General features: G+C 69.6%; 45 protein-coding genes. 23 read left to right on the top strand and 22 right to left on the bottom strand.

What is annotated here, in order from left to right; all coding sequences use genetic code 11:
• Window positions 1-2 precede the first annotated feature (2 nt).
• Both AC1DNF_RS23310 and AC1DNF_RS23305 read left to right on the top strand, forming a co-directional pair.
• Window positions 3-3,011 carry a hybrid sensor histidine kinase/response regulator gene (locus tag AC1DNF_RS23310; RefSeq protein ID WP_478151011.1) on the top strand — a complete coding sequence of 1,003 codons (3,009 nt, stop codon included), beginning with the start codon at window positions 3-5 and terminating at the stop codon, window positions 3,009-3,011.
• A 67-nt stretch (window positions 3,012-3,078) separates the two neighbouring features.
• Complete coding sequence (locus AC1DNF_RS23305) at window positions 3,079-3,804, top strand: response regulator (RefSeq protein ID WP_478151010.1); 726 nt, start codon at window positions 3,079-3,081, stop codon at window positions 3,802-3,804.
• Window positions 3,805-3,891: 87 nt separating this feature from the next.
• On the opposite strand, the gene AC1DNF_RS23300 is transcribed toward AC1DNF_RS23305, so the two are convergent.
• Window positions 3,892-5,610 (bottom strand): alkaline phosphatase D family protein, encoded by a 1,719-nt coding sequence (locus AC1DNF_RS23300; RefSeq protein WP_478151009.1) that lies wholly within the window; start codon window positions 5,608-5,610, stop codon window positions 3,892-3,894.
• 396 nt (window positions 5,611-6,006) lie between these two features.
• On the opposite strand from AC1DNF_RS23300, the gene mnmH reads away from it, so the two are divergent.
• From mnmH to AC1DNF_RS23270, 6 genes are all read left to right on the top strand, one after another.
• On the top strand, window positions 6,007-7,074 hold the full coding sequence (mnmH, locus tag AC1DNF_RS23295; RefSeq protein ID WP_478151008.1) for a tRNA 2-selenouridine(34) synthase MnmH: 1,068 nt from the start codon (window positions 6,007-6,009) through the stop codon (window positions 7,072-7,074).
• Window positions 7,061-8,425, top strand: a complete 1,365-nt coding sequence (locus AC1DNF_RS23290; RefSeq protein ID WP_478151007.1) for a chloride channel protein — start codon at window positions 7,061-7,063, stop codon at window positions 8,423-8,425. Before mnmH ends, AC1DNF_RS23290 begins: the two co-directional genes overlap by 14 nt.
• A gap of 182 nt (window positions 8,426-8,607) precedes the next feature.
• On the top strand, window positions 8,608-9,798 hold the full coding sequence (locus AC1DNF_RS23285) for a pyridoxal-phosphate-dependent aminotransferase family protein (protein ID WP_478151006.1): 1,191 nt from the start codon (window positions 8,608-8,610) through the stop codon (window positions 9,796-9,798).
• Window positions 9,799-9,856: 58 nt separating this feature from the next.
• On the top strand, window positions 9,857-10,060 hold the full coding sequence (locus AC1DNF_RS23280) for a hypothetical protein (protein WP_478151005.1): 204 nt from the start codon (window positions 9,857-9,859) through the stop codon (window positions 10,058-10,060).
• A gap of 66 nt (window positions 10,061-10,126) precedes the next feature.
• The gene (locus AC1DNF_RS23275; RefSeq protein ID WP_478151004.1) at window positions 10,127-10,747 is read left to right on the top strand and encodes a flavin reductase family protein; all 621 of its coding nucleotides are present in this window, start codon (window positions 10,127-10,129) and stop codon (window positions 10,745-10,747) included.
• A 59-nt stretch (window positions 10,748-10,806) separates the two neighbouring features.
• Window positions 10,807-12,459 carry a tetratricopeptide repeat protein gene (locus AC1DNF_RS23270; RefSeq protein ID WP_478151003.1) on the top strand — a complete coding sequence of 551 codons (1,653 nt, stop codon included), beginning with the start codon at window positions 10,807-10,809 and terminating at the stop codon, window positions 12,457-12,459.
• Between the two features lie 46 nt (window positions 12,460-12,505).
• Here the strand turns inward: AC1DNF_RS23270 and AC1DNF_RS23265 are convergent, their stop codons facing one another.
• Both AC1DNF_RS23265 and AC1DNF_RS23260 read right to left on the bottom strand, forming a co-directional pair.
• Complete coding sequence (locus AC1DNF_RS23265; protein WP_478151002.1) at window positions 12,506-13,654, bottom strand: CapA family protein; 1,149 nt, start codon at window positions 13,652-13,654, stop codon at window positions 12,506-12,508.
• Window positions 13,651-14,301: a phosphoribosyltransferase gene (locus AC1DNF_RS23260; RefSeq protein ID WP_478151001.1), complete on the bottom strand. Its 651-nt coding sequence runs from the start codon at window positions 14,299-14,301 to the stop codon at window positions 13,651-13,653. Before AC1DNF_RS23260 ends, AC1DNF_RS23265 begins: the two co-directional genes overlap by 4 nt.
• 118 nt (window positions 14,302-14,419) lie before the next feature.
• On the opposite strand from AC1DNF_RS23260, the gene AC1DNF_RS23255 reads away from it, so the two are divergent.
• Window positions 14,420-14,665 carry a hypothetical protein gene (locus AC1DNF_RS23255; protein ID WP_478151000.1) on the top strand — a complete coding sequence of 82 codons (246 nt, stop codon included), beginning with the start codon at window positions 14,420-14,422 and terminating at the stop codon, window positions 14,663-14,665.
• On the opposite strand, the gene AC1DNF_RS23250 is transcribed toward AC1DNF_RS23255, so the two are convergent.
• Together AC1DNF_RS23250 and AC1DNF_RS23245 are read right to left on the bottom strand one after the other, a co-directional pair.
• The gene (locus AC1DNF_RS23250; protein ID WP_478150999.1) at window positions 14,655-16,085 is read right to left on the bottom strand and encodes an RtcB family protein; all 1,431 of its coding nucleotides are present in this window, start codon (window positions 16,083-16,085) and stop codon (window positions 14,655-14,657) included. The genes AC1DNF_RS23255 and AC1DNF_RS23250 overlap by 11 nt on opposite strands.
• A 2-nt stretch (window positions 16,086-16,087) precedes the next feature.
• Entirely contained in the window at window positions 16,088-16,582 is a 495-nt protein-coding gene (locus tag AC1DNF_RS23245; RefSeq protein ID WP_478150998.1) for an archease, read from the bottom strand.
• Between the two features lie 131 nt (window positions 16,583-16,713).
• On the opposite strand from AC1DNF_RS23245, the gene AC1DNF_RS23240 reads away from it, so the two are divergent.
• The 4 genes from AC1DNF_RS23240 (at window position 16,714) to AC1DNF_RS23225 (ending at window position 20,094) form a co-directional block, all read left to right on the top strand.
• A complete protein-coding gene (locus AC1DNF_RS23240; protein WP_478150997.1) occupies window positions 16,714-17,022 on the top strand; it encodes an ATP-binding protein in 309 nt (102 codons plus the stop codon).
• Between the two features lie 21 nt (window positions 17,023-17,043).
• Window positions 17,044-17,787 (top strand): ATP-binding protein, encoded by a 744-nt coding sequence (locus AC1DNF_RS23235; protein WP_478150996.1) that lies wholly within the window; start codon window positions 17,044-17,046, stop codon window positions 17,785-17,787.
• Between the two features lie 263 nt (window positions 17,788-18,050).
• Window positions 18,051-18,884 (top strand): alpha/beta hydrolase, encoded by an 834-nt coding sequence (locus AC1DNF_RS23230; RefSeq protein ID WP_478150995.1) that lies wholly within the window; start codon window positions 18,051-18,053, stop codon window positions 18,882-18,884.
• A 292-nt stretch (window positions 18,885-19,176) separates the two neighbouring features.
• Window positions 19,177-20,094: a LysR family transcriptional regulator gene (locus AC1DNF_RS23225; RefSeq protein WP_478150994.1), complete on the top strand. Its 918-nt coding sequence runs from the start codon at window positions 19,177-19,179 to the stop codon at window positions 20,092-20,094.
• Window positions 20,095-20,125: 31 nt separating this feature from the next.
• Here AC1DNF_RS23225 and fusA read toward each other — a convergent pair whose 3' ends face one another.
• Window positions 20,126-22,186 carry an elongation factor G gene (gene fusA, locus AC1DNF_RS23220; protein WP_478150993.1) on the bottom strand — a complete coding sequence of 687 codons (2,061 nt, stop codon included), beginning with the start codon at window positions 22,184-22,186 and terminating at the stop codon, window positions 20,126-20,128.
• A 309-nt stretch (window positions 22,187-22,495) separates the two neighbouring features.
• Between fusA and AC1DNF_RS23215 the strand changes: the two genes are divergently transcribed.
• A complete protein-coding gene (locus tag AC1DNF_RS23215) occupies window positions 22,496-23,836 on the top strand; it encodes a hypothetical protein (protein ID WP_478150992.1) in 1,341 nt (446 codons plus the stop codon).
• 15 nt (window positions 23,837-23,851) lie between these two features.
• Here the strand turns inward: AC1DNF_RS23215 and AC1DNF_RS23210 are convergent, their stop codons facing one another.
• The 3 genes from AC1DNF_RS23210 to AC1DNF_RS23200 all read right to left on the bottom strand — a co-directional run bounded on the left by AC1DNF_RS23210 (window position 23,852) and on the right by AC1DNF_RS23200 (window position 30,839).
• On the bottom strand, window positions 23,852-29,209 hold the full coding sequence (locus tag AC1DNF_RS23210; protein ID WP_478150991.1) for an AAA family ATPase: 5,358 nt from the start codon (window positions 29,207-29,209) through the stop codon (window positions 23,852-23,854).
• A gap of 13 nt (window positions 29,210-29,222) precedes the next feature.
• Window positions 29,223-29,942, bottom strand: a complete 720-nt coding sequence (locus AC1DNF_RS23205) for a hypothetical protein (protein ID WP_478150990.1) — start codon at window positions 29,940-29,942, stop codon at window positions 29,223-29,225.
• 108 nt (window positions 29,943-30,050) lie between these two features.
• Window positions 30,051-30,839: a gamma-glutamylcyclotransferase family protein gene (locus AC1DNF_RS23200; RefSeq protein WP_478150989.1), complete on the bottom strand. Its 789-nt coding sequence runs from the start codon at window positions 30,837-30,839 to the stop codon at window positions 30,051-30,053.
• Window positions 30,840-30,942: 103 nt separating this feature from the next.
• Between AC1DNF_RS23200 and AC1DNF_RS23195 the strand changes: the two genes are divergently transcribed.
• Window positions 30,943-33,375, top strand: a complete 2,433-nt coding sequence (locus tag AC1DNF_RS23195; protein ID WP_478150988.1) for an alkaline phosphatase family protein — start codon at window positions 30,943-30,945, stop codon at window positions 33,373-33,375.
• A 6-nt stretch (window positions 33,376-33,381) separates the two neighbouring features.
• Here AC1DNF_RS23195 and AC1DNF_RS23190 read toward each other — a convergent pair whose 3' ends face one another.
• Window positions 33,382-34,677 carry an aminotransferase class V-fold PLP-dependent enzyme gene (locus AC1DNF_RS23190; protein WP_478150987.1) on the bottom strand — a complete coding sequence of 432 codons (1,296 nt, stop codon included), beginning with the start codon at window positions 34,675-34,677 and terminating at the stop codon, window positions 33,382-33,384.
• 123 nt (window positions 34,678-34,800) lie between these two features.
• Here AC1DNF_RS23190 and AC1DNF_RS23185 point away from each other — a divergent pair, with 123 nt between their 5' ends.
• Window positions 34,801-35,745, top strand: coding sequence for a LysR family transcriptional regulator (locus AC1DNF_RS23185; RefSeq protein ID WP_478151030.1), 945 nt, complete (start codon window positions 34,801-34,803; stop codon window positions 35,743-35,745).
• Between the two features lie 22 nt (window positions 35,746-35,767).
• Here the strand turns inward: AC1DNF_RS23185 and AC1DNF_RS23180 are convergent, their stop codons facing one another.
• From AC1DNF_RS23180 to AC1DNF_RS23150, 7 genes are all read right to left on the bottom strand, one after another.
• Window positions 35,768-36,661, bottom strand: a complete 894-nt coding sequence (locus AC1DNF_RS23180; protein WP_478150986.1) for an amino acid ABC transporter substrate-binding protein — start codon at window positions 36,659-36,661, stop codon at window positions 35,768-35,770.
• A gap of 192 nt (window positions 36,662-36,853) precedes the next feature.
• Complete coding sequence (locus tag AC1DNF_RS23175; RefSeq protein ID WP_478150985.1) at window positions 36,854-37,795, bottom strand: LysR family transcriptional regulator; 942 nt, start codon at window positions 37,793-37,795, stop codon at window positions 36,854-36,856.
• Between the two features lie 22 nt (window positions 37,796-37,817).
• On the bottom strand, window positions 37,818-38,957 hold the full coding sequence (locus AC1DNF_RS23170; protein WP_478150984.1) for a DSD1 family PLP-dependent enzyme: 1,140 nt from the start codon (window positions 38,955-38,957) through the stop codon (window positions 37,818-37,820).
• Between the two features lies 1 nt (window position 38,958).
• Complete coding sequence (locus AC1DNF_RS23165) at window positions 38,959-40,425, bottom strand: N-acyl-D-amino-acid deacylase family protein (protein ID WP_478150983.1); 1,467 nt, start codon at window positions 40,423-40,425, stop codon at window positions 38,959-38,961.
• 40 nt (window positions 40,426-40,465) lie between these two features.
• Window positions 40,466-41,581 (bottom strand): DSD1 family PLP-dependent enzyme, encoded by a 1,116-nt coding sequence (locus tag AC1DNF_RS23160; protein ID WP_478150982.1) that lies wholly within the window; start codon window positions 41,579-41,581, stop codon window positions 40,466-40,468.
• 22 nt (window positions 41,582-41,603) lie between these two features.
• On the bottom strand, window positions 41,604-42,572 hold the full coding sequence (locus tag AC1DNF_RS23155) for a Bug family tripartite tricarboxylate transporter substrate binding protein (protein ID WP_478150981.1): 969 nt from the start codon (window positions 42,570-42,572) through the stop codon (window positions 41,604-41,606).
• A 126-nt stretch (window positions 42,573-42,698) separates the two neighbouring features.
• Entirely contained in the window at window positions 42,699-43,163 is a 465-nt protein-coding gene (locus AC1DNF_RS23150; RefSeq protein WP_478150980.1) for an EVE domain-containing protein, read from the bottom strand.
• A gap of 287 nt (window positions 43,164-43,450) precedes the next feature.
• Between AC1DNF_RS23150 and AC1DNF_RS23145 the strand changes: the two genes are divergently transcribed.
• From AC1DNF_RS23145 to AC1DNF_RS23130, 4 genes are read left to right on the top strand one after another with little or no spacing between them, the layout of a single operon-like run.
• Window positions 43,451-44,293, top strand: a complete 843-nt coding sequence (locus tag AC1DNF_RS23145) for an alpha/beta hydrolase (RefSeq protein ID WP_478150979.1) — start codon at window positions 43,451-43,453, stop codon at window positions 44,291-44,293.
• Window positions 44,294-44,311: 18 nt separating this feature from the next.
• Complete coding sequence (locus tag AC1DNF_RS23140; protein ID WP_478150978.1) at window positions 44,312-44,596, top strand: phosphopantetheine-binding protein; 285 nt, start codon at window positions 44,312-44,314, stop codon at window positions 44,594-44,596.
• Window positions 44,593-45,834: a beta-ketoacyl-[acyl-carrier-protein] synthase family protein gene (locus AC1DNF_RS23135; RefSeq protein WP_478150977.1), complete on the top strand. Its 1,242-nt coding sequence runs from the start codon at window positions 44,593-44,595 to the stop codon at window positions 45,832-45,834. The genes AC1DNF_RS23140 and AC1DNF_RS23135 overlap by 4 nt, the downstream gene beginning before the upstream one ends.
• A gap of 10 nt (window positions 45,835-45,844) precedes the next feature.
• Window positions 45,845-46,981 (top strand): sterol desaturase family protein, encoded by a 1,137-nt coding sequence (locus tag AC1DNF_RS23130; protein ID WP_478150976.1) that lies wholly within the window; start codon window positions 45,845-45,847, stop codon window positions 46,979-46,981.
• Window positions 46,982-46,984: 3 nt separating this feature from the next.
• On the opposite strand, the gene AC1DNF_RS23125 is transcribed toward AC1DNF_RS23130, so the two are convergent.
• Genes AC1DNF_RS23125 through AC1DNF_RS23115 form a run of 3 tightly spaced genes read right to left on the bottom strand, consistent with a single transcriptional unit; the run spans window position 46,985 to window position 52,768 of the window.
• Window positions 46,985-50,053: an efflux RND transporter permease subunit gene (locus AC1DNF_RS23125; protein WP_478150975.1), complete on the bottom strand. Its 3,069-nt coding sequence runs from the start codon at window positions 50,051-50,053 to the stop codon at window positions 46,985-46,987.
• Window positions 50,054-50,062: 9 nt separating this feature from the next.
• Window positions 50,063-51,238 carry an efflux RND transporter periplasmic adaptor subunit gene (locus AC1DNF_RS23120; RefSeq protein WP_478150974.1) on the bottom strand — a complete coding sequence of 392 codons (1,176 nt, stop codon included), beginning with the start codon at window positions 51,236-51,238 and terminating at the stop codon, window positions 50,063-50,065.
• Between the two features lie 30 nt (window positions 51,239-51,268).
• Window positions 51,269-52,768, bottom strand: a complete 1,500-nt coding sequence (locus AC1DNF_RS23115) for an efflux transporter outer membrane subunit (protein WP_478150973.1) — start codon at window positions 52,766-52,768, stop codon at window positions 51,269-51,271.
• 240 nt (window positions 52,769-53,008) lie between these two features.
• Between AC1DNF_RS23115 and AC1DNF_RS23110 the strand changes: the two genes are divergently transcribed.
• Both AC1DNF_RS23110 and AC1DNF_RS23105 read left to right on the top strand, forming a co-directional pair.
• Window positions 53,009-53,422, top strand: coding sequence for an FHA domain-containing protein (locus AC1DNF_RS23110; RefSeq protein ID WP_478150972.1), 414 nt, complete (start codon window positions 53,009-53,011; stop codon window positions 53,420-53,422).
• Between the two features lie 25 nt (window positions 53,423-53,447).
• Window positions 53,448-54,305 carry an EamA family transporter gene (locus AC1DNF_RS23105; protein WP_478150971.1) on the top strand — a complete coding sequence of 286 codons (858 nt, stop codon included), beginning with the start codon at window positions 53,448-53,450 and terminating at the stop codon, window positions 54,303-54,305.
• Between the two features lie 6 nt (window positions 54,306-54,311).
• On the opposite strand, the gene AC1DNF_RS23100 is transcribed toward AC1DNF_RS23105, so the two are convergent.
• Window positions 54,312-55,079 carry an FHA domain-containing protein gene (locus AC1DNF_RS23100; protein WP_478150970.1) on the bottom strand — a complete coding sequence of 256 codons (768 nt, stop codon included), beginning with the start codon at window positions 55,077-55,079 and terminating at the stop codon, window positions 54,312-54,314.
• A 124-nt stretch (window positions 55,080-55,203) separates the two neighbouring features.
• Entirely contained in the window at window positions 55,204-56,235 is a 1,032-nt protein-coding gene (locus AC1DNF_RS23095; RefSeq protein WP_478150969.1) for a methionine synthase, read from the bottom strand.
• A 370-nt stretch (window positions 56,236-56,605) separates the two neighbouring features.
• Here AC1DNF_RS23095 and AC1DNF_RS23090 point away from each other — a divergent pair, with 370 nt between their 5' ends.
• Window positions 56,606-56,869: a hypothetical protein gene (locus AC1DNF_RS23090; protein WP_478150968.1), complete on the top strand. Its 264-nt coding sequence runs from the start codon at window positions 56,606-56,608 to the stop codon at window positions 56,867-56,869.
• The last annotated feature ends 230 nt before the right edge of the window (window positions 56,870-57,099 follow it).

Genomic DNA, 57,099 nt, shown 5'->3' with positions numbered 1-57,099 from the left:
CCATGCGCGACGCTGCATCGACATCGACGATGACGACGACGGACACGGCGGCGGCGGCCCGCCTGTCGGCGCAGCTCCAGTCGCTGCGCCGGGTGGCGCTGGCGGTCGCGCACCCGGGCGGCCCCGGCCTGTTCGACACGCTGGTGCACGAACTCGCCGAGGCGCTCGATGCCGCCGTGGTCTGCATTGCGGTGTTCGACGACGACAACCCCGGCTCGCTCCAGACGCTGGCCGCGAGGGTCGACGGCAGGGTCATTTCCAGGTACGAGCACCCCATCGAAGGCAGCGCCTGCGCGCTGATCGTCGCCCACGAGTTCCGCTACCTGGCCGGCGGCCTGGCGGCGGAGTTCGCATCGGACTCGCCCTTCGCCGCCGCCGGCATGGACTCGTATGCCGCCTTCCCGCTCAGCGACAGCGCGGGCGCCGCGCTGGGCCTGCTGGTCGCGATGGGCCGCGAGCCCATCGCCGCGGGGGATGCCGCGCATGCGGAGGCGATGCTCAAGATCGTTGCCGGCCGCGCGGCCGCCGAGATCGAGCGCACGCGCACCGACGAGGTGCTGCGCTCGACGGCGCTCGCCGTGTCGAGCGCGCGCAGCGGCACGGTGTTCGGCGAGCTGGTGAAGCTGCTCGCCACCCTCCTGCATGTCGAGATCGCCTTCGTCGCTCGCTACGAGGAGGGGGAGCCGGAGCAGCTGCACATGCTCGCCATGTACCAGGATGGCCAGCTGCAGTGCAACCTGAGCTATCCGATCGCCGGCACGCCCTGCGAGACCGTCCTCGGCCAGCAGTACCGCGCCTATCCGGACGACGTGCAGGCCCGCTTTCCCGACGACGACGACATCAAGACGCTGTGCGCCGCCGCCTATGCGGGCTACCCCCTGCTCGCGCTCGACGGCAAGCCGCTGGGCATCATCAGCGTCATCTCGCGCAAGCCGCTGGCGCAGGCGGACCGCGTGGAATCCATGCTCAAGATCTTCGCCGTGCGCGCCGCCGCCGAAGTCGAGCGCCTGGCCGCGAGCGAGGCGCTGCAGCATTCGGAGGCGAGCTACCGGGCGATCTTCGACACCGCGGAGGACGCGATCTTCATCCACGACTGGAACACCGGCGAGATCATCGACGTCAACCCCAAGGCCTGCGAGACCTACGGCTACAGCCATGCGGAGCTGATCCGCCTGTCCCTGGCCGAGATCAGCTCCGGCGTGCCGCCCTACACCGGCGAGCAGGGCATGCGCATGATCGAGCAGGCCAAGCTCGGCCCCTGCGCGCCCTTCGAATGGCACAGCCGCCACAAGGACGGCAGCATGCACTGGGACGAGGTGCGCCTCAAGCCCGCGACGCTCGGTGGCCAGCGCCGCATCCTCGCCTTCACCCGCGACATCACCGAGCGGCTGGAGCGCGAGCGCGCGCTGCAGCGCAGCGAGGCCCGGTTGCGCGCCACCGTGGAGGCGGCCTTCGACTGCGTGATCGACATGGACGGCCAGGGCCGCATCGTCGAGTTCAATGCCGCCGCCGAGCGTGTGCTGGGCTTTCGCCGCGAGGATGTGCTCGGCCGGCCGCTGGCCCAGGTGCTCATTCCCGAGCGTCGCCGCGAAGCCCACCGGCGCTGGCTGCGGGAGTATCCCGAGACCGGCACCGGCCCGATGCTGGGGCGGCTGGTGGAGACCACGGCGCTCACCGCCAGCGGCGCGGAGATCCCGGTCGAGCTGGCGGTCAGCGTGGCGGAGGCGCCCGAGGGCAGCATCTTCGTGAGCCACCTGCGCGACATCAGCGCGCGCCGCACGGCCGAGACCGCGCGCACCGCCCTCGAGGCGCAACTGCGCCAGGCGCAGAAGATGGAGGCGATCGGCCAGCTCACCGGCGGCATCGCGCACGATTTCAACAACATCCTCACCAGCATCATCGGCTACCTCGTGCTCGGCGAGGAACGCGCCGAGGCCATCGCCGACGCGGCGCTGGTCCGGCAGCTGGGCCAGGCCCATCTCGCGGCGCAGCGCGCCCGCGACCTTATCGCGCAGATGCTGGCCTTCGCGCGGCGCCAGCGCGGAGACCGCCGCGTGATCGACATGGCGCCGCTGGTGCAGCAGACGCTGCGGCTGTTGCGCGCGACGCTGCCGTCCTCGGTGGTGCTGGAGGGCAGCGGCGACGCGCTCGACGCCGTCGTGGAGGACGACGCGCTGTCGCCCTGCGTCACCGCCGATCCGGTGCAGCTGGAGCAGGTGCTCTTCAACCTCTGCATCAACGCCCGCGACGCGCTCGATGGCGCCGGCCGCATCCAGGTCAAGCTGCGCACGCACGACCGCGCGGGCTGGCAGTGCGCGTCCTGCCGCGCGCTGGTCGGCGGCGGGCCTTGGGTCGAGCTCAGCGTCGCCGACAGCGGCTGCGGCATCGCGCCCGAGCTGCTGGAGCGCATCTTCGACCCCTTCTTCTCGACCAAGGCCCCGGGCCGCGGCTCCGGCATGGGCCTGGCGATGGTGCACGGGATCGTCCATGACCACGGCGGGCACGTGCGGGTGCGCACCCAGCCGGGCGTCGGCTCGGTGTTCTCCGTCACGCTGCCGCGCGCCGCCTCGGCGGCCCACCCGTCCGCCGCACCGGTGGCCCGCAGGGCGGCCGCGGCGCCCGCCCTGCGCGGCCGTGTGCTGGTGGTGGAGGACGATCCGATGGTCGGAGACTTCCTGGTCGAGCGGCTCGCGAGCTGGGGCCTGGAGGCTCGGCTCCAGCGCGAGCCGCTGGAAGCGCTGTCATGGCTGGAAGACCCGGCGCACGACGCGGCGCTGCTGATCACCGACCAGACCATGCCGCAGATGACGGGCCTGCAGCTGGCCTCGCGGGTGCGCGCCCTGCGCCCCGAGCTGCCGGTGCTGTTGGTCAGCGGCAACGCCTCGATCTTCGACGCCGAGGAACTCGCGCGCGGCGGCGTGCGCGCGGCCCTGGCCAAGCCGATCGATGCCGAACGCCTGCGCGCCGTGCTGTGCGACGCGCTCGGGGCCGGGGCCGGCGCCGCCGCCTGAGGCCGTCGAAGACCCCGCGCGGCGAGCGGGTTGTGCGGCAGGCCGCCGCGGCGGCAGAATCCGTCGCATGACCCAGCACACGCGCGTGTTGATCGTCGACGACGACCCGTCCGTCCGATCGATGCTGCGCGAGTATCTCCAAGGCCACGGCTACGCCATCGGCGAGGCCGACAGCGGGACGCAGATGCGCGCGCGCATCGAGCACGAGCTGCCCGACGTCGTGCTGCTCGACATCCGCCTGCCGGGCGAGGACGGCCTGGTGCTCGCCAAGTACCTGCGCGAGCGCTATGACCTCGCCATCATCATGGTGACGGCCTCCGGCGACGTGATCGACCGTGTGGTGGGCCTGGAGGTCGGGGCCGACGACTATCTGGCCAAGCCCTTCGACCCACGCGAGCTGCTGGCCCGCCTGAAGAGCGTGCTGCGCCGCGTCCAGGCCCGGCCGGCGGCCGGGGCGCCGGCCCAGGCAGGCGCCGGGCCCGGCCGCCAGCGCTTCGGCCGCTGCGAGCTCGATGTCGGCGCGCGTCGCCTGTTCGATGCTGGAGGCGAAGAGGTCGCCATGACCGCGATGGAGTTCGACCTGTTGCGTGTCTTTCTTGCCAACCCGAACCGGGTGCTGTCGCGCGACCAGCTGCTCGTGCACACCCGCAACCGCGAATGGGAGCCCTTCGACCGCTCCATCGACATCCGCATCGGCCGGCTGCGGCGCAAGGTCGAGCCCGACCCCGGGGGCGAGCCGCGCTGCATCCGGACCGTGCGCAACGCGGGCTACATGTACGTGCCGCAGTCCTGAGCCGGCGAGCCGGCGAGCCGGCGTGCGTCGTGCGTCGTGCGGGGGGCCGCGCCGCATTGGCGCTTCATGGAATGGCGGCAGCCTCGTCTACACGGGGAGCACGTCGAGATTGGCCACGCCCGGCAAGGCGTGCATGCTGCGGGCGACGCGCGCGGAATAGGCGTGGCTGAAGACGGTGCTGATCTCCGTCCAGTCGGCGCGCGCCTCGGCCGGCGTGAGCGTGAGCGTGAGGTAGCCTCGATGGGTGGTCTCCGCGTAGCGCAGGTCCTTCACCATCCTGGGGAAGGCATCCGTCAGGACCGGACCGGAGATGAAGGGCAGCAGGACTTCGAAGCCCGGCGAGCTGACCGATGCGGTCGCGAACTCCACGCCGACGCGCTGCCCGCTCGCATCGGTCAGGTTGCTGGCCCACGCGTTGTGGGTGTCGCCGGCGACCGAGACGAGGTTCTTGCCCATGGAGCGGGCCGCCGCCAGCACGGTCTCGCGCGCCGCGGGGTAGCCGTCCCAGGCGTCGAGGTTGTAGGGAACGGTGCGCTGGTTCAGCAGGGCCCGCTGGCTGTCGCTGCGCAAGGCTTCGGGCGTCGACTGCGCCAGCAGGAATTCGCTGAGCGTCTCCAGCGTGAAGGCGCTCGCGACGCTCAGCGGGATCTCCATGCGTGCCATCAGCACCTGTTGACCGAGCACCTGCCAGGTCGCGCCGGAGGCGGCCATGCGCGCCGTGAGCCAATCCGACTGTTCGGCGCCCATCAGCTGCCGCGTGGGGCTGGCGGCCGCGCCGTTGAGATACTGATCCAGCGTGACCTGCTGGTCGCGCGCGATCAGCCGGGTGTCGAGCATGTGCAGCGAGACGAGATTGCCGAAGTCGAAGGAGCGGTAGATCTTCAGCGTGTTGGCGGGATCGGGCAAGCGGATGGGCAGCCACTCCTCGTAGGCCTGCACGGCGGCGGCCCGGCGCGCCGTGAAGCTTCCTTCGGTGGCCGGGTCGTGGTTTCCCGCGCCGCCCGACCACGCATTGTTGGCGAGGTCATGGTCGTCCCACACGGCGATCACCGGCAGGCTGGCGTGGAACGCGGCCAGGTCCTTGTCGGTGCGGTATTGCGCGTGGCGCTGGCGGTAGTCGTCGAGCGTCAGAAGCTCGTGCGTCGGCTGCGACTCGCGGTCGAAGGCGATGGCCAGCTGCGACGCGTAGCCGAGCAGGCCGTACTCGTAGATGTAGTCGCCCACGTGCAGGGCGAGGTCGATGTCGGTGTGCTTCGCCACCTCGGCGTACACGTTGAAGTAGCCCGCCGGAAAATTCGCGCATGAGAGCACCGCCATCCGCACTTGCGACACGTTGCCCACGGGCAGCGTCTTCGTGCGCCCCGTGGGCGACGGTTCCGCGCCCAGGTAGAAGCGATAGAAGTAGACGCTGGAAGGCTGCAGGCCGGTGGCGTCGACCTTGACGGTGTGATCGCGCTCCGGTCCCGTGCTGGCCGTGCCGCGCGCCACGATGACGCCGAAGTTCGAATCGCTGGAGACTTCCCAGGCGAGATTGACGGTGCCGGGGCTCGCCACCGTGACGCGCGTCCACAGGATCACGCGGTCGGCCATGGGGTCGCCGCTCGCGACGCCGTGCATGAAGGAGGTGGCCGCGCCGCCCGGTGGCGTGCCGCCGCCGCCCGAGCCGCCGCCGCCGCAGGCCGATACACCGATGCCGGTGCCGGCGAACATCGCGTAGAGGACTGCGCCGCGGATGAAGGATCGGCGCGACGGCTCGGGCGCCGCTGCGAGGATGTCGGACAGTTCGGTGCCAGTGCGTTCGCCCATGAAGGATTCCCTCGCCCGACAGCGGGTGGCGCAAGCTCGCGTGCCTTTGACCGTGTCGGTTTCTGGGCCCGATTGGAGGGGGCGGCGCGCCCCGGCACCGTAGGCCGATGCTGCGCCCCGGGGTCAGCCAGGGGCCGACGTGGCGAGATCGCGAATGCCGCCCGCGGCGGTGGTGCCACGCGCCCGCGCGGCCGCCGGCAAGGCCGGCGCAACGACGCCTCGCGGCGCGCGTGCCAGAATCTCGCCCAGCAAGCCGGGGGCGTTCTTGCATCCGCAGCCGCCCCCGTGTGAACAACGTGCAAGGGCGATCGGTTCCATGATGGTGAGACAAAAGGCGTGGCGTCGTGCCGGCGGGCATGGCGCCGGCCGGGCGCATTCCGGTGCGGGGGCGCGCCCATGACGCAACGCGGACCGGCGCGCGTGGCCGATTTCCACGCCTTCGATGTGCTGATCGATGCGCGCTCGCCGGCCGAGTTCGCGCTCGACCATATCCCCGGCGCCATCAACTGCCCGGTGCTCGACGACGAGGAGCGCCGCATCGTCGGCACGCTCTACAAGCAGCAGGGCGCCTTCGAGGCCCGACGCGTGGGCGGCGCCATGGTGGCGGCGAACCTGGCGCGCCATCTGCGCGAGCGCTTCGCGGACAAGCCCGCCGGCTGGAAGCCGCTGGTCTACTGCTGGCGCGGCGGCATGCGCAGCGGCTCGATGGTGACCTGGCTGCGCCTGGTGGGCTGGGACGCGCAACAACTCGCCGGCGGCTACAAGAGCTTCCGCCACCATGTGCTGGCGCAGCTGGAGGCGCTCTGCCCCAGGCTGGAGCTGCGCGTGATCTGCGGCGCCACCGGCAGCGCGAAGACGCGCATCCTGCAGGCGCTGGCCGAGCGCGGCGCGCAGGTGCTGGACCTGGAAGACGCCGCCCGCCACAAGGGCTCGCTGCTGGGCGCGCTGCCCGGCGTCGCGCAGCCCTCGCAGAAGGCCTTCGAGACGCGCATCGCCACCGTGCTCGAATCCTTCGACCCATCGCGCGTCGTGTATGTGGAAGGCGAGAGCGCCCGCATCGGACGGATCTCGCTGCCGATGACGCTGGTGGCGCGCATGAGGGCCGCAGCCTGCATCGAGATCGACGCCACGCCGCAGGCGCGGCTCGACTATCTGCTGCGCGACTATGCCTACCTGGGCGACGACCGCGAAGCGCTCGCGACGCAACTGGGCCTGCTCAAGGAACTCCAGGGCAAGGAGACGGTGCAGCGCTGGCAGGCCTGGGCGCGCGGCGGCGAGCTGCCGAGCCTGTTCGCCGAGCTGATGGCGATGCACTACGACCCGCACTACACCCGTTCGCAGGAGCGGCATTTCATGCAATGGGCGCAGCGTCGCTCGCTCGCGGCCACCGACCTGTCGGACGCGGGAACGGCGGCCCTGGCGGACGCCGTGCTGGCGCTCGAGCGGCAACGTGCGGCCTGCTAAGGACCCCGGGGCGAATGCCGCGGGCCGCCTGCGCCCGGCCGCGCGCACCCTGCATTTCTGGTTCTGGGCCGCGGTGGCCGGCGCCTTGTCCGCGGCGGCCGTGGTGGGGTTCCGCTGGCTCACGCAGCAGGTCGAATGGCTCGCCACCGGCCATGCCGGCGGCCTGGTGGAAGCGGCGCGCAGCCTCTCGCCCTGGCACCGCGCCCTGGTCTGCACCCTGGGCGGGCTGCTGGCCGGCGGCGTGCTGCAGGCCGGCACGGCGTGGGCGCGGCGCGGCCCGCGCGGGGATGTGAATCTCGACTACCTCGATGCCGCGCGCGCCGGCGAGGCGCGCCTGAACGACCGCACCACCTTCGCTCGCAGCGTGTCGGCGCTGGTCTCGGTCGGCACCGGGGCCTCGATCGGGCGCGAGGGGCCGATGGTGCAGATCGCCGCATGGCTCGCATCGTGCCTGGCGCGCCTGCTGCCATTGACGGCCGAGCAGCGCAATGCGCTCATGGTCTGCGGCATCGCCGCGGGCATCGGCTCGGCTTACCACGCGCCGGTCGCGGGGGTGGTCTTCGTGCTGGAACTCGCGCTCGGCTTCTTCGCGCGCAGCACGGTGGCGCCGGTGCTCATTGCCTCCGCCACCGCGAGCTCGCTCATCTACTGGCTGGTCGAGCCGGCGCCGCTCTACGCCATGCCGGCCACGGTGGTCGCGCCGACCAGCCTCGGCCTGGCGCTGGCCACCGGTGTGCTGTTCGGCGGCCTGGGCTGGCTGCTGCTGGGCCTGCTCGAGCGCACGCGCGCGCTCTTCGCGCGGGTGCACTCGCTCACGCTGCGCCTGGGGCTGGGCGGCTTGCTGGTGGGCCTGCTCTCGGCGGCGGTGCCGGAGGTCTGGGGCAACGGCTACAGCGTGGTGTCGCGCGTGCTGCAGGGCGACCTGCTGTGGCAGGCGCTCGCCTTCGTGCTCATCGCCAAGGTCGCGGCCACCGCGCTCAGCGCGGGCAGCGGCGCCATCGGCGGCGTGTTCACGCCCTCGCTCTTCGTCGGCGCGGCGGCGGGCAGCACGCTGGCGCAGATCGCGGCGCTGTGGCTGCCCGCCTCGATGGTCGGCGACCCGCGCGTGCTGGCCGTGATCGGCATGGCCGCGGTGCTCGCGGCGGTCACCCATGCCCCGCTGATGGCGATCGTGATGGTGCTGGAGATGACCAACCAGTTCCAGCTGGCCGTGCCGGTCATGCTGGCGAGCGGTGTGGCCTACGCGATCAGCACGCGATTCGGCGTGCGGCCGCTCTACGGCAACCCCATCGAGGCGCCGGACCAGCCGCCCGGGCGGCCGAAGGAAGGCAGCAGTCCCCGCGATCCGTGAAGGGGTCGCGCGGCGCCCGGTCTTCATCCTGCGACGCGACAGGCAAAAAAAAGCCCGCCGAAGCGGGTGAAGGGCAGCCCCTTGTGGAGGGAGGGAGGAGGAGAAGAGCGGGCTGCCGGGAAGCAGTGTCCGTGGCGGGTCTTAGGTGAAACTTAAGCCGGCCCCAGCGCTTAGGATGGCGCATGAACGACGCCGCACGCCTTCCCGGTCACCGCTTTCTGCATTCCCCCGGCCCGAGCCGCGTGCCCGACGAAGTCCTGCACGCCATGAGCCGGCAGCCCATGGATCTGGGCGATCCGCGCGTGGACCGGTGCATCGCGGCCTGCGAAGGCGGGTTGAAGCGGCTGCTCCATGCCGAGGCGTCCGATGTCTTCCTCTACGCCGCCAACGGCCATGGGGCCTGGGAGGCGGTGCTCGCCAACCTGGCGGCGCCGGGCCGGTCGGTGCTGGTCGCGGGCACGGGCCATTTCTCGGAGTCGTGGGCGGTGCAGGCCGAGGCGATGGGCGTCGCCGTGCGCCGCACGCCGTGGGTCGAGGGCCTGCCCATCGACCCGGCGCAGGTCGAGGCCGTGCTGCGCGAGGACGTGGCGCGCGAGATCGTCGCGGTGTTCGTCGTCCACACCGACACGGCCAGCGGCATCACCAGCGACCTGGCCGGTTTGCGCGCGGCCATCGACCGCAGCGGCCATCCGGCCCTCTTCGTGGTCGACGTCGTCGCCTCGCTCGCGGCCGCACCCTTCGCGATGGATGCCTTGCGCGTCGACGTGGCCGTGGGCGCCAGCCAGAAGGGGCTGATGGTGCCGCCGGGGCTGGCCTTCGTCGCGGTCGACGCGGCGGCGATGGAGGTCTCGCGCGCCAACCCCGCGCCGCGCTACTACTGGGACTGGCGCGCGCGGCAGAGCCCGCTGTCGTACCGCAAGTTCTGCGGCACGCCGCCCCAGAGCCTGCTGGCCGGACTGGAGGCATCGCTCGCCTTGATCTTTCGCGAAGGCCTGCCGCAGGTGTTCGCGCGCCACCGGGCCCTTGCCGACGCCGTGCATGCGGCGGTCGCGTGCTGGAGCGAGGGCGGGGCGTTGGGCTTCTTCGCCCAGGTGCCCGCGACGCGCTCGGTGTCGGTGACGACCATCGCGGTCGGGCCCGGCATCGACCCCGAGGCGATCCGTGGCGTGGCGCGGGAGCGCTTCCAGGTGGCCATCGCCGGCGGTCTCGGGCCGCTCGCGGGCCGGGCCTTTCGCATCGGCCATCTGGGAGACATGAACCCGGCCATGATTCTCGGCTGCCTCGCCGGCGTCGAAGCGGCGATGACGGTGCAGGGCGTGCCCTTCGGCCGCGGCGGCGTCGATCGCGCGATCGCGCGGCTGGCCTCGGGCTGAGGCGGCGGGTGGGAACGAAGCCGGTGGGGTCGCCCGCGAATTGCGACAGAATGCGTCGATGAAATTTCTCGCTTGCCTTGCCCTGGTCCTGGCGGTTGCCGGCTGCAACTCGCTTCCCAACGAAGTCGTCCCACTGCGCGACGGCCAGCTGCGCGCCTCGACGTGGTTCCAGGCCGACGCGTACTGCCGGAAGAAGGGGGCGACCCTTCACACACTGGGCAACGCGCCGGCCCAGGAGGGTGTCCTGTTTCGATGTGACTGACGCCCCGGCCTTCGGCATCGGCCGCTTCGCGGCGAGGCCCTTGCCAAATACCGGAGACTGATGCCGATGACGGACGACTTCCACTTCTACGAGCCCCGCCTCGGGACCGGGTTGCCGCACGACCCCTTCAACGCGATCGTCGGGCCGCGGCCGATCGGCTGGATCGCGTCGCGCGCCGCCGACGGGGCCTTGAACCTCGCGCCTTACAGTTTCTTCAACGGCTTCAACTACAAGCCGCCGATCGTGGGTTTTTCGAGCATCGGCTACAAGGACACGGTGCGCAACATCCAGGAGACGGGCGAGTTCGTCTGGAACCTGGCCACACGCCCGCTGGCGGAGGCGATGAACCAGACCAGCGCCTCGGTGCCGCCGGAGGTCGACGAGTTCGCCCTGTCGGGCCTGACCCCGGTGCCCTCGCGCGTGGTGAGCGTGCCTCGCGTGGGCGAGAGCCCGGTGTCGCTCGAGTGCCGGATGACGCAGTGCATCCGGCTCCAGGCCGCCGACGGCACGGCGGTCGATTCGTGGTTGACCCTCGGCGAGGTCGTTGCCGTGCACATCTCGAAGGCGCTGCTGCGGGACGGCATCTACGACACCGCCGCCGCGCGGCCCATTCTTCGTGCCGGCGGGCCGGCCGACTACTTCGAGATCGGAGCCGACACGCTGTTCAGGATGCGGCGACCGAAGTAGGCCGGCCGCTCATTCGAGGCCGTGGCAGATAATCCGCCACCACCCTTCCTCCCAGAACAATGAAGCCAGATATCGACGCCTTGAAGAAGACTTTCAGGGAGGGCCGGCACGCTGAAGCCATCGCCGAATGCGAAGCCTGGTGCCTCCAGGCGCCCGCGCATGTCGAGCTCAAGCGCCTGTGCGCCATGATGCATGCGCTGGTGCGCAACTACGCCCGATCGCTCGAATTGCTACAGCAGGTTCGCCAGCAGGGCCCGGAGAACGCCGACCTGCTGTTCAACATCGGGACGTGCCAGAGGGAGCTGAAGGATTTCAAGAGCGCGGCGGAGTCCTTCAGGATCTATACCGAGAAGTTTTCGGCGCATCCGGATGGCTGGGCCAGCCTGGCCGACAGCCGGTACCGGTTGAACGCGTTCGATGCGGGCATCGCGGCGGCCGACCGGGCCATCCAGCTCGACCCTCGCTCGGTTCCCGCATGGACCGCCCGTGGAAACTGCCAGTCGTCGCTCGGGCGCCTCGACGATGCATTGGCCAGCTTCAACCAGGCCATCCTGCTTGCGCCGGAGGTCGCCGAATTGAGGGTTCATCGGGGTGACACGCACGACAGCCTCGGCGACCCGCAGCGGGCCGCCGCGGATTACACGGCGGCGCTGGCCCTGGCGCCGAACGACGGCCCGACCCTGGAGAAGGCCACCCTGTGCCTGCTGCAGCTGGGCCGGGCCGAAGAGGGCATCCAGCTCTGCCGCGAGATCTTGAAAGTCCATCCGGACAGCCTCACGGCCAGGCTGGGCGCGGAGTGGTTGTTGAGCAAGCTCGTTCCGCTCTGGCATGTGTCGATGATGAACGAGCACGAGCGCAACCTCGCCTACCACGAAGGCCTGAAATCGGTCGTCACGCCGGACAAGCTCGTGTTCGAGATCGGGACGGGCTCGGGCCTTCTCGCGATGATGGCCGCGAAGCTCGGGGCGCGGAAGGTGGTCACCTGCGAGGCGGTCCGCCTGGTTGCCGACACCGCATCGAAGATCATCGAGCGCAACGGGCTCCAGGACCGGATCGAGGTCCTGGCAAAGCCCTCGTACGCGGTCCAGCTGGAGAAGGACCTGCCGGCGAAGGCGGACATCCTGGTCCACGAGATCTTCTCCAGCGAGCTGCTGGGGGAGCATGTCCTTCCGGCGATCGAGGATGCCAAGGCCCGCCTGCTCAAGCCGGGTGGGGAGATCCTGCCGTCCGCGGCCAGCATCATGATCGCGCTGGTCGGTGGCGATGAGCTCGGAAGAGAGCTTCATGTCGAGGAGGCCTTCGGGTTCGACCTGCGCCTGTTCAACGCCATTCATCCGAAGAAGCACCCGATTCATCGGGAGGACCTGCCTCGCATCCTGCTGTCCGGCGACATCGAAGCCTTCCGCTTCGACTTCCGCAAGGCATCGAGCTTTCCCGCCGAAAACAAGCGCCTCGCGCTGACCGCGGTTCAGGGCGGCCTTTGCTACGGGGTGATTCAATGGATCCGCTTCGAGCTCGGCGCCGGCCTCGTGTTCGAGAACCACCCCACGCGGCGTCGGCCGGTGGCGAACTGGCAGCAGACGATCTATCGCTTCGACGAGCCGCTTCGCCTGGAGGAGGGCGCGGTCGTCGCGGTCGATGCCATGCACGATCGGTCCAGGCCCTGGTTCGACCTTGCGAAGGATGGGCACGCGGCAAGGCCCAGGCCTTAGCAGCCGACGGCCACCGGTCCGCGCCGCGAGCGCGCGGGGATCTTCTTCACCAGTCCAGGAGGAGTGCGTCCGCCTGCCGGGTCACTTGCGTGCCCAGCACCCGTCCTTCCCGGCCGAGAGTCTCCTGCAGCCATGCGGCGCCTTCCTCGGGCGCGCGCTCCAGTCGGAAACGCCGCATGCGCATCGGCACCAGGCTCAGCCGGTGCAGGCGGCCCGTTGTACGCTCGACCTCGGGAAAATACATCAGCGACAGTTCGGAGCGGAACGCTTCATAGCCGCCGATGCCCTCGTAGTCGTTGATCAGGTCGCCGGAGCCATACAGGATGAGCTTGCCGCCGTGGACCTCGATGCCCTTGACGTGGTGCGAGGAGTGGCCATGGACGATGTCTGCCGCGCCCGCGTCGATCAAGCCGTGCGCGAAGGCACGTTCCTCGGGCGGAATGCCGAAGCCCCAGTTGCCGCCCCAGTGCACCGACACGACCACGATGTCCCCTGGCTGCCTGTGTCGCGCGATCTCGGCGGCCACCCGCTGCGCCGCGCGCGCGGACGGCGCGTCCAGGTAGTTGACGCCGCTGCGTCGCCCGGTGGCGGCCCAGTCCGCGCTGACGCCGCTGTCCGGGGTGGCGAAGGCGAACAGCAGCAGCCTGGCCTGCCCCTCCAGTTCGAAGACGGCCGGCGCCGCGGCCTCCCGCGCGTTGCGCCCGGCGCCGGCCGTCCGGATGCCGGCCGAATGCAGGGACGAGAGCGTCTGCTCGAGCCCCGCGGGGCCCCAGTCCAGGACGTGGTTGTTGGCGAGGACACAGCAGTCGATGCCGGCTCGCGTGAGGCAGGGCAGGTTGTCCGGATTCATGCGGTAGTGGATGCCCTTGCCCCTTTGCCAGTCCTCGCGGGTGGTCACGGCCGTCTCCAGGTTCACGATGCGCACGTCGGGGCGCCGCGCCCGCAGGACCTCCAACGCATCGCCCCAGGGGTAGCCGAAGTCCAGCCCCCGTCCGATCGGGCCCGATGCCTCCTCGGCAAGCTCGACATAGCGGGTCGCCGTGTGCACCCACGACTCGAACAGGTGCGGATTGCAGGGGTGCGGCAGCACCTGGTCGATGCCGCGACCGGTCATGACATCGCCACTCAGGAACAGGCGCAGCCGCGTCCCCTTGCCCCCGCCTTCGACGCTCTGCGCGCGCGGGTCGCCGGTCACGGCGAGGGCTTGCCCCGGGCAGCGGCGTCGGCGAGCAGGCGGATCGCCTCTTCGTCCTCGACCTGGTCGAAGCTGCGGTAGAACTGCCCGACGGCGTAGAAGTCCTCGGGCGCACCGAGGCATACGACCTCGTCGGCCAGCGGGCGCACCAGGGCGAGGCTGTCGCGGGATGCCACCGGCACCGCGCACACGAGCGTCGCCGGCTTGCGGGCGCGCACCGCGTGCAGGGCGGCGATCATGGTCGCGCCGGTGGCGAGGCCATCGTCCACCACGATGGCGACGCGGCCCGCAGGGTCGATCGGCGGGCGGCCGGGCGTGTACCGGCGGCGCCGCTCGCCCAGCACGTCGAGCTGGTGGCGCTTCTCTTCCTCGATGTAGGCCTTGTCCGCGCCGGCGGCATGCGCATGCGGCGCGAGATAGGCCCATCCGCTTTCGTCGACGGACCCGACGGCGAACTCCGGCGAGCCGGGCGCCCTCAGCTTCCTGACCAGCACGACGTCGAGATCGCCATCCAGCCGCTGGGCCAGCCGGTCGCCCATCGGCACGGCGCCACGAGGGATGGCCAGGATCAGTGGATGGCGGCCACGGTAGGCCTGCAGTGCTTTGGCAAGCCGCTCGGCGGCATCAAGGCGGTCGGCGAAGATCATGGCTTCATCCTCCAGGACGCGTCGGCACGCGTCGGCAGCGCCATGATCGCGCAGCGCGCATGAAGCTCGTTTGCGCCCGATCAAGGGAGCACGGGATCGGCGCGACTATGGTGCCCCCATGGCCCACACACACATCCCCGGCGACCACCTCCAGGTGGGTGCCCCCGACCCTGAGCGGGAAACCTCGCCCATCCTCGACGACGACGAGAAGGAAGACATCGAGCCTGAAGGCCCGGGCGGCTATTGCCAGTTCAACGGCGTCGTCTTCCAGATCGGAGCGTACGTGCTCAGCGGCAGCGAACTGCTGCGCTGCGAGGCACCGGGCTTGTGGGTGCGCGAGGGCGAACTGCGGACTAACCCTTGATGCAGATGCGCGGGCGCAGGCGCGCCACCTTGCGCGCCAGCCCGGCCTCGTCGGCCGCATCCACCACGGCGGCGACATCCTTGTAGGCACCGGGCGCTTCTTCGGCGACGCCGCGCGGGGAGGGGCTGCGCACGAGGATGCCCTGCGCCTCCAGGTCGGCCACCACCCGAGGGCCCTCCCAGTGCTTCAGGGCCTCGTGCCGGCTCATGGCGCGTCCCGCCCCGTGGCAGGCCGAGGAGAAGGCGAGCGACTCCGACTGCGGCGTGCCGGCCAGCACGTACGAGCTGGTGCCCATGGAGCCCCCGATCAGCACGGGCTGGCCCGCCGCGCGCAGGGATTCCGGCAGATCGGGGTGGCCCGGGCCGTAGGCGCGCGTGGCGCCCTTGCGATGCACGAAGAGCTCGCGCGGCTGCCCGTCGACGCGGTGCTCTTCCATCTTGCAGGTGTTGTGCGACACGTCGTAGAGCAAGGGCAGCTGCGCCGCGGGACAGATCCGGGCAAAGATCTGCCGCACCAGGTGCGTGAGGATCTGGCGGTTGGCCAGGGCGCAATTGATCGCCGCCCGCATCGCACCCAGGTAGCGCTGGCCCAGGTCGGAGTCCAGCGGCGCGCAGGCCAGTTCGCGCTCGGGCGGAAGGATGCCGTAGCCTGGCGCCGCCTCGGCCATCAGGCGCAGGTAGTCGGTGCCGATCTGGTGTCCCAGGCCGCGAGAGCCGCAGTGGATCATCACGACGATGTCGCCCTGCTTCAGTCCGAAGGCCTGCGCGGTGGACGGCTCGAAGATCTCGGTCACTTCCTGGACCTCCAGGTAGTGGTTGCCGCTGCCCAGGGTGCCCATCTCCTCGCGCTGGCGCTTCCTGGCCAGGTCCGACACGAAGCCGGGCTTGGCATGCAGCATCTGGCCGCGTTCCTCGATCCGCTCCAGGTCTTCGGGCATTCCCCATCCTTGCCCGACCGCCCAGCGGGCGCCGCCGGCCAGCATGTCGTGCATCTGCGCCTGGTTGAGGCTGATCGCACCGCGGCTGCCCATGCCCGCGGGCACGCCGGCAAAGAGGGCGTCGGCCAGTCGATGCTGGACCGGCAGGATCTCGCCGAGCGTCAGCCCGGTGCGCAGGCAGCGCACGCCGCATGAGATGTCGAAGCCCACGCCGCCGGCGCAGACCACGCCATCCTGCCGCGCGTCGAACGCGGCCACGCCGCCGATGGGGAAGCCGTAGCCCCAATGGGCATCCGGCATGACATACGAGGCCCGGACGATCCCCGGCAGGCAGGCCACATTGACGGCCTGCTCTTGCGCCTTGGCGTCCATGTCGCGAACTAGGGACTGCGAGCCGTAGACGATCACCGGCACCTTCATCTTGCCCCGCGCCGGAATCTCCCATTCGCAGGGGCCGAGCCTTGTCAGCGATGCGGTGTCCATGGTCAGACATCCACGACGGTCTGGGCCAGCCAGCCGCCGTCGGCGGTGCGGGCCACGCGCAGCGCGGTGTAGGTGGCCCCCTTGACCTCGACCGCCGGCTGGTGCCGCCGGACCGACAGGGGCTCGCCGCTTGCCGTCGCCGAGAGCCGGCCGCCCTGGAGATCGACATGGAAGCGGCCGAACAGCATGCGTCGGGCGGACATCTCGCTCACGATGGCATTGAGCCACGCGACCAGGAGCAGCTCTTCATTGTCCGACTCGCAGACGATGGGCACGGTCTCGCGCGCCATGACCGTATCGGGGCCGGTGATGACCGCGGTGAGCGCCAGCGCCGCCTGCTCGAAGGCCGCGGCCGGGGTCGGCCCATAGCCGCGCACGCCGATGTCGGCGCCATGGTCGAAATGCTCCCAGCGTTCGCGCGCCGGCAGGCATGCCGGGTCTGCCTCGGGGCCGGCCTCGGACGGTCTGGCGGCTGGAACAGCACCTGTGAAATTCATGGAAAGCCTCCCGGCGACAGCCTGGGTTCGACCCGCAGGCGATCGACTGTATGCGCAACGCCGGTCGGCGCCATGATCCCGATCAAGTCCGGGCCGGATCGAGGCGCCTGCGGGCTGTCATGATTCGACCCATGACCCGCAAGCACGCCGAGGACCCGGACGGGCCGCTTCATCCGCCTGCCCGGCCGCACCGGGCCGGCTGGCTGCCCGTGGTCGACATCGCGCGCTGCACGGGCTGCGGCTGGTGCGTCGCCGCTTGCGATCTCCACCTGCTCAGCCTCGAAGCCGTGCAATGGAACAAGTATTCGACGCTGCACGATGCGGACCGGTGCACGGGCTGCAGCGATTGCGCCGTGACGTGCCCTTTCCATGCGATCACGATGCGAAAGGCTGCGGCGTCGAGGCCTGCGGCACCGGCCCGAGGTCCAGGCAACCCGTAGACGGCTTCTTGATGCGTGTCAATGAACCCGGTCGGCTCACGACCATACTCGCGCGACGCTCAGCGCCAGATGAGCGAGGAGCGGCTCATGGAAGTTTCGCCAGTTGCAGCGTCGGGCCTCGCCGGCGTCATTGAAGGGCCGGCAGCGGCGGCTGTCGCCCGGCATTTCGCGCTCATTCGAAAGATGTTGGCCGGGGTGCTCGACTTCGCGCCTGTGTTTCCGCGCGCCGAGCAACCCGTTGGCTTCGCTGCTCCAACGCGCCGCGCTGAGCGCCTTGACGCCGACGGTGTCGCCGGCGCGGTTGATCTGGACTTGTGCGACTTCCTCGGCGCGTTGGCCAAGCGCATGCGTTCGACGCTGGGGCGACGGATAGACATTGCCATGCACGTCGAGGCGGCATGCCCGGCCTGCCGCGCCGAGCCGCATGCATTGGAGGCCGCCGTCCTCAGCCTGATCAAGAACGCCGGCGATGCAATGCCACGCGGAGGGCAGCTGACTTTCGACATTCGCAGTGGCGCCCTGGCAAATGGTGGACCTGCGGTTTCCATCTCGGTCTGCGACGATGGCGTGGGCATGCGGCCGGAAGTCGCGCAGCACGCCGTGGACCGCTTCTTCACCACCAAGCGCGGCGAACCGCGGGCTGGACTCGGGCTCTGTGCCGTTGAAGATTTCGTGTGCCGGTCAGGCGGCGACATGCGGATGCGCACCCTGGCCGGATTCGGCACCACGGTCACCCTCAATCTTCCGTGCGGAAGCAGCGGCTGATGCGCCTTCTTCGTCGCATGAAGGGGTGAGCGCCAATCAGCGGCGCAGCAGGCCGAACGCGATCTCACGACCCAGGCCGAGGGCCCGGCCGACATTGCCGGCACCGAGGATGGTGATGTTCATGGCGTGCTCCCGACAGCGAGGTGGGGAGGGTGATGGAAGCAATCATCGGACGCTCCTCGTTCGACTGCAAAATGGTCGACTTTCGCGCATGGGCGCCATGGTCTGCGCCCGCACCCTGGCCTTTCCTCCCGGAGCAAACCTTGTCATCCAGAGTCTCTCGCGTCGCACTATCGGCTTCGGCAGCCGCCCTTGGCGCCATCGCGACCTATTGGACCCTCCTCGCGACACGCCAGGGACACATCCTGTTCAACGTCGGCAAGCATCCCGTCGTTCATCTGTCCGACGAGTTTTCCACGTACTCGCACACCGTGCCGGGCGGCATGGTCCGCGGCTATGTCTATCACCCCCAGGGCGAGGAGGCGCTGCAGGACCTGTTCATCTATTTCGCGGGCCGAGGCGAGGACGTGCGTGCCACCGCCCAGGCGCTGCACTGGCTGCCGGAGAACTTCGGCTTCGCCGCGCTCAACTACCGGGGCGTGGCCGACTCGCAGGGGCACCCCTCGGAGATCGCCTCCGTCCAGGACGCGACCCAGTTTGCCAACCACCTGCGCCGAGCCTTCCCGCACGCACGCCTGCACGTCGTCGGCCGGAGCCTGGGGACAGGCGTTGCGATCCAGCTCGTGGCGCGGCACGAATTCTCGAGCCTGCAACTGGTCACGCCCTACGACTCGATGCTGGAGGTGGCGAAGAGGCGCTTCCCGCTCGCTCCGCTTTCCCTGATGCTGCGGCACCAGTTCAACTCCCTGGCGCATTCCAGGGAAGTTGCGGCGATCACCCAGGTCCTGCTGGCCGAGCGCGACGATGTCGTGCGGCCGGAGCGCTCGGAGAAGCTCATCGCCGCCTGGCCGACGCCCATCCGCGTGGAGACCATTCCCGGCTCCGACCACTACAGCATCATGGGCCTCGAAGAGACCTGGCTTCATCTCGTCGACTTCGCATTGACGGCCATCCTTTCCGCGCCGAAGGCCGCCTGAGCCGCTGCCGACCCCACGAAATCCCTCGCTGGAGCCCGAAGTCGTGCGCATCCTCCTTGTCTCCGATCTTCACTACGCATTGCCTCAGCTCGATTGGGTGGTCCGGGCGGCGCCGGGACGGCGGTGAGGAAGGGCTCCTGCTCGGCGCCGAGCGCGCGCCCGCGCGATCGCGAGCAGATGTCCTGGCCCGCGACGCGCGCGCCGTGCTCAGACTCCAGGGGTTCCCGACGAGACAGGAAAGGCGCGAGCGGCCCCGTGAGCCGTTCCCATCCGGAAGCCTAGAATTCGAGCGATGCGCGATCTCGACCTCACGACACTCCGGCTGTTCGTCACGGTATGCGACACGCGCAACATCGCGCGCGCGGGCGAGCTTCACCACATCGTCGCCTCCGCCATCAGCAAGCGCCTGTTGCTTCTGGAAGAGACGGTGGGCCACAAGCTCATCGAGCGGCACCGGCGCGGCATCGTGCCCACGAGCGCCGGCGAGATCATGCTCGAACACGCCAGGGCCATGCTGATGGAAGCCGACCGGGTGGCTCGGGACATGGCAGCGTACGGCAAGGGCATCAAGGGGCAGGTCAGGGTGCTGGCGACGGTGTCGTCCATCGCCGAATTCCTGCCGGACGACATCGCGGATTTCCTGCAGGTGCCGGAGCACCGCGACATCCGCATCGACATGGAGGAGGCGCTCAGCCGCGACCTGGTGCGAGGCGTGAGGGAGGGCATCGCGCCGTTGGGCGTATGCTGGGACGCGGCCGACCTGGAGGGATTGCAGACGCGCTCCTACCGGCATGACCGCCTGGCCATCATTGCCCATCCGTCGCACCCGCTGGCCGGCCTGAAGCGCTGCGCCTTCGAGCAGACCCTGGCGTTCGACCACGTCGGACTGCCGGCATCGACCGCGGTGCACACGATGCTGGCGCGCGCCGCCGCCATCATCGGCAACCCCATCAACTATCGCGCCGTGGTCAGCACCTTCGATGCGTCGATGCGCTGCGTTCGCGCCAACCTCGGAATCGCCGTGGTTCCCCGCGAAGTGGCCGAGCCGGTGGCGGGCAGCCTCGGCATCTCGGTCGTGCCGCTGTCGGACCCGTGGGCCAAGCGGGCCTTCGCCCTTTGCTTCCAGGACGAGAAGAAGCTCTCGCCGGCGGCCAGGCTGCTGGTGGCCCACCTGCAGACCCTCGCGAAGGCCAGGGTGAAGACAGGCTGAGCCAGGTGCGTCGGGCCCGCGCGCGACGGGCTCACTCCTCGTCGCGCTGGTGGTGCTGCCCCTCCAGGGTCTTCTGCACCGTCGGCGGCACGGCCTCGTAGTGCGACAGCTCCATGGTGTAGCGGCCCTGGCCGCTGGTCAGGGCATTGAGGCGCGACTGGTAGCCCGAGAGCTCGGACAGCGGCACCTGGCCGCGGATCAGCACCGTCCCCGCCGTGCCGTTGGAGGTGCCCGTGACCAGGCCGCGCCGGCTCGACAGGTCGCCGGTGACGTCGCCGATCACCTGGTCGGGCGCCGCGATGTCGATGTTGACCACCGGCTCCAGCACGATGGGGCGCGCGGCCTGGATGGCCGCGATGAAGGCCTTGCGGCCCGCCGTGGCGAAGGCGATGTCCTTGCTGTCCACGCTGTGGTGCTTGCCGTCGTACACCACCACGCGCACGTCGACCACCGGGTAGCCGGCGATGGCGCCGCGCTCCAGCACCTCGCGCACGCCTTTTTCCACCGCGGGGATGAACTGGCTCGGGATGGTGCCGCCGCGCACCTCGTCGGCGAACTCGAAGCCGGCGCCGCGCGGCAGCGGCTCGATGCGCAGGAAGACCTCGCCGAACTGGCCGGCGCCGCCGGTCTGCTTCTTGTGGCGGTGATGGCCCTCGGCCGGCATCGTCACCGTCTCGCGGTAGGCGATGCGCGGCGGCCGGGTGTTGACCTCGAAGCGGTAGACCTCGCGCAGGCGCTCCAGCAGCACGCGCAGGTGCAGCTCGCCCAGGCCGTAGACGACCGTCTCGTTGGTGACGACCACGTGCTCCAGCCGCAGGCAGGGGTCTTCGTCGACCAGCTTGCCCAGGATCTCCCACATGCGCTGCTCGTCCCCATGCCGCTTGGGCTCGATCGCCAGCCCGTGCACCGGAATCGGAAAATCCAGCGGCGCGAGATGGACCCGGTCGTCCTCGGCCGCGTCGTGCAGCACGGCGTCGAAATGGATCTCGTCGACCTTGGCCACGGCCGCGATGTCGCCCGGCAGCACGCGCGACACCTCCACATGGTCCTTGCCCTGCAGCAGGAAGAGATGGCCCACCTTGAAGGGCTTGCGGCCGTCGCCGATGTAGAGCTGGCTGTCGCGGGTGAGCGTGCCCTGGTGCATGCGGAAGATGCCCATCTTGCCGACGTAGGGGTCGACCGTGACCTTGAAGACGTGCGCCAGCACATGCAGGGACGGGTCGGGCGAGACCGCCATCGGCCGCGCGCTGTCGCCTTCGCCGACGATGAAGTCCGGCGGGTTGGCCTCGGTGGGGTCGGGCAGCAGCTTGACGATCACGTCCAGCAGCTCGGCCACGCCGGCGCCGCTGCGCGCGGAGACGAAGCACACGGGGATCAGGTGGCCTTCGCGCAGCGCCTGTTCGAGCGGCGCGTGCAGCTCCTTGGGGTCCACGTCGCCTTCCTCCAGATAGCGGTCGACGAAGGCCGCGTCGACCTCGACCACCTGCTCGACCAGCGCGCGGTGCGCGGCTTCGACCGGGCCGAAGTCGGACTGCCCGAAGCGGTTGAAGAAGCAGTCCACCACTTGCTTGCGGACCCCGTCGGGCAGGTTCAGCGGCAGGCATTCGCGGCCGAAGGTGGCCTGGATCTGCGCCAGCAGGCCGGCCAGGGAGATGCCCTGCGCGTCGATCTTGTTGACGACGATCATGCGGGCGAGGCGGCGCGAAGCCGCGTACTCCATCATGCGCACCGCCATCGGCTCGATGCCGGTGGCGGCATTGATGACCACCGCCACGGTTTCGACGGCTTCCAGCGCCGGCAGGCTCTGGCCGAGGAAATCGGCGCCGCCCGGCGTGTCGATCAGGTGGACCCGCGTGTCGGCATGCGTGAGGTGCATCACCGATGCGTTGAGCGAATGCTGCATGCGCCGCTCGATGGGGTCATGGTCGCTCACGGTGCTGCCGCGCTCCACGCTGCCCGGCGCGCCGATGGCGCCCGCCTTGTACAGCATGAGTTCGGCGAGGGTGGTCTTTCCGGTGGCGGACGCTCCGACGAGCGCCAGCGTGCGCACTCTCTTCAGTTCGGCCGCGAGGCCGTTCGATCGGCTTGGCATGGGTTGTCTCCTCCCGCCCGGGAGGCGGCCGGGCGGCCTGTGGAATCGCGTCTTCCGCCTCGCTTGCTCGGGCCGAATGTCGGCGTGGAGGGAGACGGCCGCAGTGGCGGGCTTCACCCTGGCGGCCCATTGTCCAACCGGAGGTGCTCGCATGCAACAAGCGTCCGACGCCGCCGGGCCGGCCGGCAAGCTTGCACTTTCGTTTCCGGAAATCACCTGTTGCGCCCGCGCGCCCGTATAGTCGCGCTCGGCGCCAGATGGCCACGGCGGCCCGCGCCAAGCCCCTCATCCACACCCGGAGGTGATGCCGTGATCCTGTACCCCTTGCCCGGTTCGAGGACCTACCAGGAACGGCTCTACCCCGATCCCGCGCGGCTGGACCCCGCCACGCGCAAGGCCCTGAAGCTCGACAGCCACGCGGACGTCATCGCGCACTTCACCCGCAGCTCGCTGGCCGAGGACGGCATCCAGATCGAACCCGGCTCCCTCGCCGTGAGCGCGGGCGACGGCGGGACGGGCTACATGGTGAGCTTCCGCGCCCTGCCTGCGTTCGCGCGCCAGGCCGAGCAGTTCGCGGCCATGCACGTGGCGATGCTCGACCCCCGCTGCGCGGGCCTCGCGCTCGAAGGCGCCGACGCCTGCCGGCAGACGCCGGCGTGGAACCCCATGGCGGGCTATCCGGTCAACCGCAGCGACGGGCTCTCGGAGTGGCTGCCCTGCCTGCCGCTGGGCATGCCGATCGCCAACCACCAGGCCGTGACCCTGCTGCACTACCCGCCCATCGTCGCCTACCGCACCGTCGACTACCTCAACAACATGACCCTGCGCCGCTGGGCGCAGATCCTCGTCTGCGCGGGCATCGAGGAGCCGAGGCGCTACCACGCGATCGTCGACGTCAACCCCATCGCGGCGCCCGGCTCCGGCGAGAGCGAGTACCCCAACGACTATTTCCCGATCAACCTGACCTCGATGTTCTTCGACAACGACGCGGCGGGACACACCTACGTGCGCTCGATGCTCGAGCTGATGCTGGACCCGCCCGCCAACGCGGACAACCCGCTCACGCTGCCGCTGCTGGTGTGCGGCTCGCCGCTGTACGACCCGCAGGCGCCCGGCTGGTTTCGCACCCGTTTCAAGGACCAGTTGCCCAAGGATGCCAACGGCTCGCCGACGGCCGAGGTGCTGCAGGCGGGATTCGTGCAGGTCCGCTCGGGCAGCCCCAAGAAGACGCCGTACATGATCGCCAACCACATGATCGCCGCCGGCGTCACCGGGCGCTGCACGAGCGATCCTTCGCGCATCCCGGACATCCGCAAGTACGAGGCCCAGGACCTCGTGGCCGCCACGTTCCTGCGCCTGTGCGCGGAGGCGGCCGGGCGCGGCGAGGCCGTCGACCCGGCCGCGGCGAAGGCGCAGGCCTGCCAGCGCTGGTTCGGCCCGCCGGCCGCGGGCGGCGGCAATGCGGACGGCGGCGGCGCGCCGAATCCGGCGGACGCCGACGACCGCCTGACGATCTGCGCCCTGGCGCAGATGGACCTGTGCTTCAACCCGAAGACGATCTCGCCGACCTACACCTACGAGCAGGCGCTCGCGCGGTGCCGCGCCAAGGGCGGCGCCGACTTCTCGCCCTGTTTCGGCTGCGACCCCTGAGCCCCGGGGCCCGGCCTATTTCTGCAACAGGCGCTCGAAGCCCTGCCAGTCGCCGCGCGCGGGCTCGCGCAGGTGGCGCGCGCAGCGCTCGATGAACAAGGGCGGCACGGCATCGCGCGGGTCCGCCGCCGCCACCTGCTCGAAGCCTGCGCGCGCGGCCTCGAAGTCGCCGCCGAAGTACCGCTCCATGGCCGATGCCAGCGGGGCGCGCGTGGCGAGCTTGGCCGCGCGCCGGGCCGGCGGCTCCGCGTCGATGACCTCGTGGAGGTCCACCGCGACGTTCTTGCCCTTGACCGCGACCCGGTCGACGCGGCGCAGGGCGAAAGCCTCGGGCTCGCGCAGGGCGCGCCAGGTGTGCTCGCCGATCAGGAAGCGTCCGCCATAGACCTTGGTCAGCTGTTCGATGCGCGAGGCCAGGTTGACGGTGTCGCCCAGCACCGTGCACTGGATGCGGTCGCTGCCGCCCACGGTGCCGAGCACCACCGGGCCGGTGTTGACACCGATGCCCACGGCCAGTTCGGGCTGTCCGCGCGCGGCGGCGCGTTCGTTGAAGCTCTCCAGCGCGCGCCACATGCCGATGCCGGCGCGCACGGCGGCGTCGGCGCCGGTGTCGAACAGGACCTTGATCTCGTCGCCCGCGAAGGAGTCGATGAAGCCGCCGGCCCGCGAGATCTGCTCTTCCATGCTGCGGAAGTAGCGGTTGAGCAGGTCGATGGTGCCGCGCGGGTCGAGCCGCTCGGCCAGCGGCGTGAAGCCGCGCAGGTCGGCGAACATCACGCTCATGGTCTTGGAGACGTTCTCGCCCAGCTGCACCCGCGCGATGTCGTGCCGGTCCAGGCTCTCCAGGAACTGGCTCGGCACGAAGCGCTGCTGGGCCTCTATCAGGCGCCGCTGGTCCTTGTAGAGCCTGGCGTTCTCGATGGAGATCGACACCTGCGCGGCCAGCAGCCGGATCAGCTCGATCCGATCCTCGGTGAAGACGCCTGCCGTCAGGCTGTTCTCCATGTAGATCGCGCCCTCGGTCTTGCCGTGGTGCAGCAGCGGGATGCAGAGGACCGAGCGCGGCTGGCGCGCGAGCAGGTAGGCGTCGCGCGAGAAGCGCCCGGCCTGCGCCGCGTCGTGCAGCACGACCGGGCTGTCGGTGTTGAGCACGTGGTAGACCAGCGAGATCGGCAGCGCCTGCGCGCCCTCGTTGCCGTCGAAGGGGATGGAGCGCGCCGGCGGCGCGGGTGAGGAGGCCTCGCGGTCGAGTTCGCTCAAGCCCTCGATGACCAGGGTGCCGCCCTCGCGGACCACGAAGCAGCCGCGCTGGCCGCCCGCGTTCTCCAGCATGATGCGCATGGTGGTCGTCCACAGCTGCTCCAGCGCGATCTCGCCGGAGATCGCCTGCGAGGCCTTCATCACCGAGGCCAGGTCGAGCGCGGCCGAATCCACCTCGCCCGCCAGCCCGAGGGATCGGCGCGAGGGCGGGCGCAGCAGTTGCGCGAATTCTTCCTCCATATGCGCCACCTTGCGCCGCGCGCCCCAGCTCTCGTAGAGGCCGTGCGCGGCACGCAGGTAGCCTTCGGCCGCCTTGCGCCGGCCGGCGGCGAGCAGGTGCCGCGCCGCCAGTTCGTTGGCCATCGCCTCGTCGCGGCGAAAGCCCGATTCGTGCGCCGCCTCCATCGCCTGCTCGTAGGCGCGCAGCGCGTGCTCGATGCGGCCGTCGAGGCGGGCCAGCTCTGCCTGCATCAGCCGCTGCAGGTGCAGGAAGTTGTCGGGGCAGTTGGCGGCCCAGCGCGTCATGCGGCGCAGGTCCTCGCGCAGGCGCTTGCGCGTGGCGGCCTGCACGGGCGGCGGCATGCCGGGCATGCTGGCGGCCAGGGTCAGGAAGGCGACGATGCGAAAGCGCACCAACTGCGGCAGCGACATCGCCGAGGCGATCAGCCGGTCCTGCTCGCGCACGTGCGCCAGCGCCTCTTCATGCGCGCCGTAGAACCAGCAGATCTCCGCCTTGTAGATGTGATAGTTGGCGACGCCGGTCATGAATTTGCGCTCGCGCATGCCCGCGAGGCAGCGCTGCTCGTCGAAGCTCGCATCGTTCATCGAGCACAGGCCATCGGTGCGGCCGAGGAAGTTGCGCTGCATCTGCAGGAACAGCGTGCCCGAATCGAGCGAGTCCTGGTACTCGCAGTCGCGCACGATGGTGAGGAACTCGGCGTGCTCCTGCTCGGCCGTTTCGAGGTCGAGCTTCGGGTCCCAGATGATGCAGTCCTGCGCGCTGTAGGCGAGGTAGAGCAGGTCGCCCGACTGGTAGCCGGCCTCGATGCCGCGGCGAAACCACGGCGTCATGCTGGACCAGTGCCTGTTCCAGTGATGCACGAACATCGTGTAGACGTAGATCACGCGCGACTTCAGCGCGATGTCGTCGAGCCGGTCGTTCATGGCCACGGCGAGCTTGCCGTACTCGTAGCCGAGAGCCGGGTTGTCGAGCGCGCCGCACAGCAGCATGCCGTAGGCGGCATAGGCGAAGGCGGACTCGGGGCCGTTGCCGTGCCGCAGCGAGATGTTCACCGCCCGCAGCACGAGGAAGGGAAAGAGGTTGCCGCTGCCCGAAAGGAAGGCCGCGGGGAAGATTTCCATCAGCAGGCGCAGCGCCACCTGCTGCGCCCGGTCGGTCATCGGCGGCGCCGAGATCAGCTCGGCGATCCTGCGGCCGCCCAGGTTGCGCCGCACGGCCGAGATCTCGCGCGCGATGGCGCCGCCATCGGGGTCCGCCGCCAGGCGCATGCCCAGCAGCGCGAGGCCGGTGGTGGCGGCCTGGATCGACGCCTCCATCTTCCCCGTGGTGGCGTACTGGCGGGTGCGCATCGCCAGGATCTCGGCCTTCTCCAGCTCGCTGCGGGCGTGGGCGATCATGCGCTCGATCCAGGCCTCCGCCTCGTCGTAGCGCGCCGTCAGGTAGGCGCACTGCTGGTATTCGGTGGCCAGGCGCATCGCCAGGTCGATGTCGCTCTCCCAGGCGTCCGGCGGCAGCATCTCGTGGCCGGCGCGCAGGTAGACCAGGGCCGATTCGTAGGCCGACGAGCGCTGCGCCCGGATGCCCGCGGCCAGGTTCATGCGCGCCAGCGCCTTGCGCTCGGCGGGGTCGACGATGAGGCGCCGGCATTCGTTGAGATGGCCGACGATCTCGATCAGGCGGCGGTCGCGTTCCTCCTCGCCGGCGTGGCGCTGGATCAGGCGCCCGATCGAGAGATGCACGGCCTCCTTGTGATCCGGGTCGATCAGCGCATAGGCGGCCTGCTGCACGCGGTCGTGCTGGAAGCGGTAGCCCGGGTTGAGTTCGGCCGCATCGTCCCCGCGGGCCGCCGCGTTGCCGGCGCCCGCCTTGCCGACCAGCTTGTAGTCCTCGTTCAGCGGAATGACGAGGTGCCGCTGCAGGGCCGGCAGCAGGTCTTCGCCGGCCTCGTCCATCGAGCGCTCGTGGATGATCGACAGGGTCCGCAGGTCGAAGGCATTGCCGATGCAGGCCGCCAGCTGCAGCGCGCGCTGCGTCGCCGCCGGCAACTTGCGCAGGTTGGCGAGCACGAAGTCGACCACGTCGCTGCCCAGGCCGCTGTGGCGCACGGCGTCCATGTCCCAGTGCCAGCGGCCCGCCTCGGGCGCGAAGGCGATGGCGCGCGCCTGTTCGAGCGTCTTGAGCATCTCGGTCAGGAAGAAGGGGTTGCCCTGCGCGCGCTCGTGCAGCAGCTCGGCCAGCGGCCGGCAGCTGGCGGGGTCGGTGTGCAGCGCGTCGGCCACCAACTGCTCCACCGCCGAGGGCGCGAGCGGCCGCAGCGCCAGTTCATGGACCGCACGGCTCTCCTGGATTTCGTCCAGCGCCAGGCGCAGCGGATGGCCGATGTCGACCTCGTTGCTGCGGTAGGCGCCGATCAGCATCAGGTGGCGCAGGTCGCGGGCGGTGGCGAGCCAGCGGATCAGGTTGAGCGTCGAGGCGTCGCTGAACTGCAGGTCGTCGAGGAAGACCACGAGGGGATCGTCGCCGGCCACGACCCTGACGAAGTTCAGGAAGGCGATCTGCAGACGGTTGTGCGCCTCGTTGGGCGGCAGTTCGGGCACCGGCGGCTGCGCGCCGATGATCTGTTCGAGCTCCGGTATCAGCTCGACCAGCACCTGCGCGTTGGGCGTCACGGCCGCCAGCAGCTTCTCGCGCCAGGCCTGCCTGCGCTCGGCGGGCTCGACCATGAGCTGCCGCACCAGGCTGCGGAAGGCCAGCGCCACGGCGGCGTAGGGCGTGCCGCGCTGGAACTGGTCGAACTTGCCCTGGATCAGGTAGCCGCGCTGGCGAACCAGCGGCTGCGCGATCTCGTTGACCAGTGCCGACTTGCCCGCGCCCGAGTGGCCCGACACCATGCAGAACTCGGTGCCGCCGGCGCTCACGCGCTCGAACAGCGCGAGCAGGGCGGCCTGCTCCGGCTCGCGGCCGTAGAGCCGCTGCGGGATGTGGAACTTGCGCGAGACGTCGCGATGGCCGAGCGCGAAGGGGGCGATGGTCCCGGTCTGGGCCAGTTCGCGCTGGCAGCGGCCGAGATCCTCGATCAGGCCGTAGCTGCTCTGGTAGCGGTCCTCGGCGTTCTTGGCCATCAGCTTGAGGACGATCGCCGACACGGGCTGCGGGATCTTCGGGTCGACCTCGCTCGGCGACCGCGGCGCCTTGCCGATGTGGCTGTGCACCCATTCGAGCACCGACCCGGCATGGAAGGGCAGCTCGCCCGTGAGCAGCTCGAACAGCGTGATGCCCAGCGAGTAGTAGTCCGAGCGGTAGTCGAGGTAGCGGTTCATGCGGCCGGTCTGCTCGGGCGACATGTAGTGCAGCGCGCCTTCGAGGCGCCGGGACAGGGCATCGTTCTGGCGCTCCAGCGAGAGCTCGGAGGCGATGCTGAAATCGATCAGGCGCACCGCGTCGGCGTCGTCGACCAGGATGCTGTGCGGCTCGATGTTCTTGTGGACGACATCGAACTCGTGCACGCGCGCCAGGGCCTCGGCGATCGCGATGGCGATGCGAAAGAGCGTCTCCAGCGGCAGGCCGCGCTCGCCGTGCGGCCCGATCTGCCGGTCCAGCGAATGGCCGAAGGGTTCGAGCACCAGGGCCACGTTGCCGTTGCCCCAGGGTTCGAGCGCGTGCACGCGGATCACCGACTCCACCGACTGCAGCCGCGTCAGCAGATGGAACTCGCGCCGCAGCTCGGCCACCTCCTGCCGTCCGGGGTATTCGGCGTCGAGCGTCTTGATGATGACCGGGTGCTCGTCGGCGAGGCGCACGGCCCGGTAGACCGAGCGGCGCCGCGACTGGTGGATGCGCTCGCCGACGCGGTAGCCGGGGATCTTCACCACCGCGGTGCCATGGCTAGACCCCGAACACCTGCCGGAAGCGCTCGGAATAGGCTTCGGCCGCCGTGTCGCGCAGCGGCGAGCCGTGGCCGCACAGCGCATGCCGGTAGGGCAGCGCGCGCAGGCGCACGTAGTCCTCGCCCTTGGGCTCGTTGACCTGCAGGAACAGCGGGCCGAGGTTGGCGGGCTGGAAGAAGCCCATCTCGGTCATGGTGCGGCGCGAGTCGCCGGAAAAGAACTCGTTCGGCTCGACCCAGTTCTGCAGCGCGTCGCAGGCCACCAGGATGCCGCCCGCGCGGTCGATGCGCAGGATGGCCTCGGGCATGCGGGTGGTGCCGAAGGCGAACACGCTGCAGCCGGCGAAAGGCATCTCGCCGGCGGGCTCCAGCGTCTTGTCGGTGACGAGCCCGTGCTGGTGCTCCATGCCGGGCAGGGCCCACAGGGTGGCGCCGTAGCGCGCCTTGTAGAAGGCATCGTCGCGGCCGTGCAGCGAACCGATCCGCACCACGTTCGCCACGCGCCCCAGGCTCTCCAGGCGGGCGAGGCCGGCGTCGTCGAGGCGGATGGTGTTGACGAGGGTCAGCGCGTCGCCGTCGCGCACCACCGTCATGTTGCGGCTGAAGTGCCAGTCCGCGCCCATCAGCACGGTCTGCATCGCGCCGGTGACGAAGAAGACGTCGGGAAAGACCTCCTCCAGGGCACCGTGGGGCAGGGCGGGTGGCAATGCGTCGTCCATGGATTCACTCCTGGGTTTGTCGCGGTCTTGCGAAGTCGAAGAGAGTACTTCGGCGTCAGCGGGGCCACAAGCCATATCCGTGGCCCGAACAGCCCGGCTTCGTCCTCGCTAGTCGTACACGAAGCGCCCGGCATAGGCGTATTCGTCCATGTAGGCGTGCAGGTACTGGTCGAGGTAGCGCCGCTGCGCGGGCGTCAGCCGGCCGTGGCGCAGGTCGTCGAGCGTCTCGCTGCCGTCGGAGTGGTCGAGGCGCCGCAGGTGGAACAGCGTCATGTCCTTGCCGCCGAAGAAGCCCTGGAGAAAGCGGTGCTGCGGGCGCGCGCCCGCCATGTCGAACACCGCGCCGGCCAGCGCCGTGAGCAGCGGCCGGCCCGCCAGCGTGGCGGCGGTGAAGCTGGGGAAGTCGCCCGCCGGCGGCACGAAAGGGGCCACCGGGCCGGCCGCGTGCACCGCCTGCCGCCGCAGGGCCTCGACGTAGGCCGGGTCCAGCCCGGCGGCCGTGGCGCCCTGCAGCAGGATGTTGAGGTAGCGCCGCGTGGGCAGGCAGGCGTCGTTGATGAAGGAGGGCAGGCCGGTGTAGGCGATGGCGCGCTGCTCGCCGCTGTCGGTGCGCACCATCACGTCGATGCGGTCGTAGCCGTGGCCGTAGGCCTCGGCGTCATCGAGCAGCGCCAGGTGCTCGTCCTCGCACAGGTGCAGCACGCCCCAGACCGCATCGGCCGGGCCGCCGGAGTGCTCGATGTTGCCGACGCCGCCTTCATGGCGGAAGAAGTGCTGCACGTTGAAGCGCAGGCGCCAGCCCGGCAGCACGGCGCGCCGCGACTCCCGGGGGGCGACGCCCTTCGCACGCAGCGAGCCCAGGGCCATGTTCGATCCGTAGCCGAAGTACCAGAACACGTGGGACGTCCTTTCACGAGCGCACGCCGCGGACCCTATCACCAAAAAGTGATAACGAAGGTAGTATCCGCCGCTGGGGGCGAGTTCAACGAGGAGTTCGACAATGGCCAGCAGCAATGTGCCGCGGAGCAGCGATTTCATCCTCAGCCGCCAGCCTGCCCGAGGCGCCTTCGCGGGCAGTCCGGGCTATGGTCTCTGGCGCTTCGACATCGACGGCGACGAGCTGCTGGAGCGAATGCCGCTCGGCCCGCAGGCCGCCTTCGACCCCACCCATTCGCTGGTGCCGATCGGCCGCTACCTGCTCGAATGGGGCCCGCTCATGCTGCAGGCCTACCAGCCCTGCTTTCCCTACCGCCTATTCGAATTCGATCCGCTGAGCCCCGATCCGCTGGCCGCCGCGCCGGTGCAGCGCGGCCTGTGGACCAAGACCAAGTTCTGGCAGTACCGGCCGGACTTCGGCAACCCGCAAGGCGCCCACGAAGGCTACGACTCCGGCAGCGAACTCCTGTTGCTGCCGCTCGGCGGCTTCATGCTCAACGTCATACCGACCGAGGGGCGCGGCACCTTCCAGCTGTGGAACTTCGACCCCAGTCCGCTGTCGCCCTGCGGGGCCGACCCGCTGCCGATGCCGTACACCCCGCAAGGCTCCTTCGACGCCATCGAGTTCGGCCACGAGCTGATTCCGCTGGGCAACTACGTGCTCGACCGCCTGCCCGGCACGGGCGAATACCGGCTCTGGAGCTTCGACCCGCAGAACGTGATGCCGCTCGGGCAGCCCGCGATCCGCCAGGGGCAGTGGAAGGACATCGACGCCGGCCACAGCCTGGTGGCGATCGGCGACCATGTGCTCGACTGGACCCCCGCCGACGGCGCCTACCGCCTCTGGCGCTTCGACCCGAAGAGCGCGGACCCGTTGACCGGCCCGGTGCGCAGCGGCAGCCTGCCCCAGGGCTTCGATGCGAACACGGTGCTGACGGGCGTGCAGTCGCTGCGCCCCGTCGACGCGGCGCGCGCCGAGATCCCCGGCACCCTCGAGTTCATGCGCTCGAAGATCAAGCACGTGGTCTACCTGATGCTGGAGAACCGGTCCTTCGATCACGTCTGCGGCTGGCTCTACGGCAAGGGCGAGACCGGCATCAACTTCGTGGGCGACGACCGGCCCTTCGACGGCGCCGACACCGCCATGTTCAACATCGACCCGGCCAGCACCGACGCCAGGGGCGACCCGCGCAAGGTCAACCTCAGCAAGTACGAGGATGGCCGGCTCAGCGACGCGTGGAACCTGGACTTCCTGCCCCAGGACCCGTACCACGACAAGTCCGACGTGCTGCGCCAGCTCTTCTTCGGCAACCGCAACGGCTATGCCGAGCGCGCGGCGCCCGACATGGGCGGCTTCGTCTGGAACAACGGCGTCGACCAGGTCATGTGGACCTACACGCCCGAGCAGCTGCCGGTGCTCAACGGCCTGGCGAAGAGCTTCGCCGTGTCGGATGCCTGGTACAGCGCGATGCCGGGCGCGACCGACCCGAACCGCGCCTTCGCCTTCACCGGCTCGGCGCTGGGCCAGCTCAACAACTTCCAGAACGGCAGCCAGTACATCTACTGGCCCCTGTCGCCGCACCGCCCGTCGATGTGGAAGGTGCTGTGGAGCAACGGCTTCACCGACTGGAAGATCTACAACTCCGTGGAGTGGATGAACTTCGTCCACACCTACCACCTGTTCCTGCAGGGTCAGATTCCGTCGGTCGACGCCGCGATCGCCAGGAACCGGACGAGCTTCATCCAGGGCATCGATCAGTTCAAGACCGACGCCCGGGCCGGCAAGCTGCCCGCCTTCAGCTTCCTGGAGCCGGCCTGGATCGCGACCACGGGCACCAGTTCCTACCATCCGGGCGCCGACCTGGTGCCGGGCGAGCGGGCGTTGAACGAGATCTACGACGCGCTGCGCGGCGGGCCGGCCTGGAACGACACGCTGCTCGTCATCACCTTCGACGAGCACGGCGGCATCTTCGACCACGCCCAGCCGCCCTATGCGGAGAACCCCTGGCCGAACGACGTCAACGACGGCTTCCGCTACGACATCATGGGCGTGCGCGTGCCGACCATCCTGGTGTCGCCCTGGATCCCGGAGAAGACCGTGTTCCGCTCGCCGACGCCGGTGGCCTATGACGCGACCTCCTTCATGGCGACGCTGCTGGACTGGTACGGCATCCCGCGCGCGCGCTGGGGGCTGGGCGAGCGGGTGCCGCGCGCGCCGACCTTCGAGGGCGTGTTCCAGCGCGCCGCGCCGCGCACCGACGCGCCGTCGCTCACGCCGCCTTACGACCTGACCTTCCCGCGCGAAGGCGGTTCAGGGCGGCCCGAGCGCGTGCATGGCCTGCACCGGCTGATGGCGCCGCGCGTGGTCGCGGCGCTGGGCGCCGGCAAGCTGGCGCCCGAGGAGATCAACAGGATCTCCGACGAGATCATGGCCGGGGCGACGGACCTGAAATCGCTGCATGCCATGCTCGACAGCCTGGCGAGGCGGCTGGGGTGAGCGTGGCTACCGCGCCGGCGCGTCGGCGAAGGCTTCGCTGATCTCGCGCGTGATGCGCAGGAAGCGGTCGATGTCGGCGACCGAATTGCAGTGCAGCGGCGAGACTCGAACGGCGCCTTCGAGGCCGAAGGAATCCAGCATGCGCTTCGAATACAGGCTGGTGGCGACGCGCTCGTAGACGATGACGCCGCGCTTCTCGTATTCGCGCACGGCCTGGGCATGCTCCAGCTTGTCGATGCCCACGGCCAGGATCAGGTCGCGCTTCGTCAGGTCCTCGTAGTCGAGGAAGACCTTCACCTTGTCCATCCGGCGCAGGCCCGGCACCGCGTCGCCGCCGTCGAGCATGCGTGCCAGCAGGGCGCGCTCATGGCGCTCGATCTTCTCGATGCCGCGGGCGAACAGCGTGCGCCGATCCTCGCTCTCGATGAACTGGCGGCCCAGCCAGCAGACGTAGTTCACGATCTCGGTGACGACCGCGAACTGCCAGGGCGCGGCGCTGCCCAGGTCCCAGAAGTCCTTCTTCTTGCCGGCGAGCTTGTGATGGGGCAGCAGCGAGGCACGCTCCGACACCCACGACATGCCCGAGCCCCGGCAGCCGAAGAACTTGTAGGGCGCGATGTTGATGCCGTCGACCGGCGTCTTCTGCAGGTCGATGAGGCCGTGCGGCGCATGCTGCACCGCGTCGACGACGATGTAGAGATCCGGCTTGATCTGGCGCGCCCGCTTCACGATCCGCTCGATGTCCAGCTTGGCGCCCGAGATGTTGGAGGCGTAGATCACGCTCAGCAGCGCGGTGTCCCGGTCGACCCGCGCGACGATGGCGTCGACGTCCACGCCGCCCGTGACGGGGTTGGACGGCGCCACGCGCAGTTCCCTGCCCAGGCGCTCGGCGTACAGGGACATGGCGTCGAAGGACGACGGGTGTTCGAGCACGGTGGTCACCATGTTCGTGCCGGGCACGTTCTCGGCAATGGCGCGCACCATGTCGAACATGCCGCCCGAGGCCGTCAGCGACGCATAGACGCTGCCGCCCCGCGCGTTCAGGATCGTGCGCACGTCCTGCGTGCCCCTGGCCTGGACATCCTGCAGGAAGATCGCGAGCTCATGGATGCGCTCCGGGCAATCCGGCAGCGCGTCGATGCGCGCGAACTGGTCCACCGCGGCCTTGAGCCTGAACGAGCCGCCGGCGTTGTCGAAGAACAGGCGCTCGCGTCCCGTCATGTCGTGGTCGACGTAGTGGAAGCGGTTCTTGATCTGCTCCATCAACGTGTCGGAAAAGAGTTCGCCCTGGTCGGCCGTCATGTGGTGTCTTCCTGTGAATGCGCCGATTCTCGAAGCCCGTACAGTTTTCCAAAAGCGATATTTTTCGATGGTATCGTCCGAAGAAAAGTGTTCAATGATTCGCCCGGACGTGCCCGCCCCATGATGACCTTCAAGCAGCTCGAAGCGCTCTACTGGATCGGCGAGCTCGGCAGCTTCGCGCTGGCCGCGCACAAGCTCCACACCTCGCAATCGGCCGTCTCGAAGCGGGTGCACGAGCTGGAGCTGGTCTTCGACACCGAGCTCTTCGACCGGAGCCAGCGATCGGCCCGGCTGACGGAGAAGGGCGAGGAGATGTTCATGCTGGCCAAGAGCCTGCTCGACCAGCGCAATGCCGCGATCGAGCAGTTCAGCCGCGTCGAGGTGATCGAGCGCCGCGTGCGTATCGGCGTCACCGAACTCACGGCGATGACCTGGCTGCCGCGATGGGTCGAGCTGATCCAGGAGCACTACCCCAAGGTGACGCTGGAGCCGGACGTGGACAGCAGCGTCAACCTGCGCGAGAAGGTGCTGGCCGACGAGCTGGACCTGATCATCGTGCCCGATGCATTCGCCGACACGCGCATTCCGACCAAGGCGATCGGGCGCGTGGAGAGCGCCTGGATGTGCAAGCCGGGCCTGCTCAAACCCCGCAAGGCCATGCGCCTGCATGAACTCGCGAGCCACCGCCTGCTGCTGCAGGGCGCGAAGTCAGGCACGGGCCTGCTCTACGACGCCTGGATGAAGGACCTGGGCGTGCAGCCCGCCAAGCCCATCGTCATCCACAACCTGGTCGCCCTGATCGGATTGACGATCTCCGGCCTGGGCGTGAGCTACCTGCCCAGGCAGGCGCTCGCGCAGATGGTGAAGGACGGCTCCCTGGTGCAGCTCGACGTGACACCGGCCCTGCCGCCCGTCACCTACGTCGCCATGTACAAGGGCGAGCACCGGAGTTCGCTGCTGGCGTCGATCATCATGCTGGCGCAGGAATGCTGCGACTTCACCCGCATGTTCCAGGCGGCGAAGGACGACGACGCGCCCCGCGGGCGCCGTGCAAGGCCGGCAAGCTGAGAGGCGCTCGCCGGCATCGCACTCAGACGCCCTTGTTGTTGGGGTTGCGGTAGATCTCCTTGACGGCATCGGTCATCGGAAAGTTCAGGTTCGCCTGGGTCGGCGGGATCGGCCGGGTGAACCACTTCGCGTAGATCTCGTTGATGGCGCCCGACTTCATCAGGTCGGTCACGGTCTTGTCGACGATCTCCTTGAAGGGCTCGTCGTCCTTGCGGTACATGATCCCGTAGGGCTCCTGGCGCAGCGATTCCTGGGTCAGGATCTTGAACTCGCCGGCCTTCGGCGAGGTGGCGATCAGGCCCGCGAGCTGCACGTCGTCGAGGATATAGGCCACGGTGCGGTCGGAGGCCAGCAGCAGGAAGCCGTCGGCCGTGTCCTTGGCGGCAAGCTCCTCGACCTCGATGTTGCCGGACTTGCGATAGGCGCGAAGCAGCTGGACGCCGGTGCTGCCGGCGACGGTCGACACCTTCTTGCCGTTGAGTTCGGCCAGGGAGTTGATGCCGGAGCTCTTCTTCACCGCCGCGGTGATGTTGGTGACGAAATGGCTGGGCGCGAACGCCACCTGCTGCTGGCGCTGGACCGTGTTCGTCGTCGTCGCGCAGTCGAGGTCCACGGTGCCGTTGGTCAGCAGCGGAATGCGGTTGGTGGAGGTCAGGATGGTGTAGTGCACTTCGAGGTTCGGCATGCCGAGCCTGGCCTTGACCGCGTCGACGATCTTCAGGCAGATGTCGTTCGTGAAGCCGACGGGGTCGCCGCCGCCGGTGGGCTTGTAGGAGAAGGGGATCTGGCTGTCCCGGCCGCCGATGCTGATGCTTCCGCTCGCCTTGATCTTGCTCAGGGTGTCGCTTTGGGCCATGGCGCCGGAGCACAGGAACGCGGCTGTCAGGCCGAGCGTCAACGGAAGAAGATGTTTCATTTCGGGGCTTTCGATGGGAGTGAACTTCGCCGCGCCGGCCGCCTCTGTCGGGGCCCGCCGGAGGCGATCCGGGGGCCATTCTGGAAGGAATGCTTGCCATCCAAAAGCGATTTAATTTCACTGTCCATCAATCGGAAAAGTGATTGAACGGACGTGTCCGCGTGGATCCCGACGTGGGCTGATTCCCCCGCCTCAGCGCCGTCCTCTCCCCGGGGTGGAGGCTGCAGGGCCATGGCGCCAGGGCACCGGCCTGAAACGCTCCTGCAGGAAGGCCAGGAACAGCTTCACCCGGGCCGACATGCCGGCGCGCTGGGCGACCAGCGCCACCACATCGGCCGCGGGCAGGCTCCAGTCCTCCAGCACCCGCACCAGCTGCCCCGTGGCCAGGCTCTCGGCCACGTCCCACTCCGAACGCATGATCAGCCCCTTGCCCTTGATCGCCCACTGCCGCACGACGTCGCCGTCGTTGCTGCTCAGGCTCGCGGGCACCCGCACCGAGGCTTCGCCGCGCTTCTTCCTGAAGTGCCACAGCGTCACGTCTTCCTGGTTCTCGCGCAGCACGATGCAGTCGTGCGCGCCCAGGTCCTGCGGTGTTTGCGGTGCCGGCCGGCGCGCCAGATAAGCGGGGGCCGCGCAGACGAAGCGCGCGTTGGGCGCGATCGGATAGGCGACCATGCTCGAATTCGCGAGGCTGCCGATGTGCACGATCAGGTCGAAGCGGTTCGCATCGGTCGCCGACACGACATCGCTGAGCGTGAGCGACACCTTCAACGCCGGATGCAGGTCGTGGAAGTCGGCGATGGCGGCGGCCAGGTGATGCCGGCCGAAGCCCAGCGGGCCGCGCACGTTCAATGTGCCCGCGACCGCGCCCGAGCGCGCGCGCAGGTTGTCGATCAGGCCATCGAGTTGCGCGAGCAGGTCCACCGCCCCGGCGTGGAAGAGCTCGCCCTCGTCCGTGAGGCTGAAGCGCCGCGTGCTCCGGTGGACGAGGTGCAGGCCCAGCCGGCTCTCCAGCTGCCGCAGCCGCTGCGACACGGCCGAGGCCGTCACGTCCATGCGCCGCGCGGCTTCGGCCAGCGAACCGCTCTCGGTGATCGCCACGAAGAAGCGCAGGTCGGTCACGTCGTGCGACATGGGGCGTCCTCGCTCGGGGACTTCACCAGCCGCGGATGCGCGGCCAGGTCGCCCTGATCTCGTGCCCCGCGCCGAGCACCTGGTAGTCGTCGTACTGCGCGGCGGTCGGGCAGGCGTGGTTGGGCAGGATGCGCACCTGCGCGCCCACCGGCAGCCGCAGCGCGCCGTCGATCTTGCCGCTGCGGTGTGCCATGATGCCGTGCTCCTGGTTGGCGCCCACGAGGATGAGGTCCTCCAGCGGCCGGCCGTCGAGGTCGCAGACCAGGCCGTAGCCCTGATCCACCGCCTGCCTGGCCGTGCCGCGGTCGCGCGACATGGCCATCCATCCGGCATCGAGCAGGGTCCAGCCCTTCTCGCGCTGGTGGCCGATGACGGTGGCGAGCACCGACAGGGCGATGTCGTCCACGCGGCAGGCGCCCAGGCCGGCCATGAAGAGATCGAAGAAGACGAACACGCCGGCGCGCACCTCGGTGACGCCCCGCAACTGCTCGGCGAAGAGCGCGGTCGGCGTCGAGCCCACGCTCACCTCGGGGCAGGCGATGCCGGCCGCGCGCAGGCGCCCGGCCGCGCGCACCGCGGCGGCGCGCTCCTGCTCGGCCATGGCGCGGATCGCGTCCGTGGAGGTGCAGTCGTAGGAGCTTCCGGCATGGGTGAGGATGCCCTTCACCGGCACGCCGGCGTCTTCGAGAAAGCGCCCGATGGCGATGAGTTCGTCCGCATCGGGGTTCACGCCGGAGCGGTGGCCGTCCGAGTCGATCTCGATGAAGACGTCGAAATGCCGCCGTGCCGCGCGGGCGCGCTCCGCCAGGAAGCGGGCCGCCTCCATGCTGTCGAGGATGAGCGACAGGCGCACGCCCTTGTCCTGCAGCGCCATCACATGGTCGAGCTTGTTCGGCGCGATGCACACGGCGTAGAGGATGTCCGTCACGCCATGCGCGGCGAAGTAGTCGGCCTCGCGCAGCGTCGAGACGGTGATGGGGCCTCGCGGCGTCTCCAGGGTCCGGCGCGTGACGTCGATCGACTTGTTGGTCTTCACATGCGGGCGGAAGGTGACGCCGAGCCCGCGCATCCGGCTGCGCATGCGCTCGATGTTGCGGTCCATGCGCGCCTCGTCGAGCAGCAGCGCGGGCGTCTTCAGTTGTTCCAGAAGCCGGCCTGCCATGTCAGCGCCCCGCCTCTTGCGTCTCCCGCGCCAGCACGCGGCCGGGCCGCGCGCCGGTGGGCTGGCCGCCGCGCCAGACCATCGCGCCGTTGACGATCACCGCATCGATGCCGCGCGCGGGCGCGATGGGTGTCTCATACGTGGCGGCCTCGTCCACGGTGTCGGCGTCGAACAGGGCGAGGTCGGCGTAGGCACCCTCCCTGAGCACGCCGCGGTCCTTCAGGCCGAAGTTCTTCGCGGTCAGCCCGGTCATCTTGTAGACCGCGGTCTCCAGCGGGAACAGGCCGAGCAGGCGGCCGTAGTGGCCCAGCACGCGCGGAAAGCTGCCCCACAGCCGCGGATGCGGCGAGGCATCGTGCGGCAGGCCGTCGGAGCCGATCATGGTCTGGTCGAATTTCAGGATGCGCTGCACGTCGGCCTCGTCCAGCCTGAAGTAGATGCCGCCGGCGGGGCTGAGCCGCCGGATCGCCTCTTCCTCGCTCACGCCGAGCTTCTTCGCAATGACGTCCAGGTCCTGGCCGGCATGCTCGGGCATCGGCCTGGACCAGCTCACGATCACGCGCGAAGAGCTCGCCGCGCGGTCGGCCGACAGGATGGTGGAGCCGGCGGTGTAGGGATAGCAGTCCAGGCAGATCGGCTGGGTGGCCATGTTCTTCTCGATGACGTCCAGCGCCTCCTGCGAGCGGCCRTGGTTCTCCGAGCCCACGACCTTCATGTGCGAGATCACCACCTGGACCCCGACCTCGCGCCCGACGCGGAAGGTCTCTTCCAGCGAATCGATCACCTGGTTCGCCTCGTTGCGCATGTGGGTGCAGTAGACGCCGTTGAAGTCCTTGAGCGGGCGGCAGGTCTCGATGACCTCCTCGCAGGGCGCGGCCACCGAGGGCTCGTAGAAGAGGCCGGTGGAGACGCCGATGGCACCGGCTTCGAGCGCCTCGCGCACCATTTCGCGCATGCGGGCGATCTGCTCGGGCGTGGCGGGCAGTCCGAGGTCGTCCAGCGTCGCGACGCGCAAGGTGGTGTGGCCCACCAGCAGGGCGCAGTTGGTGGCCGCGGGCTTGGCGCGCAGCTCGGCGATGTAGGAGGCGAAGGTGGGGAAGCTGAACCACTCGCCTTCCTCGTCGAGCAGGTTCAGCGGCGGCGTCACGGGGTCCGGAATGCCGCCCGGCATGGGCGCCAGCGAGATGCCGCAGTTGCCGGCGATGACGGTGGTGATGCCCTGGCTGACCTTGGGCGCCATGTCGGGGTTGGACAGCATGAGGCGGTCGTCGTGGGTGTGGGCGTCGATGAAGCCCGGCGCGGCGATGCGGCCGCCCTGGTCGATCTCCACCGTGCCCGAAAGCGCCGAGAGATCGCCGATGCGCGCGATGCGGTCGCCGCGAATGCCGATGTCGCCGCCGAAGCGCGGCGCGCCGGTGCCGTCGACGATGGTGGCGTTGCGAATGAGAAGGTCGAAGTCTTTCTGCATCGGGGGACTCATGTTGAAGCTGTCTTGGGGGCCGGCCGGTTCACAGCAGCGCGCCGCGCGCAGCGATCGGCCAGAGGGTCTCGACCCGGTCGCCGCGGATGCAGACGAGCTCGTCGTAGAGATTGACGGTGGGGTCGCAATGGCCCGGCACGAGCATCAGTGCATCGCCCAGCGACACGGCCGCGGCATCGGTGGTGACGAGTACGCCGTGCTCGTCGGCGGCCTTCACGTAGCGCAGGTCGGCGCGCTCCCACACGGTGGGCATGCCGGAGTCGACGCTGGAGGCCTTCAGCCCGGCGTCGACGATGGCGCGCGCGTCGGTGGGCCGGCTCATGACGGTGGTGCGCACGAACAGCGCATGCTCGAAGGCGATGTCCCGCTCGCCGCGCTGGTTGTCGGCGTAGTCGCGGTCCATGAAGATGTAGGAGCCGGCCTGGATCTCGTTGAAGACGCCCGAGTCGCGCTCGTTGATGAAGCTGCCGGTGCCGGCACCCGTCACGCGCTCGACCGCCAGCCCGCTGGCCTCGATGGCATCGCGCGTCGCGCGTGCCGCCACCGTGGCGCTGGCTATGGCGGCGGCACGCGCCAGCGGCGTGCGCAGATGCTGGGCGGTGCCGTGGTAGCAATGAAGGCCCGCGAAGCGCAGCGGCCGGCTGGCCGCGACCTGCCGCGCCAGCCGGACCGCCTCGTCGCCCGGGGCCACGCCGCAGCGGTCGGCGCCGACGTTGACCTCGACATAGACATCGATCGTCACTGCCTGCGCCTGCGCCACGGCCGCCAGCGCCCGCACCTGTTGCGGATGATCGACCAGCACACCCATGCGCGCGCCGCGGGCCAGTTCGGCCAGGTGGCGCAGCTTGGCCTCGCCCATCACCTGGTTGGTGACCAGCACGTCCCGGATGCCGGCGGCGACGAACACCGCCGCCTCGCTGACCTTCTGGCAGCAGATGCCCACGGCGCCCAGCGCCACCTGGCGCAGCGCGATCTCGGGCGTCTTGTGGCTCTTCGCGTGCGCGCGCAGGCGCACCTGGCTGCCGCGCAGCGCGTCGGCCATGCGCGCGAGGTTGCGTTCGAAGGCGTCGAGGTCGAGCACCAGCGCGGGGGTGTCGATGGCGCTGACGGGGTCGCCAGGCCTTGCGGATTTCCAGGGTGTCATGGGCAGGGGAGGGGGATGGAACTCAGTCGATCTTGGCACCCGATTCCTTGATGATCCGGGCCCATTTGAGGGTTTCGCGGCGCGAGAGCTCGAGGAACTGCTCGGGCGTGCTGTAGTCGGTGTCCGCGCCCAGCACCCTGAAGCGCTCGCGCAGCGTCGGGTTGGCCAGCGCGGTGCGGATCTCGGCACTCAGCCGGGCCACCACGTCCTTCGGCAGCCTGGCCGGCCCGATGATGCCGCCCCAGGCCTCGACCTCGAAGCCCGGCACGGTCTCGCCGATGGTGGGAATGTCGGGGTAGGTGGGCGAGCGCCGGGTGGACGAGATGCCCAGCGCCCGCACCTTGCCCGACTGCGCCTGCGGGCCGGACACCGGGGTGTTGACCATCATGAGCTGGATGCCGCCGCCGATCAGGTCGGTGATGGCGGCGGTCGCAGCCTTGTAGGGCACGTGCAGCATGTCGGTGCCGGTCATGGACTTGAAGAGCTCCACGCCGAGATGGGCGGTGGTGCCGTTGCCGTCGGAGCCGAAGGCGATCTTGCCCGGGTTCTTCTTCGCGTAGGCGATCAGTTCGGCCACGTTCTTCACCGGCAGGTCGTTGTTGACAATCATCAGGTTGGACAGGCGCAGCGTGTTGGCGACCAGCGTCAGGTCCTTCTCGACGTCGTAGGGCACGCTGGGCAGCAGCGTCCGGTTGGTGGCCAGCGAGACGACATTGCCATAGGCGAGCGTGTAGCCGTCGGGCGCGGCGTGGACCAGGTCCATGGTGCCGATCGCATAGGAGCCGCCGGGCTTGTTGTCGATGACGATGGGCACGCCCATCTGCTGCGACAGCTGATTGCCGAGCGCGCGCATCAGCGCGTCGGGCGCGCCGCCCGGCGCCGAGGGCACGATCAGGCGGATCGGCTTGTCCGGATAGGCCGCGAGCGCGGGCATCGAGAAGGCCGCCGAGGCGGCGAGGAGGGGGGCGAGCAGCAAGACACGTAGATGCATGGCAGTAGGCTCCTGGCAATGTTGAAAGCACTGCCTGCATGCAAGTCTAGGACCACCAATCGGTAAATCTGCTACATGAAATCTACTTGTTCACTGCAAATTTTCTTACGACCGGCGAGGCCGCCCTCAAGTCAGCATCTGGTCGACGATCAGCTTCCAGTGCGCGGGCTCGACGGGCGTGATCGACAGGCGGTTGCCCTTGCGCAGCACCAGCATGTCGGCGAGCGCGGGCGTTGCGCGCAGCTCGGGCAGGGACAGGAGCCGGGTCTTGCGCAGGGCCTGCACGTCCAGCAGCAGCCAGCGCGGGTCCTCGGGCCTGGAGGCCGGGTCATGGTAGGGCGACTTCGGATCGAACTGGGTCGGGTCGGGCCGCGTGCCGGAGGCCACGCGCGCGATACCGACGATGCCGGGCTCGGCGCAGCTCGAGTGATAGAACAGGACGCCGTCGCCGACGTGCATCGCGTCGCGCATGAAGTTGCGCGCCTGGTAGCTGCGCACGCCGGTCCACGGCACGGTGGCGCCGGGCGCGGCCAGCGCGTCGTCGATCGAGCACTCCTGCGGCTCGGATTTCATCAACCAGTACTGGGTCATGACGGGGTGGCGAAGTGGGCTCGCCAATATAGCCGCGGTCGCGTCGTTCCTCTCTGACTCGCCCCTGACCATGAGGCCTTTCCCTACGCTTCGTTGCAACTCCGATCCCGATAAAATCCCTGCGAAACGCGAGGTTGCCATGCGCATTGGCTTCGCGGCCAACGCCAATCGAAAGCGAGTCAGCATTTCTATCCAAAGGCCAGTCGGCGTTCTTTTCAAGCGTGAGGGGGGCATACATTCATGATGCGGCGTGCAGTCTTCGCTCGTCTGTCTTGCCTGGTCGCATCGTGAGCGCGCGGCAGTCCTTCGTCGACGCCTCCGGCGTCGAGGTTTCCGCCGCGAGCCGTACAGCCGTCGTCCTTCTGCACGGCCTGTGCAGCACACCCGATGAACTGCGCATCGTGCAGGCCCCGCTGCAGGGCATGGGCTACTCCGTGCATTCGCTGTCGATCGAGGGCTATTCCTTCGACAGCAGCCGCGCATCGCAGCAGGTGGTGCCCTGCGAGCAGTGGATCGACGCCATCGAACGCCGCGTCGACGCCCTGCGCGCAACGCACGAGCGCGTGATGCTGGTCGGCATCTCGGCCGGTGCCTCGCTCGCGCTCGGCGCGGCCATCCGCTGCGGCAAGCGCGTCGACGCGCTGCTGCTCATGTCGACCACGCTGCGCTTCGACGGCTGGGCGATTCCGCGCTGGCAATGGCTGCTGCCGCTCGCGCTCTATACGCCGCTCGGCCGCTTCTGGAAGTACCGGGAGCGCGCCCCTTACGGCGTCAAGAACGAGCGCGTGCGCGCCTGGATCGAACGCGAACTGCGCGCGCGCCGCATCTCGAGCGCCGGCAGCTCGGTGATCTGCGTGCCGCACCTGCGCGAGCACGACCGCCTGCTGCGCCACGTGCGCGGTCAGCTTGGCCGCGTCACCTGCGGGCAAGTGCTCGCGCTGCACGCGCGCGAGGACGAGGTGGCCAGCGTGAGCAACCTGGAGTTGCTGGCACGGGGCTTGCGCTGCGACTCCTTCCGCGCCGTGGTGCTGGGCGACAGCTACCACATGATCACGATCGATAACGACCGCCACCAGGTGGTCCGGCACACTGTCGAGTTCGCCGACGCGGTGGCGAACGGTACTGCCTGAAAACCCGCTGGAGAACACATGACATCCCCCACCTTCGAAACGATCGTCGGCATCCTGCAGAAGGACTTCCTCATCGATCGCGCGGCCATCCAGCCGGCGACCGCGCTGACCGACCTGGGCCTCGATTCGCTGGCCCTGATGGAGTTCGTCTTCGCCATCGAAGACGCCCTCAAGCTGCGCATTCCCGAAGACCGGCTCGATCCGCGCGAGGCCGGCATCACGCTTCAGCGTCTGTGCGAGGTGATCGACGACATGGCCGATTCGCCGGAGGCCGTATCGCCGGCTCGCTCGGTGCGGGCATGAGCCTCGGGCGGAACGCGCCCATCGTCGTCAGCGGCATCGGGCTGGTCACGCCGCTCGGCCGCACGATCGGGCAGTTCGACGAGGCGCTCTTCGCGGGGCGCTCCGCCGTGCGCGCGCACGCGCTGGCCATCGACGGGCTCGACACGATGGAACTCGCCGTCGCGGCCTGCGATTTCGACGATTCGGAGCGCAGCAGCTCGCGTCTGCCGCTCGACCGCGGCACGGCCATGGCCGTGGCGGCGGCGCGAGACGCGTACGCCCAGGCCGGGCTGGCGCAAACGCCCTTCGACGGCGAGCGGCTCGGCATCTACTGGGGCAGCGGCATGGCCGGATCGGCCAACTTCGACGCCACCGCCCGTGCGCTCTACGCCGAGGCGAAGCGCCTGCGCCCGACGAGCGTGCTGACCACCATGCCCAACGCGGCGGCCGCCGAGCTCGGCCTGCTCTTCGGTGCGCGCGGTGCGGCGCTCAGCTATGCCTGCGCCTGCGCCTCGTCGGCGGTGGCCATCGGCGAGGCGATGCGCGCGATCCGCGGCGGCTGGCTCGACATCGCGATCGTCGGCGGCCACGAGGCGCAGCTCACGCCTGGCACGCTGGCCGGCTGGCATGCGATGCGCGTCACGGCGGCACCGGGCCCTGACGCGGCGAGCGCCTGCCGTCCCTTCTCGGTCGACCGCGCGGGCTTCGCGCTCGGCGAAGGCGCTGCGGCGCTGGTGATCGAGTCGCAGGCGCACGCGCAGGCGCGCGGCGTGCGGCCTTCGCTCTTTCTCGGCGGCTACGCGACCAACTGCGACAGCGTGCACATGACCAACCCCGATGTCGGCGGGCAGGTGCGCGCGATGCGCGCGGCGCTGCGCGATGCCGGCCTCGACGCAGCGGACATCGGCTACGTCAACGCGCACGGCACCGCGACCGGCGCCGGCGATGCCGCCGAGGCGCAGTCGGTGCACGAGGTTTTCGGCGGCGCGATGCCCATCAGCGCGACCAAGGCCATCCACGGGCACCTGCTCGGCGGCGGCGGCGCGATCGAGCTGGTGGCGACCTTGCGCGCGCTGGCCCGGCGCAGGCTGCCGCCGACGGCCGGGCTGCGGATGCCCGACCCCGCCTTCGCGCCGCTCGACTTCGTGCGCGGCGAGGCGCGCGACGCACCGGGGCTGCGCCACGCGATGTCGAACTCCTTCGCCTTCGGCGGGACCAACGCGGTGCTCATCGCCAGCCGCGCCGACGCCATCGACTGAGGCCGCCGCTGTGCATCGACTGGTGGTCCTCGCCGTGCCGGTGTTCGTGCTGCTCATGGCCTGCGAGTTCGCCTGGGGCCTGCTCAGGCGGCGCAACACCTGGCGGCTCAACGACAGCATCGGGAGCCTCAGCCAGGGCCTGCTGAGCCAGGCGGTCGCGGTCTGCACGCAGCTGTTCCAGATCGGGCTCTATGCGATGGCGTGGCGCCTGCTCGCCCCTTTGGCCGCGCCCTGGTCGCCGCCGGCGTTCTGGGACAGCGCGGCCGGCTGGGTGCTGGCGGTGCTGCTGTTCGATTTCTGCGACTACTGGCTGCATCGCGCGGGGCATGAGTGCGCCGTGTTCTGGGCCGCGCATTCCGTGCATCACCAGAGCCAGGACTTCAACCTCTCGACCGCGCTGCGGCAGGAAAGCACGGTGGTGTTTCTCGGCTGGGCGTTCTACCTGCCGATGGCGCTGCTGGGCGTGCCGCCGGAGCAGTTCGGCATCGCGGGGCTGATCGTGCTGCTCTACCAGTTCTGGATCCATACCGAGCACGTCGGCAGGCTCGGCTGGTTCGACCGCGTGTTCTCGTCGCCGTCGAACCACCGCGTTCACCACGGCGTGAACGACGCGTACATCGACCGCAACTACGGCGGCATGCTGGTCGTGTGGGACCGGCTCTTCGGCACCTTCGCCGAAGAGCATGCGCCCAGCGTGTACGGCACGCGCCAGCCGCTCGGCAGCTGGGACCCGCTGCGCGCCGTCTTCGGCCCCTACCTGCCGCTGCTGCGCGATGCGTGGCACACGCGGCACTGGCGCGACAAGCTGCGCGTGTGGTTCAAGCCACCGGGCTGGCGGCCCGCCGATGTCGCGGCGCGCTTTCCCGGGCCGCCCTTCGCGCTGGAGGCGCTGCGCCGGCACGACCCGGCGCTCACGCGCGTCCAGGCCCTCGCGAGCGTCGCGCAGTTCGCGCTGTGGGTTGCGCTCACGCTCGTCTTCCTGTGGCAGGCGGACGCGCTGTCCTTTCGCGCCGATGCCGCGATGCTGGGCTGCATCGCCGCCGGCCTGTGGGTCAATGGCGCCGTGCTGGATTCGGCGCTGCGCGTGCGCTGGGCCTGCCTCCTGCAGCTGCCGCTGCTGGCGCTGGGCCTCGCGCTGCTCGCCTGAGGCTCAGGCGGCCAGGTCCGGCTCGGCCGGCGCCGCCGATGCCTCGGGCTCGGCCTTGTGCTCGCCGGCCAGCAGCATGTACATCGCCGGCACCACGAACAGGGTGAACAGCGTGCCGATCGACAGGCCGGTGAAGATCACCAGCCCCATCGCATGGCGGCCCGCGGCGCCCGCGCCGGAGGCGATCACCAGCGGTACCACGCCGAACACCATCGCGGCGGTGGTCATCAGGATCGGGCGCAGGCGCAGCGATGCGGCTTCCTCGATCGCCTCGCGCTTGCTCTTGCCGCGCTTGCGCACCTGGTTGGCCACCTCGACGATCAGGATGCCGTGCTTGCTGATCAGCCCCATCAGCGTCACCAGCCCGACCTGGGTGTAGATGTTCATCGACGCGAAGCCGAGGAAGATGAAGATCAGCGCGCCGAACAGCGCGAGCGGCACCGACACCAGGATCACCGTCGGATCGCGGAAGCTCTCGAACTGCGCCGCCAGCGCCAGGAAGACGATGATCACGGCGAACATCATGGTCACCAGGAAGCCGCCCGACTCCTGGACGAACTGGCGCGACAGTCCGGCGTAGTCGACCGTGTAGCCGCTGGGCGCCACCTCGGCGACAGTGTTGCGCAGGAACTCGAGCACGTCGCCCTGCGAGCCGCTGGGAACGCCGGAGATCGTCGCCGAGTTGAGCTGCTGGAAGCGCGTGATCGACTCGGGCACCACGTCGTACTTGATGTGCGCCACCGTGCTCGCCGGCACCATGCCGCCGGCGGGCGTGCGGATGTAGAAGTCGAGCACCTCCGAGGGATTGAGGCGGTCGACCTGCAGCACCTGCGGTATCACCTTGTACGAGCGTCCGGCGATCGAGAAGTAGTTGACGTAGCCGCCGCCCAGCGCGGCGCTCAGCGCGGCGCCCACGTCCTGCTGCGTCATGCCGAGCGCGGCGATCTTGTCGCGGTCGACCACCACGGTGGCCTGCGGCTTGTCGATCTTGAGGTCGGCGTCGACGAAGTAGAACTTGTTTGCCGCCCGTGCCTTGTCCAGCACCTGCTGCACCACCGTGTTCAGGTTCTCGAAGGGCTCCGTGGTGGTGATCACGAACTGCACGGGCAGCCCCGAGGCGCCCGGCAGCGGCGGGAACTGGAAGGCGGCGATGCGCGCGCCCGCGATCTTGCCCCAGCGCACCTGCAGGTCCTGCTGGATCTGCCTGGCGCTGCGGGTGCGCTGGTCCCAGGGCTTGAAGAGCACGCCGCCGATGCCCGCGTTGACCGTCGGCACGCCGGTGATCTGGAACATCTGGGCGTACTCTGGCATGTCCTTGGCGACCTGGTAGGCCTGGTTGGCGTAGGTCTGCATCTGGTCCGAGGTGGCGGTGGGCGGGCCCACCACCTGCGCCAGCACGATGCCCTGGTCCTCCTCTGGCGCGAGTTCCGATTGCGACATCTTGAACATCACGACCAGCAGGAAGATGAGGATCACGCCCATCACGATCAGCACCGGGTAGGTGCCCAGCAGGCTGTGCAGCGTGCGCTGGTAGCCGTGGCGCACCCGCTCGAAGGTGCGGTCGATGGCCCTGGCGAAGCGGCCCTCGTCCTGCGATGGCTTGAAGAAGCGCGAGCACATCATGGGCGAGAGCGTCAGCGCCACGATGCCCGAGACCGCGACCGCCCCGGCCAGCGTGAAGGCGAACTCGGTGAACAGCGCGCCGGTGAGGCCGCCCTGGAAGCCGATCGGCACGTAGACGGCGATCAGCACCACCGTCATCGCGAGGATGGGGCTGCCCAGTTCGCGCGCCGCCAGCAGCGCCGACTCCATCGGCGACTTGCCTTGCTCCTTCATGTGGCGGTCGACGTTCTCCACCACGATGATGGCGTCGTCGACCACCAGCCCGATGGCCAGCACCAGCGCGAGCAGCGTCAGCAGGTTGATCGAATAGCCCAGGATCAGCATCACGAAGAAGGTGCCGATCAGCGACAGCGGCATCGCGATCACCGGCACCACCACCGCCCGCAGGCTGCCGAGGAAGAGGTAGATCACCACGGTGACGATCAGCAGCGATTCGACCAGCGTCTTCACCACCTCGAAGATCGAGGTGTTGATGAATTCGGTGGAGTCGTAGACGATCTCGCCCACCAGCCCGGCGGGCAGCTGGCTGCGAATCTCCGGGAAGGCCGTGCGCACGCGCTTGGCGACGGTGAGGATGTTGGCGTCGGGCGCGACCTTGATGCCGATGAACACCGAACGCACGCCGCTGAAGGCGACGTTGAAGTCGTAGTTTTCCGAGCCGAGCGAGACCGTGGCCACGTCTTCGAGCCGCACGATCGCATCGCCGCTCTGCTTGACCGCGAGCTTCTTGAACTCTTCCACCGAGTGCAGGTCGGTGCCCCCGGTCAGCGGCACCGTCACCATCTGGCCCTTGCTCGCGCCAAGCGCCGCGAGGTAGTTGTTGCTGGCCAGCGCGGCGCTCACGTCGGCCGCGGTGACGCCGTGGGCGGCGAGCTTGCCGGCGTCGAGCCAGGCGCGCAGCGCGAACAGGCGCGCGCCCAGCAGCTCGGCCGTCTGCACGCCCGGGGTCGAGTCGAGCTTGGGCTTGACCACGCGCGCGAGGTAATCGGTGACGTTGTTGGTGGGCAGCGTGTCGCTGTAGAAGCCCATGTACATCGCGTCGGTGGTCTGGCCCATCGCGACGGTCAGCACCGGCGTCTGCGCCTGCGCCGGCAACTGGTTCTTGACCGAGTTGACCTGGGTGCTGATCTCGGTCAGCGCGCGGTTGGCGTCGTAGTTCAGGCGCAGCGTCGCGACGATGGTCGACACGCCGCTCGAGCTGGTGGACGACAGGTAGTCGATGCCCTGCGCCTGGGCGATGGCCGCCTCGAGCGGTTGCGTGATGAAGCCGGCCACCGTCTGCGCATCGGCGCCGAAGTAGGTGGTCGATATGGTGACCACCGCGTTCTGCGTCTGCGGGTACTGGTTGATCGGCAGGCCGAACAGCGAGCGCAGGCCAAGCACCACCAGCAGCAGGCTCACCACCATGGCCAGCACCGGCCGGCGGATGAAGATGTCGGTGAATTTCATGGGCGGGCCTCAGCGTTCCTGCGGCGTCGGGTTGGGGCTGTTGGCCGGCTGGACCGTGTTGTCGACCGCGACGGCCGTGCCGTTCTTCAGCTTGAGCTGGCCGCTGGTGACGATCTCCTGGCCTTCCTCGATGCCCTTGAGGATCGCGACCTGGTCGCCGCGCGTCTGGCCGGTGACCACGAAGACCTGCTGCGCGACCGGGCCGGAGGCCGCCGGGGCCCCGGCCTTGGCTGGCACGGCCTTGGCCTCCTTGCCGTCGGGCGCGGGCTGGGCCTCGCCGGCCGGCTTGACGACGAAGACGGTCGAGCCGTAGGGGTTGTAGGTGATCGCGGTCTGCGGCAGCGTCAGGTAGCGCGCCTTCTCGCCGACGTCGACATTGGCGCGCGCGAACATGCCGGGCAGCAGGCGGCGCTGGGGGTTGGCGATGGTGGCCTCGATCAGCACGTTGCGGGTGGCCGGATCGACCTTGGGGCTGATCGCCGTGATCTTGCCGGGGAAGAGTTCGCCGGCGAAGGCGTCGGTCACGACGTTGACGACCTGGCCGACGGCCAGCCCGCCGATCTGCGACTGCGGCAGCGAGAAGTCGACGTAGATCGGGTCGATGGTCTGCAGGGTCACGATCCTGTCGCCCGGGTTCAGGTACTGGCCGGGGTTCACCGTCGTGATGCCCAGGCGGCCCGCGAAGGGCGCGCGGATCGTCTTCTTGGCCACCAGCGCGGCCTGCTGCGCCACCAGGGCGCGCTTACTCCTGAGGTCGGCGAGGTCGTTGTCGACCAGGGCCTGGCTGACGGCCTGGGCGGCCAGCTGCGCCTGGTCGCGCTTGAGCGTGGTGGCCGACAGGTCGGCCGCCGCCTGCAGCGCGTTCAACTGCGCCAGGTCGGCGTCGGCATTGAGCTGCACCAGCAGATCGCCGGCCTTGACCTCCTGGCCCGACTTGAAGTTGATGCTGCGCACCAGCCCGGCGATCTCGGTCGTCACGTCGACGCCGCGCACCGCCACCAGCGTGCCCACGCCGTTGAGCTGCGGCTGCCATTCGAGCATCTGCGCCTTGACGGTCGACACCGTCTGCGGCGTCGGCTTGGGCGCGCTGGCGATCAGGCCGCGCACGTGCAGGTAGAAGCCGAAGGCCAGCACGGCCACCAGCAGCAGCACGCACCCCAACATGATGAACATTCGCTTGGTCATGAAATTCCTTGTTCCACCGTGTTCGTTCGTTCAGGGCACCGGCGCGAGGGCGGGGCGCTGCGTGCTTGCCGCCGTGCCGGGCCGCGAGGCATCGGCCAGCGGCGCCGTGTCGTTCCACCACCCGCCGCCCAGCGCCTGGAACAGCGCGGCCGTGTCGGCATAGCGCGCCGCCTGCGCCTGCACCAGGCTGATGCGGGCCTGCTGGTAGGTGCGCTGCGCGTCGAGCAAGGTCAGGAAGCTGATCGCGCCCAGTCGGTACTGGCCGTTGGACAGGTCGAGCGCCTGACCCGCGAGCGATTCGGCCTCCGCCTGGGCCGCGAGCGCCACCGCGTCGGACTCGATCGCGCGCAGGGCGTCGGCCACGTTCTGGAAGGCGCCGAGCACGGTGGCGCGGTATTGCGCCTGCGCCTGGTCGTAGGCCGCCTCGGCGGCGCGCCTTCGGGCGCTCAGGGCGCCGCCGTTGAAGATCGGCTGGGTGAGTCCGGCGGCCACGCTCCAGATGAGGCTGTCGGCGGTGAACAGGTCGGCGGTGCGCGCGGCGGCGGTGCCGTAGGCCGCGCTCAGGTTGAGCTGCGGATACTGCGCCGCGGTGGCCACGCCGACCTGGGCGCTCGCCGCGTGCAGCAGCGCCTCGCTGGCGCGGATGTCCGGGCGCTGGCGCACCAGCGAGGAGGGCAGCGAGACGGGCAGGCTGACGGGCAACCGAAGGGATTCGAGCTCGAACTCCGGCATGCCGCGCTCGCTCGGCAGCTTGCCGGCGAAGACCGAGAGCTGGTGCCGCGTTTGGGCCAGCGCCTTCTCCAGCGGCGGCAGCGTGGCGCGGGTCTGCGCGACCTGGGTGTTTTGCGTCAGCACGGCGTAGCGCGCCACGGCACCGGCCTTGAACTGGGCATCGACCACCGACAGCTGCTTCTCCTGCAGGGCCACCACTTCGCGCGTGGCCTTGAGCTGGGCCCGCAGCGAGGCCTCGCGGATGGCCGTTGTGACCAGGTTGGAGACCAGCGTCAGGTAGGTCGCCTCGACCTGGAAGCGCTGGTAGTCGACGGCGGCGGCCAGGCCCTCCAGCGCGCGCCGGTTGCCGCCGAAGAGATCCAGCTGGTAGGCGACGTTGACCGACGCGTTGAAGAGGTTGAAGGTGGCCAGCCGGCCTGTGGGCGCGATACCGCGTTCCCGTTCGGCGCCCACTTGCAGGCCGACGCTCGGGTACTGCAGCGCGCCCGTCTGGGCATTGAAGCTTTCCTCGGCCTGCCGCAGCGCCGCCTGGGCCGATGCCAGGCTCGGGCTCTGTTCGAGGGCGGAACGGATCAGGGCGTCGAGCGTCGGGGATTGGAACAGGGTCCACCACTGGGCCGGAATGTCCTGCCCGGGGAGCAACTGCTGCGAGGCGCCGCCGGTGCCCGGCGCCGACGCCCCCTGCATCGCGACCGGGGTCGGCGTGTAGTCGCTGCCGGCGGCGGCGGGCGGATCGGGCGAATGGAAGTCGGGGCCGACGGCGCAGCCGCCGAGCAGCATGAGGGCGGCCAGGGCCATCCGCCTCCCTCCGGCGGGCCTGCCAGGCGCTTCGATTCGGATGCCGGCTCGGGGCATGGGGGTCCTCCTGTCCTCGTGGATCGGCGGCGAATCCGGCATTAGAACAGCGCTTGCGCGGCTTGCAACCATTTCGGCCCGGGCGCGCCGTGCACCGCCGTGGGGTGCGGCCCCACTTTGGGGAGCGTGTCAGAATTCCCGGCTGCGCTCGAGACCCCCATCGGCGGCCGGGCGCCCATCCACATGCCGAAACTGTTCCTGATGACGCCCTCCGGGGCGGCGCGACAAGTCGAACTCCAGGCGGGCGAGAACACGCTCGGCCGCGGCGCGAAGAACGACGTCCTCGTCGATTCGATCTACGCGAGCCGCGTGCACGCCGTGATCGTCGTCGAGCCGGCCTTCGTCACCCTCAAGGACCTGGGCAGCCAGAACGGCACCTATGTCAACGGTGAGCGCATCCAGAGCCAGACGCTCGTGGAGGGTGACCTCATCCGGGTCGGGAACTGCCAGATGCAGTTCATGGCCAGCGGCCAGGAGTTCAGCCAGGTCGAGGCGCTTCGCCTGAGTTCCGTTCCCAACTGGCTTGTCGACGACCGGGACGGCAGCGAGGCGCCGACAGCGCCGGACGTGCCGCAGAAGCTTCGCGGCAAGCCCTGAGCATCCCGGCGCGCGCAGGTGTTCCATGAACTTCGCTTGGCCCGGCCTCAAGCTGTCTTCGATGACCGTGCTGGCCATGCTGGCCTTCGCGGGCAACTCTCTGCTTTGCCGGCTGGCGCTCAAGAGCGCCGGCATCGATCCCGCCAGCTTCACGGCCATGCGCATCGTGTCGGGCGCGCTGGTGCTGTGGCTCATCGTGCTTGCGCGGACGCGTTCCCGCGCGGTGGGCGGCAGCTGGATCTCGGCGCTGGCGCTCTTCGCGTACGCGGCCGCCTTCTCCTATGCCTACGTCGACCTCGCGGCGGCGACGGGCGCGCTGCTGCTCTTCGGCGCGGTGCAGGTCACGATGATCGGCAGCGGCCTTCTGGCCGGCGAGCGCCTGCACGGCAGCCAGCAACTGGGACTGCTGTCGGCGTTGGCGGGGCTGGTCGGACTCCTGCTGCCGGGGCTGGCGGCGCCTTCCCCGCGGGGCGCCGTGCTGATGCTGGCCGCGGGCGCGGCATGGGGCGTCTATTCGCTGCGGGGGCGCGGCGCGGGCGATCCGCTGCACGCGACGGCGGGCAATTTCGTTCGCGCCGTGCCGCTGGCCGGCGCGCTCTTCCTGTTGGCGCTGCAGGGTAGCCGGATGGACACCGCCGGCGCGGCCTATGCCGTGGCCTCCGGCGCGCTGACCTCAGGCGTCGGCTACGCCATCTGGTACGCCGCGCTGCGCGGATTGAAGGCGACCAGCGCCGCCATCGTGCAACTCAGCGTGCCGGTGATCACCGCGTTCGGCGGGGTCGCGATGCTCGGCGAAACCGTCACGCCGCGTCTGCTGTTCGCATCGGCGGCGGTGCTGGGTGGGGTGGCGCTGGTGCTGCGGGGGAAGCGGGTGGGTCGCTGATTCCCGCTAGAAGTGGATCGTCCGCAGAAGTACCGGCTCCCGGCCGGTCTCGGCGTAGCGCAGCGCGGCGGCCACGTTGATCGCCACCTGGTTCGACAGGTAAACCTGGACCGCCTGCTCGTCCGCATCGAGCCCGTGCGCCGACGCACCGAAATGATCCGCCAGGGCCTCGTAGGTGATCAGTCCTTCCACGGCGCGCCCCTTGGCCGAGAACGTGAAGCCCACCGCGTCGCCGATCCATGCGGCGCCGCGATTGCCGCCGGTCGGGGCGTCATGGTCGACGCGGTGGAATTCCATCGGCAGATCGAGAAGCCCGTGCTCGGTCTGGAGCGCTTCGTCCTTCTGTTCCTCGGCGCGCTGGCTGGCGGGAATGTGCTCATCCATCCTCCACGCGACGTGGACGGAGGCCCCCGGCGGCGCGGGATGCCTCTGCGCGCCTGCGACGCTTGCCATGGGCGCCGCCTCGGCTTCGGGCAGGTCCGGATCGCCCGCCTCGAAGTAGCGCATCAGGACGTCGCCCACCTGGAGGGTGTCGCCATCCACCAGCGCAGACACGGCCACCCGCTTACCGTTGACGAAGGTGCCGTTTGTGCTTTGCAGGTCCCGCACGCTCACGAAACCGCCGTGCCGGATCAGCAGTGCATGGAAGCGGCTCACGCGCCGGCTGTAGATCACGATGTGGTTCTCGACCGCCCGGCCCACCCTGGTCTCGGGCTCGAACAGCGGCATGTGGCGAAGTTGGGCCCCGTCGTTCATGAGCATGAGAGTGGGCATGGCTTTCGGGTCCGCGTGAGTCCGGGGGGCTGCTCCTCTGCCAATCTAGACCGTCCCCGATCTGCATGCCATACGCCATTCGACCAGTGCCCTGCCCCCGGCGCGTCTTCGTGTCGGAAGCCGCTCAGGCGTAGCGCTGGCGCGCGAGCGCGGCGCCCTCGGCGAGCGCCTGGAGCTTGCGCAGCGCAACGTCGCGGTCCATGGGCGCCAGGCCGCAGTTGGTGCAAGGCAGCAGCCTTTGCTTGGGCACGTACTGCAGCGCCAGCCCGATGGTGTCGGCGACCTGCTCCGGCGTCTCGATGACATCGCTGGCCACGTCGATCACGCCGACCATGACGTCCTTGCCCTCCAGCAGACTCATCAGGTGCGGCGGCACATGCGAGTGGAAGCACTCCAGGCTGACCTGGTCGATGCTGCTCTTCGCCAGCGCCGGAAACACCTCCTCGTACTGGCGCCATTCCTCGCCCAGCGAGTTCTTCCAGTCGACGTTGGCCTTGATGCCGTAGCCATAGCAGATGTGGACGGCGGTGGTGCAGGTCAGGCCCTGCGCCGCGCGCTCCAGCGCCCGCACACCCCAGTCGGCTGCGTCCTTCATGTAGACATTGAAGGCCGGCTCGTCGAACTGGATGATGTCGACGCCGTCGGCCTGCAGCGCCAGCGCCTCCTGGTTCAGCAGCTCGGCGAAGGCCATCGCCATCTTCACGCGGTCGCCGTAGTACTGGTCGGCGACGGTGTCGACGATCGTCATCGGGCCGGGCAGCGTGAACTTGATCCTGTGGTCGGTGTGGGCGCGCAGCAGGCGGGCTTCAGTGGCGTGCACGCGGCCCTTCAGCCGCAGCGCAGACACCACCTGCGGCACCATCGCGTCGTAGCGGTTGTTGCGGATGCCCATCTTGACCTTGTGCTCGAAGTCGATGCCTTCGACCCGCTCGAGAAAGCCGTGCACGAAATGCTGTCGCGACTGCTCGCCGTCGCCGATCACGTCCAGGCCCGCGTCTTCCTGGGCCTTGATCCAGAGCAGCGTGGCGTCGGCCTTCGCCTGCGCCAGTTCGTCGCCCTCGGACTTCCATTGGGGCCAGAGCTTGCGGGTTTCCGACAGCCACGCCGGCTTGGGCAGGCTGCCGGCGATGGTCGAGCTGAAGAGAGGGCGGGACATGGCGGTTCCTGAATGAGTGGTGTCGGGGCAGGGAGGTTACGCGAAAGAAGAGGACTTCATCAACGACCTCTCGAACGCATGATCCCGCGCCCGTTCAGGCCGCTGTTCGGCCCGCCGGGCGGGGGTAGTCAACCGCTTCATCTTCTGCTGAAATGCCAAGCATCGGACCGCGCCGGAGCGCGCGGCAGGAGGGGGTGAATCGATGTCCATCGGGCTCTCGTTTTCCTTGCATCCCGGGAGGGGCAGGAAGACGTCAGGCCCGATACGCATCCGTCTCTCTGGCGTGACACGCGCCTGTCTCTCGCCTGCGACGCTTGGCTCGCATATCTCCTTCGTCGCTCTTCTCTGCTCCTGCTTCCTCGCTTCCCTGGTGTCCGGCTGTTCGCTCGTAACGGTCGGCCCCGACGGTACGCGCCGCGTGATGGGCCTTGTCTATCTCGAGCTGCCGCCAGCGCGGCCGCGGTCCCCGGCCGCCGACGCATTGCGCGTGCGCTCGCTCGGCCTGGCCTTTCCTTCATCCGCCGACCAGACCTCGCTGTCCCTGGGCTACACCGACGAGACACTGGCCCGTATCCGCAACAACAGCTGCCTGCGGGTCGACGCACTGACCTCCGGGCGGCTGGGGTCTCAGTAGTTCGCCATCAGGCAGGCCTGACCCCGGGGCATGAAACCGGGGTCACAGTCAAATTCGGCGTTCGATGGCATGAGTTTTCTTAGTAGTTCGCCATCAGGCAGGCCTGACCCCGGGGCATGAAACCGGGGTCACAGTCAAATTCGGCGTTCGATGGCATGAGTTTCTTAGTAGTTCGCCATCAGGCAGGCCTGACCCCGGGGCATGAAACCGGGGTCACAGTCAAATTCGGC

The sequence above is a fragment of the Variovorax sp. 01T432 genome, from assembly GCF_056398605.1.
Note: the sequence above shows the minus strand (reverse complement) of the source record. Positions and strands in the feature narration are given on the sequence as shown.

Excerpts from the sequence above, each read along its gene's own strand:
- AC1DNF_RS23310 (WP_478151011.1), top strand. The coding sequence starts at position 3 with ATGCGCGACGCTGCATCGACATCGACGATGACGACGACGGACACGGCG.
- AC1DNF_RS23305 (WP_478151010.1), top strand. The coding sequence starts at position 3,079 with ATGACCCAGCACACGCGCGTGTTGATCGTCGACGACGACCCGTCCGTC.
- AC1DNF_RS23300 (WP_478151009.1), bottom strand. The coding sequence starts at position 5,610 with ATGGGCGAACGCACTGGCACCGAACTGTCCGACATCCTCGCAGCGGCG.
- mnmH (WP_478151008.1), top strand. The coding sequence starts at position 6,007 with ATGACGCAACGCGGACCGGCGCGCGTGGCCGATTTCCACGCCTTCGAT.
- AC1DNF_RS23285 (WP_478151006.1), top strand. The coding sequence starts at position 8,608 with ATGAACGACGCCGCACGCCTTCCCGGTCACCGCTTTCTGCATTCCCCC.
- AC1DNF_RS23280 (WP_478151005.1), top strand. The coding sequence starts at position 9,857 with ATGAAATTTCTCGCTTGCCTTGCCCTGGTCCTGGCGGTTGCCGGCTGC.
- AC1DNF_RS23275 (WP_478151004.1), top strand. The coding sequence starts at position 10,127 with ATGACGGACGACTTCCACTTCTACGAGCCCCGCCTCGGGACCGGGTTG.
- AC1DNF_RS23270 (WP_478151003.1), top strand. The coding sequence starts at position 10,807 with ATGAAGCCAGATATCGACGCCTTGAAGAAGACTTTCAGGGAGGGCCGG.
- AC1DNF_RS23260 (WP_478151001.1), bottom strand. The coding sequence starts at position 14,301 with ATGATCTTCGCCGACCGCCTTGATGCCGCCGAGCGGCTTGCCAAAGCA.
- AC1DNF_RS23255 (WP_478151000.1), top strand. The coding sequence starts at position 14,420 with ATGGCCCACACACACATCCCCGGCGACCACCTCCAGGTGGGTGCCCCC.
- AC1DNF_RS23250 (WP_478150999.1), bottom strand. The coding sequence starts at position 16,085 with ATGGACACCGCATCGCTGACAAGGCTCGGCCCCTGCGAATGGGAGATT.
- AC1DNF_RS23245 (WP_478150998.1), bottom strand. The coding sequence starts at position 16,582 with ATGAATTTCACAGGTGCTGTTCCAGCCGCCAGACCGTCCGAGGCCGGC.
- AC1DNF_RS23240 (WP_478150997.1), top strand. The coding sequence starts at position 16,714 with ATGACCCGCAAGCACGCCGAGGACCCGGACGGGCCGCTTCATCCGCCT.
- AC1DNF_RS23235 (WP_478150996.1), top strand. The coding sequence starts at position 17,044 with ATGAACCCGGTCGGCTCACGACCATACTCGCGCGACGCTCAGCGCCAG.
- AC1DNF_RS23225 (WP_478150994.1), top strand. The coding sequence starts at position 19,177 with ATGCGCGATCTCGACCTCACGACACTCCGGCTGTTCGTCACGGTATGC.
- fusA (WP_478150993.1), bottom strand. The coding sequence starts at position 22,186 with ATGCCAAGCCGATCGAACGGCCTCGCGGCCGAACTGAAGAGAGTGCGC.
- AC1DNF_RS23205 (WP_478150990.1), bottom strand. The coding sequence starts at position 29,942 with ATGGACGACGCATTGCCACCCGCCCTGCCCCACGGTGCCCTGGAGGAG.
- AC1DNF_RS23195 (WP_478150988.1), top strand. The coding sequence starts at position 30,943 with ATGGCCAGCAGCAATGTGCCGCGGAGCAGCGATTTCATCCTCAGCCGC.
- AC1DNF_RS23190 (WP_478150987.1), bottom strand. The coding sequence starts at position 34,677 with ATGACGGCCGACCAGGGCGAACTCTTTTCCGACACGTTGATGGAGCAG.
- AC1DNF_RS23185 (WP_478151030.1), top strand. The coding sequence starts at position 34,801 with ATGACCTTCAAGCAGCTCGAAGCGCTCTACTGGATCGGCGAGCTCGGC.
- AC1DNF_RS23180 (WP_478150986.1), bottom strand. The coding sequence starts at position 36,661 with ATGAAACATCTTCTTCCGTTGACGCTCGGCCTGACAGCCGCGTTCCTG.
- AC1DNF_RS23175 (WP_478150985.1), bottom strand. The coding sequence starts at position 37,795 with ATGTCGCACGACGTGACCGACCTGCGCTTCTTCGTGGCGATCACCGAG.
- AC1DNF_RS23170 (WP_478150984.1), bottom strand. The coding sequence starts at position 38,957 with ATGGCAGGCCGGCTTCTGGAACAACTGAAGACGCCCGCGCTGCTGCTC.
- AC1DNF_RS23160 (WP_478150982.1), bottom strand. The coding sequence starts at position 41,581 with ATGACACCCTGGAAATCCGCAAGGCCTGGCGACCCCGTCAGCGCCATC.
- AC1DNF_RS23155 (WP_478150981.1), bottom strand. The coding sequence starts at position 42,572 with ATGCATCTACGTGTCTTGCTGCTCGCCCCCCTCCTCGCCGCCTCGGCG.
- AC1DNF_RS23150 (WP_478150980.1), bottom strand. The coding sequence starts at position 43,163 with ATGACCCAGTACTGGTTGATGAAATCCGAGCCGCAGGAGTGCTCGATC.
- AC1DNF_RS23140 (WP_478150978.1), top strand. The coding sequence starts at position 44,312 with ATGACATCCCCCACCTTCGAAACGATCGTCGGCATCCTGCAGAAGGAC.
- AC1DNF_RS23135 (WP_478150977.1), top strand. The coding sequence starts at position 44,593 with ATGAGCCTCGGGCGGAACGCGCCCATCGTCGTCAGCGGCATCGGGCTG.
- AC1DNF_RS23125 (WP_478150975.1), bottom strand. The coding sequence starts at position 50,053 with ATGAAATTCACCGACATCTTCATCCGCCGGCCGGTGCTGGCCATGGTG.
- AC1DNF_RS23120 (WP_478150974.1), bottom strand. The coding sequence starts at position 51,238 with ATGACCAAGCGAATGTTCATCATGTTGGGGTGCGTGCTGCTGCTGGTG.
- AC1DNF_RS23115 (WP_478150973.1), bottom strand. The coding sequence starts at position 52,768 with ATGGCCCTGGCCGCCCTCATGCTGCTCGGCGGCTGCGCCGTCGGCCCC.
- AC1DNF_RS23110 (WP_478150972.1), top strand. The coding sequence starts at position 53,009 with ATGCCGAAACTGTTCCTGATGACGCCCTCCGGGGCGGCGCGACAAGTC.
- AC1DNF_RS23105 (WP_478150971.1), top strand. The coding sequence starts at position 53,448 with ATGAACTTCGCTTGGCCCGGCCTCAAGCTGTCTTCGATGACCGTGCTG.
- AC1DNF_RS23100 (WP_478150970.1), bottom strand. The coding sequence starts at position 55,079 with ATGCCCACTCTCATGCTCATGAACGACGGGGCCCAACTTCGCCACATG.
- AC1DNF_RS23095 (WP_478150969.1), bottom strand. The coding sequence starts at position 56,235 with ATGTCCCGCCCTCTCTTCAGCTCGACCATCGCCGGCAGCCTGCCCAAG.